Origin of the sequence: Pseudonocardia sp. ICBG1293, assembly GCF_020131355.1 — a bacterium.
Classification (GTDB): Bacteria; Actinomycetota; Actinomycetes; order Mycobacteriales; family Pseudonocardiaceae; genus Pseudonocardia.
On sequence record NZ_JAHLEL010000085.1, the window covers coordinates 1 to 57,369 of the forward strand.

Consider the following 57,369-nt stretch of genomic DNA (forward strand, 5'->3'; position numbering starts at 1 on the left):
GGGAACACCGTCTCGGTGAAGTAGTCCGACAGCCGCAGCCGCTCGGCGTCGGTGAGGTCCTCCCAGCTGCGGAGGTGGACGCCGGCCGCGTCGAGCTCGGGCCGCAGCTCGTCCATGAACACCTCGGCGTGCGCCCGCGACAGGTCGCGGCTCCGCTCGGTGATCCGGGCCAGCTGCTGGCGCGGGGTGAGGCCGTCGGCGCTGCGCACCGACAGGCCGGTCTCGTCGCGGCGCTTCAGGCCTGCGACCCGGACCATGTAGAACTCGTCCAGGTTCGAGGCGAAGATCGCGAGGAACTTGGCGCGCTCCAGAAGCGGCTGGCTGGCGTCCTCGGCCAGCGCCAGCACGCGGGCGTTGAAGTCGAGCCAGGACAGCTCGCGGTTGAGGTAGCGGTCCTCGGGCAGGCGCTCGGCCATCGTCGACGCCGGGGTGGTCGCCCCCGCGGGCGGCGCGATCGGCGCGGCCCCCTGCACCTGGGAGGGTGCCGCGGCCGGCGGGGCGGGCGGCGTCGCTCCCGGCGGCACGTGCTGCTGGGCGGGGATCTCGGCCGCCGGGGCCTGCTCGGTGACGCTGCGGCTCGCGGTGTGCAACCGACGCGACGCCGGACGCGGGGCCCGGCGCGCCGTGGACCGGGAACGGCCCCCGGGGTGCGCGGAGGCGCCGTTCCGTCCGTCCGGGGTCGCCGAGTCGTCACTCACGTCACGATTGTTTCGCACCGTTCCGCAACCGTCCATGCGGACACGGGCCCGTACGACGATCTCACGTACGTGGTGTGCCACACCGTCGGGCGACGGCGTCCCCGGGCGGGGGACAGCCGGGCGGGTGAGGTTCGGCGGGCGGGCCGTGCCGCGCGTCGACGACGGCGCGGGTCCACGTGCCCACCCCGAGCGCGACGGCGTCGTCGAGGTCGGCGGCGGTGTCCACGTCGCGGCGCAGCCCGGGCCGTTCGCCGGGCAGCGCCCGGGCGCCGGACGCGGCGTGCCGGGCGGCCGACCCGCGGCCGAAGTGCGGGTCGAGATCCGCTCCCGGCGCGACGAGCAGCAGCGTGGTGCCCTCGCCGGGGGCGTCGGGCTGGAACGCGCGGGTCGCGCCACCGGCGAACAGGACGGCGGCCGCGGCGACGGCGTCGTCCAGCTCGGCCGGGCGCAGCGCGGGCAGGTCGGCCTGCAGGGCGCCCAGCGCGGCGTGCGGGTCGCGCGAGCGCAGCAGCGCGGCCCCGTGCCGCAGCGCGCCGTTCAGCCTGCGGCCGGGGTCGGTGACGACCTCGGCGCCGAGCGCACCGACCTCCATCGCCACCGCCGGGTCCGAGGAGATCACCAGCACGTGCCGGACCGCGGTCGCGGCGACTGCCGCGGCCACCGTGTCCCGGGCCAGCGCCAGCGCGAGCCGCTGGTGCGCGTCGAGATCGCCCACCCCGCCGTCCGCGGCGCCGCGCAGCCGGGTCTTGGCGCGGGGCAGCGGTTTCACCGGCACGACCAGGTCCACCCGCAGGGTCACCTCCCCAGTCTGGCACCCCGCGTGACACCGTGGGGCCCCTGTGGGGACACTCCACGCACGAGATCCGGATCATCCCGATCCGCGACGACCCCACGACCCGTCCCCGGGGCGGGCAGGAGGAGGCCGCCGGTGGCACGCGAGAAGGGCGGATTCTGGGTCGGGTTCGCCGTCCCGTTCTTCTACTCGATCGGCTGGCTCACCGGCCGGCCGCGCTACCAGGGCCGCGAGCACCTCCCGGCCCGCGGCGGCGCGCTGCTGGTCGGCAACCACATCTCCCACCTGGACCCGATCCACACCGGGACCTACGTGCACAGCGCGGGGCGGGGGCCCCGGTTCCTGGCCAAGAGCAGCCTGTGGCAGGTGCCGGTGCTCGGGCAGGTGCTGCGCGGCTCGGGGCAGATCCCGGTCTACCGCGACTCCGCCGACGCCCAGCAGAGCCTGGCCGCCGGGACGCAGGCCCTGGCCGACGGCAAGATCGTCATCATCTACCCGGAGGGCACCATCACCCGCGACCCCGACGGGTGGCCGATGCGCTCGCGCACCGGCGTCGCGCGGATGGCGCTGGCCTCGGACGTGCCGGTCATCCCGATGGTCCACTGGGGGACCCGCGAGGTCCTCGACGGCTACGAGAAGAAGTTCCGCCCGCTGCCGCGCACCGACGTCGTGCTGCGCGCGGGCGACCCGGTCGACCTGAGCGCCTACCGTGGGCGCCCGCTGGACGCCCACGTCCTGCGCGAGGTCACCGACCTGATCATGGGACGGGTCCGCGAGCTGCTCGCCGAGGTCCGCGACGAGGATCCGCCGGAGGAGTTCTACCGACGCCGTCCGGAGAGCGAGGCGGGCCGATGAGCGTCCGTCGGGCCCCGGCGATCGGGGAGCGTCCGGTCAACGAGCCGGTGCACTCGATCCAGCGCGTGGCCGTCCTCGGTGCGGGCAGCTGGGGCACCGCGTTCGCCAAGGTCCTCGGCGACGCCGGCCGCGAGGTGCGGCTCTGGGCCCGCCGGTCCGAGGTGGCCGAGGCGATCAACGCCGACCGGCACAACCCCGACTACCTGTCCGACGTGGCGCTGCCCGACACGCTCCGGGCCACCCACGACGCCGCCGAGGCCCTCGACGGAGCCGACGCGGTGGTGCTCGCGGTGCCGTCGCAGTCGTTGCGCGCCAACCTGGAGCGCTGGCGCGACCTGGTCCCGGCCGGGGTCACCCTGACCAGCCTGGCCAAGGGCGTCGAGCTCGGGACGCTGCGGCGGATGACCGAGGTGATCGACGACGTCACCGGCGTCGGGCCGGACCGGCTCGCCGTGGTGTCCGGGCCGAACCTGGCCGCGGAGATCGCACACGAGCAGCCGACCGCGACCGTCATCGCCTGCGCCGACCACGACCGCGCGGTGGCCCTGCAGACCGCCTGCGCGACCGGCTACTTCCGCGCCTACACCAACACCGACGTCGTCGGGGCGGAGCTGGGCGGGGCGGGCAAGAACGTCATCGCGCTGGCCGTCGGGGTCGCGTCCGGGATGGGGCTCGGCGACAACTCGCGGGCGTCGCTGATCACCCGTGGGCTGGCCGAGATGTCCCGGCTCGGGATGGCGCTGGGCGCCTCGCCGATGACCTTCGCCGGCCTGGCCGGCATGGGCGACCTGGTGGCGACGTGCAGCTCCCCGTTGTCACGCAACCGCACCTTCGGCGAGCAGCTGGGCCGCGGCGCGAGCCTGGCGGAGGCGGAGAAGGCCAACCACGGCCAGGTCGCCGAGGGTGTGAAGTCCTGCCTGTCGATCTGCGAGCTCGGGGAGCGCGCCGGGGTCGAGCTGCCGATCGCCGACGCGGTGCGCCGCGTCTGCCACGAGGGGATGACCGCCCACCAGATGGCCAAGGAACTGATCTCCCGGGCCCCGAAGCCGGAGTGAACCGCATGCTCGGAGACAGCACCCGCTGCGTACGCGGCGGACAGCACGACGCGAACGCCGTCGGCAGCCCGGTCCACCGTGGACCGGTACTGACCAGCACCTACCACCTCGGCCGTCCCGAACAGGCCGAGGCGAGCGCGGACTTCTACGCCCGTGCCGACAACCCGACGTGGCGGGAGTTCGAGGCCGCGGTCGGCGAGCTCGACGGCGGGCCGTGCACGGTGTTCCCGTCCGGGATGGCCGCGGTCGCCGCGGTCCTGCGCGCCTTCACCGGGGCCGGGCGCGGCGTGCTGCTGCCCAGCGACGGCTACTACGTCGCGCGGCTGCTCGCCGAGGAGGAGCTCGCCCCGCTGGGGGTGCCGGTCGCCTACTGCGCGACCGCGGGCGACTGGGCCTCGGCGATCGCCCGGCACCGGCCCGCGCTGGTGATGCTGGAGACGCCGTCCAACCCGGGGTTGGAGGTCTGCGACGTCGCCGCGGTCGCCGCCGCCGCACACGCGGCCGGAGCGGTCGTCGCGGTCGACAACACCACCTGCACCCCGCTGGGGCAGCAGCCGCTCGCGCTCGGGGCGGACCTCGTCGTCGCCAGTGACACCAAGGCGCTGTCCGGGCACGGGGACCTGGTGCTCGGGCACGTGTCCGCGGCCGACCCGGTGCACCACGAGCGGGTCCGCGCCTTCCGCACCCGCGTCGGGGCGATCGCCGGGCCGATGGAGACCTGGCTGGCGCTGCGCGGGCTCGGCACCCTGGACCTGCGGCTGACCCGGCAGGCCGAGAACGCCCGCGCGCTGGCCGTCGCGCTGCGCGAGACCCCGGGTGTGCACGACGTGCGCTGGCCCGGGCTGGCCGACGACCCGGCGCACCCGCTCGCGAGCGTCCAGATGCGCCGCTGGAACGGGATCCTGCGGTTCACCCTGGCCGACACCCACGCGGTCTCGGAGTTCCTCGCCCGGACCACGCTCGTCGACTCGGCGACCAGCTTCGGCGGGCTGCGCACGGCCGCCGACCGGCGGGCGCGATGGGGGGACGCGGTGCCGGACGGCCTGGTACGGCTGTCCTGCGGGGTCGAGGACACCGGCGACCTGGTCGCCGACGTGACGGGGGCGCTGGGGGCCTGATCCCGCCCGGCGGAACCGGCGGGACACCCGGCGTCGGTTCCGTTATCACACTCGCGTAACCCGGCTTCCGTATGGTCGACTACATCCGGACCTCGAGCGTTCGCGGAGGTGGTCGCGTGCCGTACCGACAACCCGTCCCCCATGGTGCCGAGATGATCGTCCCTGGCGACCTGAGAGCGGTCGACCCGCTCCCCGACGATCCCGTCCCGGCACCGGGGGCCGAGCCGCCGGCCACGGCTCACGTCCCGGTGGGGTCGCGGGTCCTGCTCCTCAACGCCAGCTTCGAACCGCTGGCCGTGGTCACGTCCAAACGCGCCATCTGCCTGCTGCTCTCCGGCAAGGCGGAATGTCTCCAGGAGGCTCTGGAGGGCGCCGAGTTCCGCTCGGAGAACCTCGCGCTCCCCGCACCCTCGGTCCTCCGCCTGTCGCGCTACGTCCGGGTGCCCTACCGCCGCTCGGTCCCGATGACCCGCGCCGGGGTGCTGCGACGGGACGGCCGCCGCTGCGCCTACTGCGGCAGGCGAGCCGACACGATCGACCACGTGGTCCCGCGCAGCCGCGGCGGGGCGCACAGCTGGGAGAACTGCGTCGCGGCCTGCAAGGCCTGCAACTCGCGCAAGGCCGACCGGTTGATCGAGGAGATCGGCTGGGCCCTGGGGACCACACCGGCCCCGCCGGCGCGCACGGGCGCCGGGGTGCTGGTGCTGGCGGTGGAGCCGCTACCGGCCTGGGAGCCCTGGCTGGCCTCGGCCGCCTAGGGACCGCGCACGACCGGGCGGCGGGGGACGACCGCTCCCGGTCGTGCCGGTGGTGGACGCGTCGCCACCGGCCGGCCGGCCGGCGGCGGTCGTCGCGCGGGACCGGCCGGTCGCGCGTGCGACGACCCGTCCGCGCGCCGGTGCCCGCGGGTCAGCGGCGGCGCCGGAGCCCCGAGGTGAGACGGGCGACCCGCCCGGCGGCGCGTCCGGCGGCGGTGCCGGTGCGCGCGTGGAACGCGCGGCAGGACGTGCCGCAGGCCCCGCAGTCGGTGCCGGCGCGGTAGTGCTCGTGGGCGTCGCGCTCGTGGCCGCAGCGGCACAGGTCGACCGCGGCCGGGGTGGCCGGGGCCGGCGGCGGCAGCGCGTCCTCGGCGGCGGTGCGGGGCGCCGGGATCGCCGCGGCGCCGGTGTCCGGGACGACGGCCGGGGTGTCGGGCAGGACGCTCATCGACGGTCTCCTGTTCGGTCCGCGACGGCCGTGTGGCCGCTCTGCCCCTGGATTCGCCTGGGCCGTGCGGCCCATTAGCGAGACGGCCGTCGGTTCCCCAGATGTGATGACACCGGGCGTACGGCCGGTGGCGCCGGGTGCCGGCCGGTGGCGCGACCCGCCCCGGTCGACCGCGGACGGGTGACGGCCCCGTGGGTGACCCCGACCGCGGCCGACGACGCACCGGGTGGGTGGCGTCGAGCTGCGGACCTCGACCCGGCCGACGCGCTCAGCGGTCCGCCCGCCCGGCACCCGCCGCCCGTCGTGCGCCGTCCCGGGCCCGGTCGAGGACGGTGCGGACGGCGGTCGGCGCCGCGGCGCCGCGCCACCGCCGGAGCGCCGTACCGAGCGCTCCGTGCAGCGTCCCCCCCCCCCCCCGGCGATCCGGCGCCGGAGCGCGGCGCGGGCCCGGGCGGCGGCCACGAGGACCACGACCGGCGCGGAGGAACGCGCGACGAGCAGCACCCGCTCCTGCCGGATCGGGACGGCACGCCAGCGGCGCTTGTACGGCTCGTCCCCGCGCAGCAGGTCCAGCGACGCGAGGCCGTGTTCGGCCACCACGGCGATGCCGCGCCGGATGGTGAGTGCGGCGACGTCGACGTCGGTGCGCAGGGCCGGGTCGGCCCCGACGAGGTAGGTGTGCACCGAGCGCCCGCCGAGCAGGAGCAGCTCGGCGGCGACCGGACGTCCGTCGCGGTGGTAGAGGTCGATCTGGGCGGCGCCGTCGCGCGCGAGCGCGGGCACGGCGTCGGTGAGCAGGCCGCGGAACCGCTCCGCGTGGTGCTCCGGGTTGACCGCGCGGCGCGCCCACTGCCGGTGGTGCAGGTCCAGGAGGGTGTCCACCGCCCCGGGCAGGGCGTCGGCCGGTGCGGCGCCGCAGGTGATGCCGGACCGCTCGGCGGTGCGCAGCCGCCGTCGCAGGTACTTCGGGGCGGGCCCCGCGGCGAGCATGTCCTCGACCGTGCGGTGCGGGATCTCCGGGCACACCGACGCCGGGGTGCGGACGGTCCGCCGCGGCCACGCCGCCGCGAGATCGGCCGCCACGCTGCCCGGCCGGATCTCCGGCAGGTCCGTCACGTGCCAGTCGCGGACGGCGAGCAACGCGTCGGCGAGGTGGGTCACGGCCGGCCCGCGGTGGGCGTCGTCGGCGAGGAACTCGGTGACGTCGGACAGGCCGCGACCGACCGGCGACAGCCGCACGACACCGGCCCGGCGCTCGGTGAAGACCGCGGCGCCCGCGACCAGGACCCCACCGCGGCGCACCGCGACGAAGCAGGGCTCGCCGGCCGGGCCGTAGTGCTGCCACCAGGCCCGCAGCCAGGCGCTGCGCTGGAACGGGGTGGCGCTGGCGCAGCGGTCGACCAGGTCGTCCCACTCCGCGGCGACGGCGTCGAGCGCGTCGAGGCCGGTCAGGTGCTCGATGGTCCACCGGGCCGCGGCGGTGGGGACGCACCCGTCCGGCGGGGCGTGGGTGGGGAGGTCGCCCCCGGCGAGGGTGTCGGTCACGGTCGTCCGTCCGTCGGCGCTGGCTGACGTCGGTGACCTCGCCGTGTGGGCGGAAGGTGTTACTTCGTCCGTTTCGGTCGGTCCGGCGGCCCGTGGCGGCCGCCGGACCGGGCGCTCACGCCCAGATCTTCCAGGGGGCCTCGTCGCGCGCCCAGAGCGAGTTCAGGTACTCGAAGTCCTTGAACGTGTCCATGGCCGACCAGAAGTCCTCGTGCCGGTGCACGTTCAGCTGTCCGTCGCGGGCCAGGCGCTGCAGCGGCTCGTGCTCGAGCCACACGCCGTCGTCGCCGGGGGTGCCGAGGTAGGAGTCGAGGAACTCGCGGCGGAAGGCGAAGAAGCCGCCGGAGACGAACCCGCTGACCTGGGTGGGCTTCTCGTTGAACTCGACGACGCGGTCGCCCTCGACGTGCATCTCGCCGAACTTGGACGTGGGGTGGACGCCGGTGACGGTGCCGATCTTGCCGGACTGCTCGTGCTCCTTGGCCAGTGCGGTGATGTCGACCGTGCCGACGCCGTCGCCGTAGGTCAGGAAGAAGTGCTCGGTGTCGACGTAGGGCGCGATCTTGCGCACGCGCGAGCCGGTGGCGGCCTCGAGCCCGGTCTCGGCGAAGGTGATCTCCCAGTCCTCGTCGACGCCGCTGTGGAAGTCGATGCGGTGCCGGTCGGACATGGACAGGGTGAAGTCCGCGGAGCGGGCGCGGTAGTCGAGGAAGTACTCCTTGATGGCCCAGCTCTTGTACCCCAGGCACAGGATGAAGCGCCGGAAGCCGTGCTCCCGGTAGGTCTTCATGATGTGCCAGACGATCGGCCGGTCGCCGATCTCGACCATCGCCTTCGGCAGGCTCTCGGAGGCCTCGCGGATGCGGGTGCCCTTGCCTCCGCAGAGGATGACGACGGGGGTCTGGGGATCCATACGGTTCTTCCGTTCCTTCGTGGGGAGCGTGGTGGGGCGGCGTCGCCGGCAGTGGTGGAACCGCACACCACTACCGCACTGTTATCGGTCCGCCGGTGTCTGCCTCCTCACAGCGGGCCGGGCCCGGCACTCTCGGTGACCCCGCATCGACGGCGAGTGAGTTCACCGGCTGTCCACCTGGGGATCCGCGCAACGACCGGGCGCACCACGATCATTTCCGATTCGGAAACAAGTGCTCGCGCAGATCCGGCGGGACGTCAGTGGCCCACTCGGACCGGGTCGAAGACCCGCATGCGGCCGCCGGGACGTCCGGCACAGGTCAGCGGCCGGTCCACGCCGACGAACCGTTCCTTCACCTCGACGACGCAGTCCGGCCCGGTGAACCGGACCCGCCACGCGGTGCTGCCCGCCGGTGCGCCGTCGGAGTCGACCCCGGCGACGCGCAGGTCGTCAACACCGCGGGACCCGGTCGCGAGCCGGGCGTGCTGCTGGGCCGCCTGCACGGCGGGGGACAGCGCGGAGCGGCCGCGCAGCCGGGACGGCACGACCAGGCCGCGGGCGGCGTCGCGCACGATCGAGGGGCCCTCCAGCGGGGAGACGCCGCCGTAGACGAGACCGTGGGGCAGCAGCACCATCGCCGGCGCGAAGCGGCAGCCGCCGATGTGGCTGCACTCCCAGGTGCCCTCCGGGTCGTCGGCGACGAGTGCCGCGGCCAGCGGGCGGCCACGGACCGCGCAGCAGGCGTCGTGGCGCCCGTGCGCGCAGACGAGGGTGAGCGGGGCGTCGTACGGGTCGCCCTCGGCGGTGACGGCGGCGGCGAGGTCGCCCGCACCGGCCCAGGTGCCGGTGCGGATGCCCTCGTGCCCGGGCCGGGCGTCGACCCGGAACCACCGCAGCCCCTCGGCGCGGCCCGCGCGCCGGCCGGGCCGGCGGACCAGCACGATCCGCGCGCCCGTCCCGCCCGCCCACGCCCCGAGCGCCGCGGCCGCGTCGGGGTCCAGCGCCTGCAGCGCGAGCCGCGGCCACGCCCCGCGGTGCTCGACCAGGAACCAGTGCTGCGCCGGTGGGGCGGTGCCCTCACCGGGGTCGCCTGCCGCCTCGGCGAGCTCGGCGCAGCGCTGGAAGGCCCGGGCGCCGGTCACGCCACGGCCGGGACGAGGACGCCCTCCCGCACCAGGCGGCGGACGAGCACGACCTGGTCGTCGGCGTCGAGCCCGGGCAGCTCACCGACGGCGTGGACACCGCCCGCGAGCAGTGTCCGCAGCGCGGGCTCGACCGCGGCGGGCAACGTCAGCGTCTTCTCGGCCAGTTCCAGCACCACCCGATCATCACCCGGGACGAGACGGTGGTGCACCCCGAGACGGCGGCGCCCACTGTCGCCGGGCGCGAGGTCCTGCGCGAACGTGGCCAGCGCGACGGGACCGACCGGCTCCGGACGCCCGCCGGACCACACGTGGGCGCGGACGCCCCGCGCCACCGGGACGGCGGCCACGGCCGCGGTGAGCGCGTCCCGCACCGCGTCGAGATGCGGGGCGAGCCGGCGGGGGTCGGCGAGGTCGATGCCCAGCGGAAGGGAGGCGCGCAGGCGGTCGTCGGACCCGACGAGCCTCATGAGGGACTCGACGAGAGCGTAGCGGGTGACGACGTGCACGCCGATCGTCAGGTGCGCCGACACCCCACCCAGGGCGGTGGCCGAGTGCAGCCAGCCGCGTGGCAGGTACATCACGTCGCCGGGCTCGAGGACCCGGTCGACGACGGGGTCGTCATCGCGCGCCCGTGCGTCCACCGCGTCGCGGTGATCGCTCCACGGCTGCGACCGCAGCGGGGCGGTGTGGACGGGCTCGTGGACCCGCCAGTGCTTCTGCCCGGCGAGCTGCAGCACGAACACGTCGTGCACGTCGTAGTGCGCGGAGAAGCCCTGCGACTGGGGCGGGGTGACGTAGGCGTTGGCCTGCACCGGGTGGCCGAGGTCCTCCGCGAGCGCGGTGCAGAAACCGATGACGGCGGGCCAGGTGCGGTGCAGGGCCTGCAGGACGACGGTGGTCCCGTCGGCGAACAGCGCGGCCACCCGGTCGTCGCGGACCTGGTCGGCGATCTCCGCCCCGACACCGCCGGGGCCCGTGAAGTCCGCGGACCCGACCACGGAGCCGTGCCGCGCGAGCCGCAGGAACGGCGTACGCAACCCCCTGACCGACAGCAGCTCGTCGACCCCGTCGAGGTCGAGCAGGTCGCGGAACCCCGTGTGATCGGCTGCCGTACGCAGCAGCGGCGCGGCACCCCAGAACTGCCCGGCGAAGGCGTCCACGTCCGGGCCGACGAGTCGCGCCAGCGCGCCCCCTGCCGGGGTGCCACGTGCGCCGGCCGGCGCCGGGGTGTCCTGCTGGGAGGACGCCCCGGCCCCGGCCGTCGGCCCGGTGGGGTCAGTGCGCACCGCTGTCGGCACCGCCGTCGGCGCCGCCGTCGTGCTGGCCGGGGGTCCCCTGACCGGCGCCGGAGTCGGCGGGTCCCTCGGGGCCCGTCGAGCCGGATGTGGTGATGTCGTCGTCGCTGAGTGCCACGATGATTCCTTCCTGGACGTCGGGACGGTCGAACGCCGTCTACCCCGAGCCGGGGCGCGTCATGCTCCGGGACCCGATCCGGGCGCCGCGGGCACCCCGGGGGAGGGCGGCGAACCCGGCGCTCCCGCCCGGGGACACCCGGTCGCGCGCGTGGTCGTACCCGGGCGGGCGTCCCGGCGACGCCGCACCCCGGCCGGCACCGCCCGCGGTGCGCGGTCACGACGCCACCGCCCACCGCATCCGCACGGCCGTGCCCGGACCGTGAACGGGTTCGCCCGTCGCACCGCCGCCCGGCCGCTACCCTGACCACCGTCGCCACGCCACTATCGCACGCCCGCCGGAAGCCGATGACCGCGTTGTTGATCGCCGCCGCCCTCGCGCTGCTGCTGTCCTGCTCCGCCGGTCCGGTCGCCGACGTCCCCGCACGCCCCTTCCCGTTCGGAGCCTTCACCGGGTCCGACGCCGAGGGGGTCGCCCGCCTGGCCGAGTTCGAGCAGTGGCTCGGCCGGCCCGTCGACGTCGGGCACACGTACCTGCCCGGCGAGGGCTGGGACGACCTGGAGGGCCCCGGCTACATCCTCGACCCGTGGGCGCAGTGGCAGCGCGAGCACCCCGACCGGCTGTTCGTGCTCAACGTGCCGATGGCCGCCCCGAACGAGGCCGGCCTGTCCGACGCCGAGGTCGCCGGCATCCTGCGGCGGGGCGCCGCGGGCGAGTTCGACCACCACTTCCGCACGCTCGGCGAGCGCCTCGTCGCGCGGGGACTCGACCGGGCCGTCCTGGTGCCCGGCTGGGAGATGAACGGGGAGACCTACTCCCACCGGTGCCGGCCGGACCCGCAGGCGTGGGCGGCCTACTTCCGCAACGTCGCCACGACCCTGCGGTCGGTGCCCGGGCAGCGGTTCCGCATCGACTTCACCGTCAGCCGTGGACAGGACGACATCGACTGGACCGCCTGCTACCCGGGCGACGACGTCGTCGACATCATCGGGATGGACTCCTACGACCAGGGGCCGGGCCGCCGGTTCGCCGACTTCGTCTCCCAGCCCCTCGGGCTGGCGGCGCACGCCGCGTTCGCCGCGGCCCACGGCAAGCCGGTGTCCTTCCCCGAATGGGGCCTGTTCCGCCACGGGGACGACCCCGAGTACTTCCGGCGCATGCACGACTGGATGGCCCGCCAGGACACCGTCTACAGCACGATGACCGACTACTGCCCGCACGGGGTGTTCTGGTGTACGGAGAACCCGCTCTCCGCGCCCGTCGTCAGGGAGCTCTACGGGCGTTGACCCGCGCGGTCCGTTCGGTGAGCGCGGCCAGCTCGGTCCAGGTCCGCGCGGTGTCGAACCCCCGGGCCCACCCGGCCGCGGCCCGGCCCTCGCGCCCGGCGAGCCCGGGGTCGAGCAACCGGTCCGCCACCGCGTCCGCCAGGTCGCCGGGATCCTCGGGCGGGACCAGGGCGCCGACCGCGGGAGGCACCAGCTCGGCCAGGCCGGGCACGGCCGAGGCGACCACCGGGCGTCCGGTGGCCAGGGCCTCGATCGCGGACAGGGACAGCCCCTCCCAGCGGGAGGGCAGCACGACGACGTCGGCCGCGGCGTAGAAGCGGGAGATGTCGGTGGTCGGGCCGAACCGCTCGAGGCCGGGTGTCCCGGTCACGGCCGCGCCGGTCCCACCCGCGTCGCCGCCACCGACCAGCACCAGCCGGGCGTCCGGGACCCGTCCGCGCACCGCACCCCACGCGGCCAGCAGGACGTCCTGTCCCTTCTGCCGGGCGAAACGCCCCGGGCAGACCGCGACCGGCGCGTCGTGCGGCAGCCCGAGGGTGTCGCGGGCCGCGCGCCGCTCGTCCGGTCCCGCCGGTCGGAAACGGGCCAGGTCGACGCCGTTGCGCACGACCGCGATCGGCTCCGGCACCCCGGCGGCGCGGCCCTGGGCCGCCTCACCCTCGCCGCAGGCCACCACACAGGTGGTCCAGCGCGCCGCGGTCCGCTCCCAGCGCAGGGCCGCACGCGCCTGCACACCGTCGACGGCGAGCCAGGACCAGCCGTGCGGCTGGTGGAGCGTCGGCACCGTGCCGCGCACCGCGAGCCGCCCGGCGAGCCCGGCCTTCGCCGAGTGCAGGTGCACGACGTCCGGTGCCAGCCGGGACACCACCCGCCGCAGCGCGCGCACCTCGCGGGGCACCGAGAGCCCGGGCGCGCGGCCCGCGGCCCAGACCACGTGCGGCACCCCGGCGGCGGCCAGGTCACGGCCGAGCAGGCCGTCCGGCGGGCAGGCGACGTGGACGTCCCATCCCCGGGCGAGCTGGTCCACCGCCGCACCCAGGACGTAGCGGTGCACCCCGGCCACCGTGGGCTGGGTGACGTGCAGGACCCTCACGTCGTCGAGGACCCGGATCCGGGGGGTCGTCGGGTGAGGAGGGTCCGTGCCGCGGATCCGGCGCCGTCGGCGCGCAGCGCCCGGACGGTGGCACCCAGGCGGGCGTGCAGCTCCGGTGCCCGGTCCCGGACGCGGTCGCGCAGCGCGGCCCGCACCCGCACCGTCGCGACGTAGGAGGCGGCGCCCGGTGAGCGGCGACGGGACAGCAGCACCCGCCGCTGCGGGATCTCGACGCTCTGCCACCGCCGCTTGTAGGACTCGGCGCCCCGCAGCATGTCGAGGGCCACCCGCTCACGGTGCTCCACGACGTCGAGGCTACGGGAGAGGGTCAGCGCCGCCCCGTCACCTCCGTCCCGCAGCGCGGGGGAGACCCCCAGCAGGTAGGCGTACACCGCGCGCGGGCCGACGAGCAGCAGCATCGCGGCGACGTCGACCCCGTCGACGCGGTACAGGTCCAGGTGCGCCACCCCCGCCGGGACCAGGACGTCGAGTGCCCCGGTCAGCATCGCGGCGAAGCGGGGGGTGCGGTGCTCGGGGTTCCCGCCGCGCCCCTCCCACTGCAGCGCGTGCAGGTCGAGGAGCGTGGCGACCCCGGTGGAGGTGCCGACGGCGGCGCCCGGACCGGCCGGGAGGTACTCCACGCCGGTGGCCCGGACCTTGCGGATCCGGGTGCGCAGACGCTTGCGCGACCGTCCCTCGGTACCGGCGAGCAGGGCCTCGACCGAGCCGAAGGGCACCTCCAGGCACACCGAGGACGCCACCGACACCGCACCGCGCCAGTGCGCGGCCACCGCCGCGGCGACACCGTCCGCGCGGACCTCGGGCAGCTCCACGACCTGCCACCCCGGTTCGGCGAGCACCGACCGGGCGAGGTGCCGGACGGCCTCGTCGCGCACCGTCTCGTCGACCAGGAACTCGGTGATGTCCGACAGCCCGCCGCCGACCGGGCCGAGCACGCGGACACCGGCGAGCCGGCGCGTCATCAGGGCGGCGCCGGCGACGAGGCGGCCGTCCCGGCGCACCGTCACCACGTGCAGTGAGGCACCGTCGCCGTAGTGGTCCCACCAGGCACACAGCCACCCCGAACGCTGGAACGGGGTGGCGCTCGCACAGCGGTCGGCGAGGGCGTCCCACTCGGCGGCGAGATCCCGGAAGCCACCGGGGTCACGCACCGGGGCGACGGACCAGTCACCGCCGAGCCCGCCCGCCGCGGTCACCGCCGGACCACCGTCGACGCCGGCCGGACGCCGTTGCGCCGGGGCACGGATGCCGGTGCCGTTGCCGGTGCCGCTGCCGGGGTCCGGCCCGGGGCCGGCGGCGTGGCGGGGGCGGGGGCGGGGGCGAAGTCACGGGGCGCGCGGCTCGACGCGGCGAACAGCCCCAGACCGGCGAGCAGTACACCGGCGGCACCGCCGACCATCGCGAGCAGCGCCGGGGAGGCCGACACCGGCTCGACCGGCTCCACGGCGGGCGCGAACACCGCCAGCGCCACGCCCGTCTCGGCGCTGCGCTGGTTGCCGTAGGCGACGAGGCTCCCGGCGAGGGCGTTCGCGGTCGCCGTCGCCTCCCGCGGGTCGCCCGAGAGCCCGGCCACCTCGACCAGCGGGGCGTCGGGGGAGGTCTGCACCTCGGCCCGGTGCAGGACCTGCTCGACGGGGGTCCGCAGCTGCGCCGCCGCGGCGGCCGCGACGGCGGGCTCCCCGGCGATACGGCCGAAGGCCTGCGCGAAGCTGGTCGCCCGCTGCTGGCCGTCGGCGTCCTGCGCGGTCACCGCGACGTAGGCGGCCGTGCGGAAGGTCGGGCCGCTGACCAGCCCGTACCCGGCTCCGGCGCCCGCCCCGGCCGCGACGACGAGCGCCAGCACCCCGGCCCGCAGCGCGAGGCGGCGCCGCGAGGAGGGCGGGCCGGCGGCGGGGGTGGGCGGTGTGACCGCCCACCGGTGGGTCTCGGCGGTGGGGTCGTCCACCGGCCCCTGCTCGGTCCCGGGGGCGCCCGTTCCCGGGCGGGATCCGTCGGACGTGCTGGGGTCGCTCATGTCAGGGCCTTTCGGGGCATCGGGTCGCGTGCGGCGAGCCGTCGGTAGAGGGCGTCGAGCTCCGCGGCGACGTGGACCACGTCGAAGCGGTCCAGGCCGGCCGCCGGGCGGCGGTCCGGCGGCCGGTGGAGCAGTGACGCGACGGCGACGGCGACGGCGCCGGGGTCGGAGGCGACCCGCAGGTGACGCGGGTCGTCGAGCTGATCCAGGACGGGACCGGAGGCGTAGGCGACGGGCAGCCCGGACGCCGCGGCCTCCAGCAGCGCCAGGCCGAAGGTCTCCTCGGGCGCGGGGGAGGCGAGCACGTCCATCGCGCCGAGGTGCGCGGCGACGTCGTCGACCTCGCCGGTGAACACGACGCGGTCCGCGACGCCGGACCCCCGGGCGTGCCGCTCGAGCGCCGCGCGTGCGCTGCCGTGCCCGACCACCAGCGCGGTGACCCCGGGGAGTGCCGGCAGGGCGTCGAGCAGGACGCCGACCCGTTTCGGCGGTTCTAGCCGCCCGACGACCCCGACGACCGGACGGTCGGCCGCCACGGCGTACCGGCGCCGCACCCGCTCGCGGTCGGCGGCGTCGAAGCGGTGGCCGGCCACGTCGGTCCCGTTGCGCAGCAGCGTGATCCGTCGGTCGGGGACGCCCCACCCACGGAGCCGGTCAGCCACCTCCTGCGACACCGCGACGGTCGTGCGCCCCAACCGCTCGGTGGCCACGTAGAGCCCGCGCACCCCCGGCCGGTCCACCGGTCTGCCCTCGATCAGCGTCCCGTTCAGCGAGTGCTCGGTCGCCACGACGGTGCGCACCCCGGCCAGCCGTGCCGCGAGCCGGCCGTACACGCAGGCGCGGTAGAGGTGGGTGTGGACCACGTCGAAGCGGCCGCGCCGGATCAGCCGGACCAGCGCCGGGAGCGCGGACAGGTCGGTGTTGCCCGACATCGGCACGAGGTGCACCGGGACGCCGTCCGCCCGCAGACCGTCGGCGACGACGCCCGGGTTGCCGAGCGCGACGACCTCGGTCTCGGCGCGGCGGTGGCGCAGCAGCAGGCGCAGCTGCCGCTCGGCGCCGCCCGCGTCGAGACCGGTGATGACGTGCAGGACCCTCATACGAACGTCGCCTCCCCGTCCGGGACGCGCACCTGCCGCCGGACGTCCTTCGCGCGCAGCCGCATCCCGCCGTCCCGGTCCCCGACGAACGTGCGCGGCAGGGCGTGCCGACCCGCCCGCTCGTGCGGTGCGATCGCGGCGGCGTGTGCGTAGCCCGCGGACCGCACGGCGTCGATCTCCCGGTGCCCGACGTGGCCGTAGGGGTAGGCGAAGCCGGTGACCGGCCCGCCGACGAGGTCGGCCAGCTCGGCGCGGCTGCGCCCGACCTCGTCGCGCAGGCCGTCGGCGTCCCCGGCCGGCAGCGAGACGTGGGCGACCCCGTGGGAGGCGACCTCCATGCCCTCCGCCGCGGTGGCGCGGACCTCGTCCGCGGTCATCAGCCGCTTGACCGGGCCCGGGACGTCCCACGCGTTCGTCCCGCCGAGGCGTCCGCTGAGCACGTAGACGGTGGCGGTGAACCCGTGGCGGCGCAGGACGGGTACGGCCCGGTGCAGGAAGTCCCGGTAGCCGTCGTCGAAGGTCAGGCCGACCAGGTCGCGGGCGGGGCCGTGCCGGCGGGCCTCCAGCAGCTCCGCGACGCCGACACCGCGGAGCCGGCGGGCGGCCAGCCAGGCCATCTGCCGGGCGAAGCGCTCGGGGGTGACGGTCACCCGGTACGGGTCCTCGGAGTAGTCGTCCACCGAGTGGTACATCCAGATCCAGGGCCAGCGGGTGGTGGTCACGTCGCGCTCCTCGTCCCGAGTACGGCTCGCAGGGAGGGCAGGCCACCGGTCGTCATCGCGACGGGGGTGAAGACCGCGAGCATGGCCACCCCGCCCACCGGCACGGCGACGATCCCGGGCAGCGTCCCGACCAGCGACGCGACCCCCGCACCGACCACAGCCGTCACCGCGACGGCGGGGAGCAGCCGGAGCAGGATGGCGCCGATCGCACGGGGCTCCACCGCCTGGGCCCTCGACCGGCGGGCGAGCAGCAGTCCCAGCGCGGTCACCGAGATGCCCGCCGCGTTGCCCACGGCGATGCCGGGCGCGCCCCAGAGGCCGGCGCCGACCCCCGCCACGACGGCGGTCACCAGCAGTCCCGCGCCCATCGTGGCGGCGGGCAGGAACGTGGACGGTCCGCTGAACAGCGCGCGGCAGACCAGCTCGACGAGCGCCTGCCCGAGCAGGCCGAACACGTAGATGCGCAGGATCGCGGCGGTGTCGGCGGTGTCGGCTGCGGTGAACGCCCCCCGCTCGAACAGCAGCGCGACCACGCGTGGGGCGAACACGAACAGGAAGGTGGTGGACAGCAGCACCACCGCACCCACGATCCGCACGTCGGCCTCGAGCCGGCGCCGGGCGTCGCCCGCGTCGCCGGCGACCAGGCTGCGGGCGAGCAGCGGGAAGGTGACCACGGCGATGATCAGGGCGAGCGTCGAGGGCAGCTGGCCGATCTTCTGCGCGTAGTTGAGGTGCCCTCCTCGAGCGTCGAGCCGACGAACCGCTCGACGTAGACCTGGGCCTGGCGGGTCAGGGTGTAGACGGCGATCGGCAGGAAGGCGCCCGCGCTGATCAGCGCGGAGCTCCGGACGAGAGCGCGCGGGACCGGGATGCGCCGCAGGTACGACGGCAGCTGCACCGCGACCATCAGCACGGCGCCGGCCGTCACCCCGATCGCCGCGGCCAGCACACCGAGCCGCTCGTGGAACGCCACGACGGAGCCGACGATCCCGACGTTGAAGGCGAGCGAGATGGCGGCGGGCGGGCCGAACACCAGGTGGGCCCGCAGCGCCCCGGCGGCGAACCCGGCCAGGCCGATGAACACCAGGCTGGTGGCCACGACGCGCATCGCCTGCACCCCGAGCGCCGGTTCGGTCAGGCCGGGGGCCAGCGCCGGGACCAGCCACGGCGCCGTCACCGCCACGATCCCGGCGACGACGACCAGCCCGAGGGCGAGGCGGGGCAGTGCGTAGGAGACGACTCCCGCCACGGCCGTCCGCGGGTCGGGAGCCGGTGCCGACGGTGCCGTCGGTGCGGTCGGCGCGGCGGCGACGGCGAGTGCGCGGGTGAAGGCCGGGACCAGCAGCAGCGCCATCGCGCCGCCGATCAGGAGGGGGACCGCGGTCTCGGCGATCGTCCAGGCCACCAGGAAGGCGTCGGTCGTGCCGTCCGCCCCGAAGTAGGAGGCCAGCATCAGGTCGCGGACGACGCCACCCAGCGCGCCCAGCGCGATGAGCACCGCCGACACGACCGTGGCGGTGAGGATCATGCGCGACTCGCCGGAGCCGGAGCCGGAGCCGGAGCCGGAGCCGGAGCCGGAGCCGGAGCCGGAGTCGGAGCCGGAGTCGGAGCCGGAGCCGGAGCGGGGGCCGGGGCCGGACCGGGGCGTCGGCCGTCCGGCGGGCGGGCCGGCCCCGACGGGGGCCGGCCGGTCGCGCAGGCCGTAGGAGGCGGCGAGGCCGACGATCACGCCGACCAGCACGCTGGTGGGTCCGCCGGTGTCGGCGTAGAGGAACTCGATCCCCTGCCACAGCACCATGCCGAGCACGGCGAGCCCCACGGCGCGCTCCAGGGGCGTCGTGCTGCGCCGCACCCGCTGCAGCGCGCCCAGCGACACCGTCGCGAGCAGCCCGACCAGTGCCGTCGCCCCGAGCAGCCCCTGCTCGGACAGGACGAGCAGGTACTGGTTGTGCGGCGACAGCAGCTCCTGCTTGACGTAACCGGCGCCCGGCTGGTCGGTGTCGCTGCTCGAGCTCAGCCCGAGCGGCGCGTGCCCGTCGCGCAGCTCGGGGAAGCTGCGCAGCCCGGCCCCCGTGACGGGGTGCTGTGCCCAGATCGAGGTCGCGGTGTCCCAGAGGTGGTAGCGGTCGCCGACCGAGGAGTCGGGGGAACCGACCGAGGACACGGCGCTCCCCAGCCGTGTCCCGATCTCGCCCGCACCCAGCCCGAGCCCGCCGACGAGGACGACGGTCAGGGCCGCCGCGACCGCGGCCACCCGCAACAGCCCGCCCGGTCCGAGGTGGGCGAGGAGCAGTACGACGACGACGGCGGCGGCGAGCCAGCTGCCCCGGCTCAGCGAGAAGGCCAGCGGGACGAGCAACGCGACGGCCAGCGCGGTGAGGACGAGCCGGTGCCGGGCGTCGGCCAGGGCCACGGCCCCGGCGACGCAGACGGCCAGCGCGAAGCTCACCACCGCCGACATGGCCATGATCTCCTGGGCGCCGAAGGTGCCGACGGCACGCACGGTCTCCCCGCCGATGGAGGCGCCGGTCCCGCTCAGGTACTGGACGACGCCCACCGAGCCCTGCACGACCCCGGACACCACGAACGCGCCCGCGACGACCACGATCCGGCGCGGGGTCCTGGCGACCGCGGCGACGGCCGCCGGCACGAGGACGAACACCTGCAGGTAGCGCACGAGACCGGGCAGTGCGGTCGCGACGTCGGTGGCCACCAGCGCCGAGACGGTCGCGGCCGCGGCCAGGGCCCCGAACACCACCGTGGCGGGCCGGGGCAGGTCGAACCGGCCACCGACCAGACCCGCGGCGACGACCGCGACCAGCGCCAGGGACGCCAGGTCGGCCGCGGTGACCGACGAGCCGCCCGCCTCCAGGTGCGGCCACGGCAGGTTGACCGTCAGCACGATCGCCGCGACCGCCCAGGTCGGCCGGCCGGTCCCGGTGTCCGCCGGGGTCGGCGTCACCGGTGGACGCGGCGGGGCCGCCGGCTCGGCCACCGCGGTCGTGGCGGTTCCACGACGCATCTGCGGGAAGGTCCTCTCTCGCCGTCTGCGGGACCGCCTCAGACGACCGGCCGGGGGGCGTCCACGAGCCGGCGTGCGCCGCCGCCGGCCAGCGGGTCCACGACGTGGGTCGCCGTGCGGACCGCGGTCCGCCGGTGGCGCAGACCGCTGAGCCGGTAGGCCGTCGCGAGCCCGGCCTTGGCGAGGAGCCCCGGGCCGGCGGTCGACCGGGACCGGGGGCGCCAGCCGAGGTCGGAGCGGAGCACGCCGTTCCCGAAGTGGACCAGGTAGGCCCGCCGGCTCGGCGCGGTCCAGTGCTCGGTGGTCAGCGAGACGTTCACGACGTCGTCGTTGACGATGCGGTGCGGGGCGTTCAGCGGCCAGTGCAGCATGTCGCCGGCCTCCAGGTCGTGGACGCGGGCGTACTCGTCGAACCACGGCTCGTAGGAGATGCCCTCCTCCGAGACGCGCCGGACGACGTCCTCGATCTCGGGTCCGCGCAGGAACGGTTCGGTGGGTGGGTAGACCCAGATGCGCTTGCGGCCGCGAAGCTGCCAGAGGGTCTGGCAGGGCACGTCGGTGTGGTAGTGGACCCGGGCCCCGGGGGAGGAGACCAGGACCCCGATCCGGTGCCGGGAGGTCCGCAGCCCCGGGACGCCCTCCTCGATCTCGGCGTAGATCCGGGCCACCAGGTCGGCGAACCGCCGGTCGACCTCCTCCAGCCCCATCATGTTGATCCACAAGCGGCCACCGCGGACCGCCTCCAGCACCTCGGCGCCGGTCCGCCCGCCACGGTCGCAGGCCGACCAGGTGTTGGCCCCGACGCTGCCGGCCGTGTTGATCTGCAGGTGTGTGCCGGGCAGCTGCTCGACGAGGCGTGCGAGCGAGCCGTCGGAGAACAGGTCGAGCCCGGACAACGTGTGGCGCAAGCGGAGCGGCTGGGTCCCCCACAACCCGGCCGCCCGCCCGTCGAAGCCCTCGAAGATCATCGCCGCTCCCGTTCTCGACCCGGCCCGCTGATCGCGCGGTGTGACAACGGTCGTGCGAACGAGAGTCTGCGTTACGCCGTTCATACAGGAAATTGCGCGGGAAACTGACTGTGAGCGAGATAAACCTCAAAGTTATCGGCTGTCCGAGTGAAACGCGGACGGCTCGACCGGCGAGTACGCCGATGTCGGATCACTCAGAGGAGCCGAGGTCGAGCGCTGGTGAGTACCACCGAGAAGTCCTTGGACAGTAGCGTCGCGGCGCCGGCGGGGACGCACGTGGAGTCCGAAATGCTCCGCCCGGGCCACCCGCTGCGGCCGGTCGGAGTCGGCCGGGTTCGTGCGTGGATGGTGGTCGGGCCGCTCGACGCGGTCTCGCTCCTGTCGCCGATCCTGTGGCACGGGACGCAGGTGAAGGCGACGCTCGCGATGGCGGCCATCGCCCTGTACCTGCTCGTGGGCGGACGCCGTTACCGCGCCCGGCTGCACCTGAGCGTGCTCGACGAGCTCCCGGCCGTGCTCGGCAAGCTCCTCATCGCCACGGCGATCGTCGCCACCCTCATCGCCCCCCGCTACGACTCCGCGGACGTCGTCTCCACGTTCCTGATGAACTCGGCCGTGGTGATCGGCCTCGTCGTCCTGGGCCGGGTACTGGTCACGACGGTCATCCGCTGGTCACGGGCAACCGGCCGCACCCGGCACCGCACCGTCGTGGTCGGCGCCGGCCGGGTGGCCGCCGACCTGTGCCGGGTGATCGGCGACGAGCCCCGCTACGGCCTGGACGTCGTCGGGTTCGTCGACGACGGCGGGCTCGGCCCCGCCGCGTCGCGTGTCCCGCGCCTGGGCGACGTCGACGGGCTGGAACGGGTCGTCCGCGAGCAGCGGATCAGCGTCGTGCTCGTCGCGGACGGGGACATCTCCGAGAACCACCTCGTCGAGGCGGTGCGCCGGCCCGCGTGCGTGTCGTGCGACCTGCTCGTCGTGCCGCGGCTGCACCACTTCCAGACCCGGACGGTCCTGCCCGACCACATCGGGTCCATCCCGGTCATGCGCGTACTGGCCCCGCCGGTGAACGGGCCGGTCCGGTGGATCAAGCGCGCCCTCGACGTCCTGGTCGCCGCCGTCACGCTGGTGGTGCTGTCGCCGGTCCTGACGCTGTGCGCCGTCGCGGTCCGGATCGAGGGCGGCCCCGGGGTGGTCTTCCGCCAGCCGCGGGTTGGCCGGAACGGCCGGACCTTCGACTGCCTCAAGTTCCGCTCCATGCGCCCGGTCGACGACCGCGAGTCCGCGACGCAGTGGTCGATCGCGGCCGACGACCGGGTCGGGCCGGTCGGCAGGTTGCTGCGGCGGACCTCCCTCGACGAGCTCCCCCAGCTGTGGAACATCCTGCGTGGGGACATGAGCCTGGTCGGGCCACGACCCGAGCGGCCGCACTTCGTGTCCCGGTTCTCGGGGGAGTACGACCGGTACTCCTACCGGCACCGGGTCGAGGCCGGGCTCACCGGTCTCGCCCAGGTGAACCGGCTGCGCGGGGACACCTCGATCGCCGACCGGGCCCGCTACGACAACTACTACATCGAGAACTGGTCGCTCTGGCTCGACTTCAAGATCGTGGTGCGGACGTTCGCGGAGGTGGTCGCCGCACGGGGCCGCTGACACCCGGCCGGGTGGTCGTCCCGCTGTCGCACAGCGGGATCCGGTCCGGAGGGGCACGGTATCGCGCATGACGCCGTGCCGCACCGCCCTCGTCGCCGCTCTGCTGTCCACCGGGCTCCTGCTCGCCGGCTGCGGTGGCGGCGACGCCACACCTGCCGCGTCGGCCACGGCACCCGTCGCCTCCACGGCACCGGCGGCCCCCACCTCGGCCCCCACCTCGGCCGCGGCCGAGGCGGACCCGGCGCAGCAGGTCGAGCGCTGCACCACGACGACCCTGCAGGCGAGCGTGGGCACCACCCTGGGCGATGGGCAGAAGGACACCACCATCGTCTGGCGCAACACCTCCGACGCGCCCTGCACCATGACCGGGTTCGGCGGCGTCGACCTGCGCGGCCCGGACGACCCGCAGTGGGGGCCGTCCTACTCGCTGCCGCGCGCGCAGGAGGAGCCGACCACGTTCGTCGTCAAGCCCGGCGGCACCGCGCACACCGTCGTCACCTGGCTGCCCGGGGACAGCTGGACCCCGACCGAGATCGTCGTGACCGCGCCGGACGAGACCACCTCGACGACGCTGCCGTGGGACCAGGGCCCGGTGCTCCGCCAGGACGGGGCGACCCGCCCCGGCACCTACATCCACCCGGTGGCGCCCGGCTCGGTGTGACCGGGGCGTCGCCGCCCTGCGGTTAACGACGCCGCGGTCGTGACGTACAAGAGGGGCATGGACATCCTTCCGACCCCGCTCCCCGGATCGGCTCTCATCGACCTGAGGCGACTCGAGGACGACCGCGGCTTCTTCGCCCGCGCCTTCTGCGAGCAGGAGTTCCGCGACGCCGGGCTGGACCCGACGATCACCCAGTGCAACCTCTCGTACAACCACGAGGCGGGCACCCTGCGCGGCTTCCACTACCAGCTGGAGCCGAACGCCGAGGTCAAGGTCATCCGCTGCGTCCGCGGCGCGATCTTCGACGTGATCGTCGACCTGCGCCCGGACTCCGACACCTACCTGCAGTGGTTCGGTGCCGAGCTGTCCCAGGACAACTACCGGGCGATGTACGTGCCGCGGAACTTCGCGCACGCCTACCTGACGCTCACCCCGGACGCGACGACGATCTACCAGGTCTCGACGCCCTACACCCCGGGCGCCGAGCGCGGCCTGCGCTGGAACGACCCGGCCCTGGACGTCGAGTGGCCGCACGCGGTCGACCACGTCTCGGACAAGGACGCGAACTGGCCGCTGCTGGCCGACAACGCCGACTTCCCGTCGGTCACCGGAGCCCGCTGATGCTGATCCTCGACACCGCCCTCGCGACGCGCGCCGCCGAGAACCGCCCGATCCGGGTCGGCCTGGTCGGCGCCGGGTTCATGGGTCGCGGCCTGGTCAACCAGATCGTGAACTCCACCCCCGGGATGGACGTCGTCGCGATCGCCAACCGCACCGTCGCCACCGCCGTGCGCGCCTACACCGAGGCCGGGCTGGAGCCGGTCGAGGTGTCGACGACCGCGCAGGTCGAGGCGATGGTCGCGAAGGGTGTCCCGGCGGTGCTGGGCGACGCGTTCGCGCTGGTCGCCGCGGAGAACATCGACGTGCTCGTCGACGTCACCGGTGCCGTCGAGTTCGGCGCCCGGGTCACCGTCGCCGCGATCGAGCGCGGACTGCCCGTCGTCACGATGAACGCCGAGCTCGACGGCACCGTCGGCCCGCTGCTGGCGCACCGCGCCCGCGCCGCCGGCGTCGTGCTGACCGGCGCCGACGGCGACCAGCCCGGTGTGCAGGCCAACCTGCTGCGCTTCGTGCGCGGGATCGGCGTCACCCCGCTCGTCGCCGGCAACATCAAGGGCCTGCAGGACGAGTACCGCACCCCGACCACCCAGCAGGCGTTCGCCGAGAAGTGGGGGCAGGACCCCTACATGGTCACCAGCTTCGCCGACGGCACCAAGGTGTCGTTCGAGCAGGCGATCGTGGCTAACGCGTTCGGCTTCACCGTCGGGCGGCGCGGCATGTACGGGCGCGACCACGCCGGCCACGTCGACGAGCTGACCGGCACCTACGACGTCGACGAGCTGCGCGAGCTCGGCGGGGTCGTCGACTACGTCGTCGGCGCCAAGCCGGGCCCGGGCGTCTACGTGCTGGGCACCCACGACGACCCGAAGCAGCGCCACTACCTGAACCTGTACAAGCTCGGTGAGGGCCCGCTGTACAGCTTCTACACGCCCTACCACCTGTGCCACTTCGAGGTCCCGAACACCATCGTGCGGGCCGTGGACTTCGCCGACGCCGCGCTGAGCCCGCCCGCCGGGCAGCGTGTCGACGTCGTCGCCACCGCGAAGCAGGACCTGCGGGCCGGGCACACCCTCGACGGGCTGGGTGGCTACGACACCTACGGCGTCGCCGAGTCCTCCCCGGTCACCCGGGCGGAGAAGCTGCTGCCGATGGGGGTCGCGGAGGGCGCCACGCTGGTGCGCGACGTCGCCAAGGACGCCGTGCTCACCTACGACGACGTGACCCTGCCCCCGGGCCGGCTGGTCGACGCGCTGCGCGAGGAGCAGGAGAAGCTCTTCGGCTGAGCGGTCGTGGTCGCGGTGCCGGGGCGGGCGGCGGCGCAGCTGTCCGGTGGGCACCGCGGCCGCGGAGCGCCGCACGGACGACGGACCCCGGACGAGAGGGGCCGGTCGAGGTGACCCGGACGCAGGGTTCTCATCAGATTTGAGTAAGAGGTCGCGCGGATTGGTTGGTGATCATGGACGTCGTGCAGGTCGGGCGTTCCAGCGGTGTGTGGTCCAGGCCTGCCGAATCAAGCTACGGAGTGTGACGATCGTGTCGGCGAGGTCGAAGAACGCGTCGACGACGATTTCTCGTCGTTCGTAGCAGCGCTGCAGCCGGTTGAAGCTGTTGTGCCAAGCGTTGGTCCGCTCGACGTGCCAGCGGCGGGTGGCCTGGATCGGCGCTTTCTCACCCTTGTGCGCGATCTCGCCGTGCAGGCCTCGTTCGGCCAGCGTGTCGCGGGTCTTGCCGGAGTCATAGCCGGCGTCGAGGTGCACGGTGATGTCGTCGGGCAGCGGGCCGAGAGCATCGAGGCGGTCGAGGGTGGGGCCCAGTAGCGGGGAGTCGTGCCGGTTGGCTCCGGCCAGGACTCGGCCCAGCGGGATGCCGTATCCCTCGACGAGCACCGAACGTTTCATACCCTGTTTGCGCCGGTCCACCGGCGACGGACCGGCGACCTCGCCGCCGCCGGGGGCCTTGGTGATGGCGCCATCGACGGCGATGTCGTGCAGCAGCAGACCGACGATGCGGTCGTAGGCGTCCAGGACGATCCGACGCAGCTGGGCGAAGACCCCGAGCCTGATCCACTCGTCACGACGATCGCGGATGGTGGTCGCCGAGCAGGTGCTGTCAGCGATGCCCTCATACGAGCAGCCGAACCGCAGTACCTGCAGGAGCTTGTCGAACACGATCCGATCCGCGATCCGGCGGCGATGGCAGCCCAGCGGATGGGTGGGATCGAACTCGTCTCGATGAGGCAGCAGCGCGGTGAACTGGTCCCACAACGGCTCGGTCAGCCATGATGGCAGGGTGGGCACGCGGCCTCCAGACGATCACGAAGCGTAGATAACTTCATGATCGGCAGGCCCGTACCCGCCCTCGCCCCCAGACACTCGACCGCGGCCAAGCTGTGACCAATCCGCGCGACCTCTAACGCCGGCCGGTCCGGACGCGACAGGTGATCGAACGATCATCCTGCGTGAGGAGGCGACGGGTGCCGTTGCGCCGCTTCGACCGGACGTCCTGGCCCGAGCACGGCCCGCACCGGGAACTGCTCGACCTGCTCGACGCCGTCCACGTGCACCACGGCTGCCCGTCGGACCGGGTGCTCGCACGCCGGCTGCGGACCCCGGCCGCGCGGGTCCGTGACGTCGTCCGCGGTCGCAGCCTGCCCGGCGACGCCGTCGGGGCCCGGGAGCTGCTCGTCGCGCTCGCCGGCGAGGCCGGGGCCGATCCGGCCACGGTGGACCGGGCCGAGGCGCTCACGGTCGCGGCCCGCCGGGAGCGCGACGGCGTCGGCCCCTGGTCGGCCGGGCGCCGCGCGGGCCGACCCCTCTGGTCACCCCCGGGCGTCGCCCCGATCACCGGACCCACGCCGACGGGCACCCGGACCCGCAGGACGGCCCTCGCCGCGGTCCTGCTCGTGCTGACCGCGGCGGCCGCCACGGCGGTCGTACTGTCGGGGCACCTGCCCTTCTGACCCGGGCCGGTCCCGCGTGCCCTTCACGTCGTGGCGCCCGGGTCGCCCGGCCGGTGACCGGGGGAGCCGGGCTCCGACGGCCGCGGGAGCGGGGTCAGCTCGACCCGCCGGTCGTGACGACCACGGTGGTCACGGTCGTCATCACCGCGGCGAGGACGGCGGCGTCGTACTGCGCCTTCAGCACCGGATCGCTCTCCAGCCCCTTCGCGACGGCGCGGGCCCGTTTCTCCGCGGCCCGGCGCTGCGCGGTGTCCACCCCCGACACCGCCGCCCGGACCTGGTGGGTGCTGTGCAGCAGCGCGACCAGCAGGGCGTCGTGGGGGCTCGGTGTCGTGCCCTGCACCAGGACCGAGCGCAGCCGCTCGCGCAGCGCGCGCTCCGGCCCCGGGTCGGTCTCGGGCATCCGCACGGTGCGGAACAGGCCGAGCACCCTGCCCTCCTCCCGGGCGAGTACGCCGTCGGCGACGAGCCGCAGGGCCACGAGCTCGGCCGGCTTCGGGTGCCGGGACGGCAGCATGCCCGTCCAGTGCGACACCGACCGCGGCCTCGGGTCGGCGGTGATCGTCTCGTGCACGGCCGCCAGCGCGGGATGGCCGGGCGCGGCTGCGGCCGGGACGACCTTGTTCCGGTCGTCCACGGTCACGGCGCCGCGCTCGACGAGGTCGCAGAGCAGCGCGCCGTGCAGGGAGGCCGGGTTGAACATGCCCCGGGCCTTCCCGGATTCGTCGTCCAGGCCGATGAGCAGCAGCTCCTCGGACAGCAGCAGATCGGTCACGCGGCCCGACGCTAGGGCGCGTCTCCTAACCCGGCTGGTCGGGCCTGCGCGATGATCAGTAGGTGTCGCGCCGTGCCGTCCTGACCGATGCCCAGTGGGACCGACTCGAGCCGTTACTGCCCTCGTCGGACGGGATGCCAGGGCGCCCGTTCGCCGATCACCGCAGAGTGATCGAGGGGATCATCTACCGGTTCCGCTGCGGGCTGGCCTGGCGTGATGTCCCGGTCGAGTTCGGGCTGTGGCAGACCCTATGGAAACGCCACCGCCGCTACTGCGGTGACGGCACCTGGGACCAGGTTCTCGCAGCTCTGCTCGCCGATGCCGACTCCGCCGGTCTCGTGGACTGGGCCGTGTCGGTCGACTCGACGATCATCCGCGCTCACCAACACGCCGCGACCCTGCAGCGGGACACAGGGGGCCGGATCGAACTACAAGAATCTGCTGATCGAGCCGCCCGATCACGCGTTGGGCCGCTCCCGCGGAGGGCTCGGCACGAAGATCCACCAGCTCGTTGACGGACACGGCCGCCCGCTGGTCGTACTGGTCGGCCCTGGCCAGGCCGGTGACGCCCCGATGTTCGCGCACCTGATGTCACATCTGAGCGTCGGACGGGTCGGTCCGGGCCGACCGCGGACCCGGCCCGAGCGGGTCCGCGCAGATAAGGCCTACTCCTCACGCGCCATCCGCGCCCACCTGCGCGGACGACGGATCGTCGCGGTCATCCCGGAGCCGGCTGACCAGCAGGGACACCGGAAACGACGCGGCACACGCGGCGGTCGACCACCGGCGTTCGACCGGGTCGACTACCGCGGCCGCAACGTCGTCGAACGCGGGTTCTGCGAGGTCAAGCAGTGGCGCGGCCTCGCGACCCGCTACGACAAACTCGCGCTGACCTTCCGCGGCGGAGTTGCACTGAAGGCCATCGTCACCTGGTTGCGCACTTTAGAGGTCATTTCAGAACGAGGTCGACGTGTCTGTTGTAGACGACAAGCGGCTATCTGACCTGCCGTTTGATCTGTCGTCGAGGGGTCAATGGAAACTCGACAAGTCGTTCTGAAACGACCTCTTAGAGCGTCCGGCAGTAGAGGTGGCCGTGTGTCGGTGTTGGTAGAGACACGGACCTGCAAGTGATCATGGGATTGCTGATGTCCTGATGGTCGCCTGGAGGGTCCGTGCCTCTATTGCCAGAATCGCTGATCGACCCCCTCTGGGTCGAGTTCGCTGCCCTGATCGAGGCAGAGCGGCGCCCGGAGTTCGACCCGGCCCATCCGTGGGGATGTCACCGCCGCCGTATCCCCGACCGCCTGGTGTTCGAGCACGTGCTCGCGGCGTTGGTGCACGGCAGCGGCTACGAACGCATCGCCACCCCCGGCTGCTCGGACCGCACGATCCGCCGCCGTCTCGCCCAGTGGGCCGCCGCCGGCGTCGGGGAGCAGGTCCTTCGGGCCGCGCTGGCCGGCTATGACCAGATGATCGGTCTCGACCTCGACGATCTGTCTGCCGACGGAGCGATCACCAAGGCTCCCTGCGGTGGCGAGGTCGCCGGCTGTAACCCGGTCGACCGGGGCAAACAGGGCACCAAACGCTCCGTGGTCTGCGACGGTGCGGGGATCCCGCTGCACCTGATCAGCGCCCGCGCCAATGACCACGACTCGCCGTTGCTGAAACCGACCCTGATCGGGATCTACGACATGATCGGGCCGCTGCCCGAGCGACCGTGCCTGCACCTGGACCGGGGCTATGACTCAGGCAAGACCCGCGATCTGCTCGAACGACTCGGGTTCGACGCACAGATCGCCACCAAGGGCCGGCCCGCCCCGATCCAGGTCGGTAAGCGGTGGCCGGTCGAGCGCACCCATTCCTGGATGAACGGCTACGGCAAGCTGCGCCGGTTCACCGATCGCCGGAAGATCATCGTCGAGTTCTACCTCGACCTCGCCGCCGCGCTCACCGTGATCCGCCGGCTGATCAACCGTGCCCGCAGCCGCTACCGCTGGACAACCCGACCCACGACCCGTCGACTCCGATAACCATCAATCGCCGGGCGCTCTTAGGAGACACGCCCTAGCGGCCGGGGGAGGGCCGGGCGAGGGCGGACGGCCGTCGCGGGACCTACGACCGGAACTGGTCCGCGACGGCCATCACGTACTCGCCGTAGCCCGACCCGGCCTGCCGCGCGCCCAGGGCATGGCAGGCCGCGGCGTCGATGAACCCCATGCGCAGGGCGACCTCCTCGACGCAGGCGATGCGGACGCCCTGGCGGTTCTCCAGGACACGGACGTACTGGCCGGCCTCCATCAGCGACTCGTGGGTGCCGGTGTCGAGCCAGGCGAAGCCACGGCCGAGGTCCTGGAGGCGGGCGCGGCCCTGGTCGAGGTAGGCCCGGTTGACGTCGGTGATCTCGAGCTCGCCGCGGGCCGACGGGGTGATGCGCGCGGCGATGTCGACGACCCGGTCGTCGTAGAAGTAGAGGCCGGTGATGGCGCGGTCCGAGCGCGGGTGCTCGGGCTTCTCCTCGATCGAGAGCAGGGTGCCGTCGGGGGCGGCCTCGCCGACGCCGTAGCGCCGCGGGTCGCGTACCGGGTAGCCGAACAGCACGCAGCCCGCGTCGCCGGAGGCGACCTCGGTGGCACGGCGGCGCAGCAGGTCGCCGAACCCCGCGCCGTGGAAGATGTTGTCGCCCAGCACGAGCGCCGACGGCCCGCCGCGGACGTGGTCGGCGCCGATGACGAACGCCTCGGCGAGGCCGTTGGGGTGCTCCTGGGCGGCGTAGGTGATCTGCAGGCCCAGGCGGCCGCCGTCGCCGAGCAGGCGCTGGAAGCCGGGCAGGTCGTGCGGGGTGGAGATGAGCAGGATCTCCCGGATCCCGGCCAGCATCAGCGTGGTCAGCGGGTGGTAGATCATCGGCTTGTCGTAGACCGGCAGGAGCTGTTTGGACACGGCCGCGGTCAGCGGGGACAACCGGCTCCCGGTGCCGCCGGCCAGCACGATGCCCTTCACCGCGCGCTCCCCGGTCCGGTGCCGCCGGGGTGGGCGGTCCCGAGGTGGACGTCGAGCCCGTCGCGCCAGGGCGGCATCGCGACCCCGGCCCGGGTCGCCCGGGACAGGTCGAGCACCGAGTTCGCCGGGCGGCGCGCCAGGTGCGGCCGGTCCGCGGCGTACTCGGCGGTCGACACCGGTGTGACGTCGCCGGGGTCGCGGCCGCACCGGGCGAACACCTCCCGGGCGAGGCCGTGCCAGCTCACCGGCTCGCCGTCGCCGGTCACGTGGAAGGTGCCGTGCCGGCCGGACCCGGCCAGCAGGAGCATCGCCGCGGCCAGGTCGGGGGCGAACGTCGGCCGTCCGACCTGGTCGTCGACGACGGCGGGGGACACCCCCTCGTGGGCCAGCCGCGCCATCGTGGCGACGAAGTTGGCGCCGTCGCCGACGACCCAGCTGGTCCGCACGATCAGGTGCCGCTCCGGCAGCGCCGCCCGTACCGCCAGCTCCCCGGCGGCCTTCGACGCGCCGTAGACCCCCAGCGGGGACAGCGGGGCGTCCTCGGGCACCGGGCCGGGGGCGGTGCCGTCGAACACGTACTCGGTGGAGACGTGGACCAGCCCGAACCCCTGTTCCCGGGCGGCCGCGGCCAGGTGCGCGGGGCCGGCGGCGTTCGCCCGCCACGCCGCGGCCGGCTCGGTCTCGGCCCGGTCGACGGCGGTGTGCGCGGCCGCGTTGACCACCACGTCGACGCCGGCGAAGTCGTGCGCGGCGACGGCGTCGGCGTCCCCGACGTCCAGCGCCGCCCGGTCCAGTGCCACCGCGCCGGGCAGCGCGGCGACCAGGGCCCGCCCGAGCTGCCCGCCCGCCCCCAGCACGCACGCACGCACGCGCCCACCTCCCGATCGTCGGGGCCGACTCTGACACGCTGGCCGGACCGGATCGTGAGTGGGGAGGGCGCGTGCGCATCGTGGTGACCGGCGGGGCCGGGTTCATCGGGTCCTGCTTCGTGCGGGAGGTGCTCGGCGGGGCGCACCCCGAGCTGGCCGGGGCCGAGGTGACCGTGCTGGACGCGTTCACCTACGCGGGCCGGATCGAGAACCTCGACACCGTCGCCGGCGACCCGCGGCTGACGGTCGAGCGCGGTGACGTCCGCGATCCGGAGCGGGTCGCCGCGGTGCTCGGCGACGGCGCCGACCTCGTCGTGCACTTCGCCGCCGAGACCCACGTGGACCGGTCCATCACCGGCGCGGCCGACTTCGTGACGACCAACGTCGTCGGCACCCAGGTGCTGCTGCAGGCGGCCCTGGACGCGGGCGTCGGACGGTTCCTGCACGTCTCCACCGATGAGGTGTACGGCTCGGTCGAGTCCGGGTCCTGGCCGGAGACCCACCCGCTGGAGCCGAACTCGCCCTACAGCGCCGCGAAGGCGGGCAGCGACCTGCTGGCGCGCAGCTACCACCGCACGCACGGCCTCGACGTCGTGATCACCCGCTGCTCGAACAACTACGGGCCCTACCAGTTCCCGGAGAAGGTGATCCCGCTGTTCGTCACGCGGCTGCTCGAGGGCGGCACCGTCCCGCTCTACGGCGACGGGTTGCACGTCCGGGACTGGCTGCACGTGTCCGACCACTGCCGGGGCGTCGTGCTGGCCGCGACCGGCGGCCGCGCGGGGGAGGTCTACAACATCGGCGGCGGCACCGAGCTGACCAACCTGGAGCTGACCCACGCGCTGCTCACCGCCGTCGGCGCCGGACCGGACCGCATCGAGCGCGTGGCCGACCGCAAGGGCCACGACCGCCGCTACGCGGTGGACTGGTCGAAGATCCACGACGAGCTCGGCTACGCCCCCCGCGTGCCCTTCGACGAGGGACTGGCCGCGACCGTCGCCTGGTACCGCGAGCACCGGGACCGGTGGACGTGAGGGCCACCCCGCTGTCGATCGACGGGGCCTGGCTGTTCGAGCCGGCCACGTTCGCCGACCGGCGCGGCTCGTTCACCGCGCCCTTCCAGGGCCCGGCGTTCCGCGAGGCGCTCGGGTTCGACCTGACCGTGGCCCAGGCCAACCAGTCGGTGTCGGCCCGGGGGGTGGTCCGCGGCGTGCACTACGCCGACGTGCCGCCCGGGCAGGCCAAGTACCTCCACGTGGCCGCCGGCGCGGTCCGCGACGTCGTGGTGGACCTGCGGGTCGGCTCGCCCACCTTCGGCCGCTCCGAGGCAGTCGACCTCGACGCCACGTCGCTGCGGGCGGTCTACCTGGCCGAGGGGCTGGGGCACGCCTTCCAGGCCCTGACCGACACCGCCGTCGTCGGGTACCTGTGCTCGACGTCGTACACCCCGTCGGCCGAGCACGGCATCGACCCGCTGGACCCGGTCCTGGCCCTGCCCTGGGCCGAGGGGGTCGAGCCGGTGCTGTCGGACAAGGACCGCGCCGCCCCCACCCTCGACGAGGCGCTCGCCGCCGGCGCGCTGCCCACCTGGGAGGCCTGCCGGGCCCGCTACGCGGCGTTGCGTGGGTAGCGGCTCAGCTCCCGGCCCAGCCCGACCGCACCGCGAAGTAGGCCCGGACGAACGGGTCCCGCTCCGCCCCCTGTGCGACGAGCGCCGCGCGGTGCTGCGCGACCCCGCGCGTCCCGGCGTCGATCTCCGGCGGCAGCACGTCACCGGCGAGGTCGGTCAGCCCGAGCAGGGCGAGCAGGAGGCCGTCGTGCCCGCCCGGCGCCGTCTCGGTGACCAGCAGCGACGCCAGCCGGGTGCGCAGCGCGCGGTCGGGCTCCGGGTCCTGCTCGGTCAGCAGCACCCGGCGGAACAGCCCGAACCGGCGGTACTCCTGGGCGGCGAGCACCCCGTCGGCGACCAGCTGTTCCACGGCGCCGCCCGCACCGCCGGCCGGGGTCCGGGCGAGGTGCACGGCGGTGGCGGCGACGGCGTGCGATCCGGTGTCGGTGCCGCCCCGGGTCACCGCGGCCAGCGCCGCCGCCAGCGCGGGGTGCTCGGGCTCCCCGCCGGTCGGCGTCACGGTGTCCCCGCCGTCGGTGCCGTTCCCGCCGCTCCCGCCGTCGAGGTGCAGCGCCCCGGCGTCGACCAGGTCGCGCACCAGCGCGACGGGCAGGACCCGCCCGTCGAACCGGTCACCGATCCGTCCGGTCGAGCGGTCGAGCCCCAGCAGGAGCAGTTCCTCGGCGAGCAGCAGGGTCCGCACGGCCGACGACGTTAGTGCCGGGGCGTCACCCGGCCGTCACCGGGACGCACACTGTCCGACGTCTGCGACAGCCACTCCGGAGCGGCAGCTAACCTCCGGCCATGTCGGAGAACACCACCCCGCTGAAGCTCTCGGTCATCGGGTGCGGCTACCTCGGTGCCGTGCACGCGGCGTCGATGGCGGAGCTGGGCCACGAGGTCGTCGGTATCGAGGTCGACGTCGCGAAGGCGGAGTCGCTGGCCGCGGGCCGGGTCCCGTTCTTCGAGCCGGGCTTCGAGGAGCTGCTGCGGCGGTCGCTGGACTCGGGGCGGCTGTCGTTCTCCTCGGACATGGCCGACGCCCGCGGCGCCGCCGTGCACTTCGTGTGCGTCGGCACCCCGCAGCGGCGCGGCGAGTACGCCGCGGACCTGACCTACGTCGAGGCGGCGACGGCGTCGCTGATCGAGGTGCTCGGCCCGGGCGAGCTGGTCGTCGGCAAGTCGACGGTGCCGGTGGGCACGGCGGCCCGGCTGGCCGAGCAGGTCGCGGCCCGGGTGCCGGGCGCCGCGCTGGCGTGGAACCCGGAGTTCCTGCGCGAGGGCTTCGCGGTGCAGGACACCCTGCACCCGGACCGGCTCGTCTACGGCGTGCCGTCGCTGTCCGGCGTGGAGACCGCGGTGGACGCGGAGGAGGTCCTCGACACCGTCTACGCCCGGATCGTCGCCGACGCCACCCCGAAGGTCGTCACCGACTACGCCACCGCCGAGATGGTCAAGACCGCCGCGAACTCGTTCCTGGCCACCAAGATCTCGTTCATCAACGCGATGGCCGAGCTGTGCGAGGCCACCGGCGCCGACGTGAAGCAGCTGGCCGACGCGATCGGCCACGACGACCGGATCGGCCGCAAGTTCCTCAACGCCGGTCTCGGTTTCGGCGGCGGCTGCCTGCCCAAGGACATCCGGGCGTTCATGGCCCGCGCCGGTGAGCTGGGTGCCGACCAGGCGCTGACCTTCCTGCGCGAGGTCGACAACATCAACATGCGGCGCCGGATCCGGATGGTGGAGCTCGCCCGCCAGGTGTGCGACGACTCGCTGCTCGGCAAGCGGATCGCCGTGCTCGGCGCGGCGTTCAAGCCCGACTCCGACGACATCCGCGACTCCCCGGCGCTGAACGTGGCCGCGCAGCTGCAGCTGCAGGGCGCCAACGTCCGGGTGACCGACCCGCAGGCGCTGCCCAACGTGCGGCGGCACTGGTCGCAGTTGGACTGCGTCGACACCCCCGAGGAGGCGGCCGAGGGCGCCGACGTCGTCCTGCTGCTGACCGAGTGGAAGCAGTACCGCGAGCTCGACCCGGGCTCGTTCGGCAAGGTCGTGAAGACCCGCCGGGTGCTCGACGGCCGCAACGCCCTGGACCGGGAGACCTGGGAGTCCGCGGGCTGGACCTACCGCGCGCTGGGCAGGCGCAACGTCTGAGGCCTGCCCACCCTCCGTGCCCACGCCGCGAAGCCGACCGGGTCGAGCCCGAACTCCCGGGCCCGCTCCGGACCCGCCGCGCGGGGGTGGGCGTCGAGGAAGGCGTGGGACTGCACGAACGCCTCGACCAGCCCCTCCGCGCGGGCCTGCTCCGGGCTCTCGGTCAGGGTGAACGGCACGTCCCAGGCCTCGGTGAGCGCCGCGGCGGCCTGCCGGTAGCTCAGGCGCTCGCCGACCAGGTCGAGCGCGACGCCGTCGAACCGGTCCGGGTCGGCGAACGCGGCGGCCGCCGCGGCCCCGATGTCGGCCACCGCGACGAACGGGTGCACCAGGTCCGGATCCAGCGCCAGCAGCAGCCGCGGCGCGTCGCCGCCGGCCAGGTACATCGACCACGGCACGAAGTTCTCCATGAACCCGCTGGGCCGCAGTCGGGTGACCCACCGGGCCCCGGACCCGGCGAGCGCCTCCTCGGCGGCGGCCTTGGACCGCCAGTAGTGGGCCATGTGCTCACCCCAGACCGCGGCGTCGACGGCGCCGGGGTGTCCCAGCTCGCCGACCCCGGACACCGAGGTGTGCACCACCTGCGCGACGCCGGCCTCCCGCACGGCGGTGGCGATCGCCTCGGCGTGGCGCAGCTCCCGGTCGCCGAGCAGGTCGTCCAGGTCGGGCATCTGCACCGAGAACACCCCGCGGGCGCCGCGGGCGGCCGCGGTCACCGAGGCGGGGTCGTCGAGGTCTCCGGTGACCAGTGCGGCGCCGGCCTCGGCCAGCGCGCGCGCCGGGACGGTGCCGGGGTCGCGGACCAGCGCCCGGACCGGCGTGCCCGTGGCCAGCAGTGCCCGTGCCGCTGCCCCGCCCTGCTTGCCGGTCGCCCCCGTGATGAGAACCGGTTCGTCCATGACGTGCTCCTCGCGTCGAAACGGAGTGGTCCCCCGTTTTCTGTCCGCTACGATATGGAGGACCACCCCGTTTTGTCGAGCAGTCCGGGAGAACACATGCCGCGCGACGCCACGGCCGTCCCACGGGCCGACCGCCTCCGCAACCGGGAACGCCTGCTCGGAGCCGCGATGGAGGTCGTCGCGCGGGACGGTGCCCAGGCGTCGATGGAGGAGATCGCCCGCCGGGCGGGTGTCGGGTCGGCGACCCTGCACCGGCACTTCGCCTCCCGCCGTGCGTTGCTCGAGGCGGTGTTCGCCGACGGCGTCGACGCCCTCTGCGCCCGCGCCGAGGCGCTCCTCCGCGCCGAGCCCGCCACTGCGCTGTGGACCTGGCTCGACGAGTTCGTCTGCTACGTCGCGACCACCCGCGGCGTGGTCGAGGTCCTGCTCGCCGAGCCCGCCGAGGACGCCCCGGTCTGCCACACCGACCGGGTCCGGGCCGCCGTCCGCCCGCTGGTGGTCGCCGCGGCCGACGCCGGCGGGCTGCACCCCGAGGCCCGCCCCGAGGACGTCGTCGCCCTCACCGCGGTGGTGTCCACGGCGGCGGGGGAGGACCCGTCCACCGCACGGAGACTGCTGCGCCTGACCGTGGACGGGCTACGGGGAGCGGGCTGCGGTAGAACGCAGGCGTGACCTCGCACCCCGTCCTCGCCGGATCGGACCGCGCGGCGTTCGGCTCGCTGCAGCGCGCCTCCACGCCCCGCGCCGAGCGCTACCGCATCGGCAAGGGGCTGCGGAAGGTCGCACCCCGCTCGGGGCTGGCCACGTGGTCCCCGGACGTGCGCCGGGCCGACCCGGTGGACGTCGTGGAGGCGCAGAACGCCGGCCGCGTGCACGAGCTCGTCCCGCTGCGGATCCAGCGGATGACCACCTCGCCGCACGCGTTCCTGCGCGGCGCCGCCGCCCTGCACGCCGCGGACTTCGCGGTGCTGCCCGAGACCGGCGTGCACCCCGTCATCTGCGGCGACGCCCACCTGGGCAACTTCGGCTTCTACGCCTCACCCGAGCGTGACCTCGTCTTCGACCTCAACGACTTCGACGAGGCCCACCCCGGCGCCTGGGAGTGGGACCTGCGGCGGCTGGTGTCCTCGACCTGGGTCGCGGGCCGGGACTCCGGGGCGACCGAGGCGCAGTGCGGCGAGGCCGTGACCCGCTGTGTGACCTCCTACGCCGAACACCTGCGCCACCTCGCCGACGAGCCGCTGCTCGCCCGCTCCTTCGACATCATGGACATCGACACCCTGCGCTCGGACGCCGACCACAAGACCTCGCGCCGGGTGATCGACAAGGCCGCGGAGCGGGCGCGGCGGCGCACCAGCGACCGCGCGCTGCCCCGGTTCGTGACCGAACAGGGCGGGGCGCGCCGGATCGTCACCGAGCCACCGCTGATCACCCACCCCGACGACGAGCACACCGCGCGCATCCTGGCCGCCCTCGACGAGTACCTCGCGACGCTGCCGTCGCACTGGAGCCGGATCCTGGGCGGCTACCACGCCGTCGACGTCGCCCACAAGGTCGTCGGCGTCGGCTCCGTCGGGCTGCGGGCCTACCTCGTGCTCTGCGAGGGCTCCAGTCCCGACGACGTGCTCTTCCTGCAGCTCAAGCAGGCGCGCCGGTCGGTCGTCGCGCCGTGGGTGCACGGCGGCGAGGCCTGGCACGCCCACCAGGGCCAGCGGGTCGTGGAGTACCAGCAGGCCCTGCAGACCGTCTCCGACCCGCTCCTGGGCTGGACGACGATCAACGGTCGCCAGTACTACGTGCGCCAGTTCCGCGACATGAAGGGCGCGATCGTCCCCGACACCCTCGACGCCACCGCACTGGCCGACTACGCCGACGTCTGCGGCAGGCTGCTCGCCAAGGGGCACGCCCGCACCTCGGGGGCGTCGATGATCGCCGGCTACCTGGGGAAGGGCGCCAAGGTGGCCGGGGCGCTCACGACCTTCGCCAGGGCATACGCCGACCAGACCGAAGCCGATCATGACGCGCTGGTCCGCGCGGTGCGGTCCGGACGGCTGTCGGATCGGACACCTGAGCAGGTGCCGGGCACGGCCATCGGCTAGGTTCTGGCCCCGTGACCGTCGTCGAAACCCTGCTGGTCTTCGTGGTCGCGCCGGCTGTCCTGTACTTCGCGGTCTGGGGCTGGATCGCGGTGCGGAACCGGAGCAACCGCCCCCGCTACAACGCGGGTGACCCCTGGCCGTACGAGCCGCTGTTCTGGATCGCCGAGCCGTCCGCTGCGGGGCACCACGCCGCGCACGCCGGACACGGCGACACCGCCCCGTCCGAGGGCGGCGACACCCGAGGAGGTACCGGTGGCAAGTGGTGACCTCGCCGTCTTCACCGGCAACGAGGAGGACCTTCCCGAGGGGTCGGTCGTCACGAACTCCGGCCGCCTGTCGGCGGCCGAGCACTTCGTCGAGCGGTCCGCGGCGGCGCACCCGTTCACCCCGGTGCAGCTGACCCGCCTGGACGAGGCCCTGTACCTGGCCAGCCGCGAGACCGGGCTGCGGTTCGCCCTGTACCTGGGCGACCTGGGTGCCGACGCGCGGGCGACCGCGGTCGACCTGCACGGGCGCATCGACGACCACGACGACGCGGTGCTCGTTGCGGTGAGCCCCGAGCAGCGCCTGCTGGAGATCGTGACCGGGGCGGAGGCGAAGGTCCGCCTCCCCGACCGCGGCGCGAAGCTCGCTCTCATGAGCATGGTCGCGTCCTTCAAGGAGGGCGATCTGTTCGGTGGTGTCCTGTCCGGGCTGAGGATGCTGGCCGACCAGGCCGGAAGCCGCCCCTGAGCTGCGGCTCCCCGCGACCGCGGGCGCTCCGGGCGGGCACCGCGACGTGTCGGTGGCCCGGCCTGGGCCCGCGTGTCCGGCACCGGTGGGTCACCGCGATCGGCCCACCGGCTCTAAGAGGTCGTTTCAGAACGACTTGTCGAGTTTCCATTGACCCCTCGACGACAGATCAAACGGCAGGTCAGATAGCCGCTTGTCGTCTACAACAGACACGTCGACCTCGTTCTGAAATGACCTCTAAGAGCGCCCGGCAAATGAGGTCGTGGGGGTGTCGTTGCAGGTAGAGGCACGGACTCTCCAGGCGACCATCAGGACATCAGCAATCCCATGATCACTTGCAGGTCCGTGTCTCTACCAACACCGACACACGGCCACCTCTACTGCCGGACGCTCTAAGAGGTCATTTCAGAACGAGGTCGACGTGTCTGTTGTAGACGACAAGCGGCTATCTGACCTGCCGTTTGATCTGTCGTCGAGGGGTCAATGGAAACTCGACAAGTCGTTCTGAAACGACCTCTAAGAGGTCGCGCGGATTGGTCACAGCTTGGCCGCGGTCGAGTGTCTGGGGGCGAGGGCGGGTACGGGCCTGCCGATCATGAAGTTATCTACGCTTCGTGATCGTCTGGAGGCCGCGTGCCCACCCTGCCATCATGGCTGACCGAGCCGTTGTGGGACCAGTTCACCGCGCTGCTGCCTCATCGAGACGAGTTCGATCCCACCCATCCGCTGGGCTGCCATCGCCGCCGGATCGCGGATCGGATCGTGTTCGACAAGCTCCTGCAGGTACTGCGGTTCGGCTGCTCGTATGAGGGCATCGCTGACAGCACCTGCTCGGCGACCACCATCCGCGATCGTCGTGACGAGTGGATCAGGCTCGGGGTCTTCGCCCAGCTGCGTCGGATCGTCCTGGACGCCTACGACCGCATCGTCGGTCTGCTGCTGCACGACATCGCCGTCGATGGCGCCATCACCAAGGCCCCCGGCGGCGGCGAGGTCGCCGGTCCGTCGCCGGTGGACCGGCGCAAACAGGGTATGAAACGTTCGGTGCTCGTCGAGGGATACGGCATCCCGCTGGGCCGAGTCCTGGCCGGAGCCAACCGGCACGACTCCCCGCTACTGGGCCCCACCCTCGACCGCCTCGATGCTCTCGGCCCGCTGCCCGACGACATCACCGTGCACCTCGACGCCGGCTATGACTCCGGCAAGACCCGCGACACGCTGGCCGAACGAGGCCTGCACGGCGAGATCGCGCACAAGGGTGAGAAAGCGCCGATCCAGGCCACCCGCCGCTGGCACGTCGAGCGGACCAACGCTTGGCACAACAGCTTCAACCGGCTGCAGCGCTGCTACGAACGACGAGAAATCGTCGTCGACGCGTTCTTCGACCTCGCCGACACGATCGTCACACTCCGTAGCTTGATTCGGCAGGCCTGGACCACACACCGCTGGAACGCCCGACCTGCACGACGTCCATGATCACCAACCAATCCGCGCGACCTCTAAGAGGTCATTTCAGAACGAGGTCGACGTGTCTGTTGTAGACGACAAGCGGCTATCTGACCTGCCGTTTGATCTGTCGTCGAGGGGTCAATGGAAACTCGACAAGTCGTTCTGAAACGACCTCTAAGGTGTCCCGCATGTGTAGCGGGAGGACCGAGCGGTGACCGGCCCCACCGGCAGCCCGATCCTGATCGTCGACGACCACGAGCTGGTCGGGTCCGCCCTCGCCCTCAACCTGCGCGCCGAGGGTGAGGACGCGACCTTCCTGCCGGTCCGTTCCGCGGCGGCCGTGCTCGAGCACGCCCGGCGCGGCCCTCCCGGCCTGATCGTGCTCGACCTCGACCTGGGCCGGGACGCGGAGGGCAACCGCATCGACGGGGTCCGGCTCGTCGGGCCGCTGCGCGAGGCGGGCTGGCGGGTCGTGGTGCTGTCCGGCAGTTCCGACGCCGGCCGCGTCGGTGCCGCCCTGGACGCGGGCGGATTCGTGTTCGTCCCGAAGAACGCCCCGTTCCCGGCGCTGCTCAGCGCCATCCGGGAGGCGCACGCCGGGCGCTCGATCATGCCGCCGGGCCGCCGTGAGCAGTTCATCCGGCTGCACCGCGACCGCGAGCACGAGCGTCGCGACCTGCACGAGAAGCTCGGCAGGCTCACCCAGCGCGAGCGCGAGGTCCTCGCCCTGCTGGCCGGGGGCAAGCGCGCGCAGTCGGTGGCCGACCACTTCGTCGTCTCGCTGGCGACGGTCCGCACCCAGATCCGTGCGGTGCTGACCAAGCTGGAGGTCGGCTCCCAGCTGGAGGCCGTCGCGCTCTACCGCAAGGCCGCCGGCTTCTGACCCGTTCGGCCCACAGCACGGCCACCGACGGTCGCCGAGAATGACGAGTCCTATCATCGCTTTCTCATCATTCCGGCGACATCTTCGGAGCGGAGGGGATGTGGCGTCCGGTTTCCTCGGCGTGGTGCTGGGGCCGCAGCGGAGGGCCCGGTTCCTGGCGGGTCACCTCACCGACGTGCTGGTCGTCGCGGTGCTGGCCGTCCTGGTGGTGGCCGTCAGCCGCCCCGCCGTGGTCGACGGCAGGATCGACATCTCCGACGCGACGGCGGTGCTCACCCTGGTCGCGGCCGCGGTCGGCTCGGCGGCGGCGATCGTGGCCCTGGTGACGGGCCGGCTGTCCGGGGACCCGCGGCCGTCCTGGTTCGGGGCCGCCCTGCTGCTCTACGGGGTGGTGCTCCTCCCGCTGTCCGCACTGGTCCTGCCGCAGAACCCGGAGGGCACCCCGCGGCTGGCCGTGCTCACCATGTTCGTGATCAGCCTGTGCATCCTGGTCGCCGCGCTGCGGCCACCGGCCGTCCTCGGGGCCTGGGGCGGCTGGGCGCTCGCCGGGGTCGCCCTCGTCATCGGCGCGGTCGTCGCCTCGCAGGCGGAGAGCTCGCTCACCCGGGTGCTGGCGAGCTCGCCGCTGTACTCGGTGGTCGTGCAGAGCGGCTGGGCGCTGGTCGCGGTGCTGTTCCTGCTCGACGGCTACCGCCGCCCGAGCCGCGTGCGGGCCCGGATGGGGCTCGGTCTGCTGATCGTGGCGGTGTCGCAGCTGTACCGGGCGATCGTCCCGGGCCAGGCGCCCACGGTCGGCCTGGTCTACCCGTCGCTGCGGGTGCTGGGGATGGCCGTCGTGCTCGCCGCGCTGCTGACCATGGCGCTGCGGGCGGTGACCCGGATGCAGGACGACTACGACCAGCTCCAGGACACCCTGGGCGAGGCGTCGGCGCTGCTCGAGCGGGCCACCGGCCAGACCGCCGAGCGCGACCACGAGCTGCGCAACGGCCTGGCCGGCCTGGCCGGGGCCGCGCAGCTGCTGACGACCCGTCCCGGCGACGACCCGCAGGTCGCCCGGATGCGCGAGGCGGTGCTCGCCGAGCTGGACAGGCTGCGCCGGATGCTGCAGACCCCGATCGTCGCCGAGGACACCGCGACCGACCCGATGGTCGACGGGCGCGCCGCCGCCCTGCTCGACTACGGCCCGGCCTACGCCCCGGCCGCCCCGGCCCCGCAGGCCGACACCGGCGGCGGGCACGACGTCGGGGAGGCGCTGCGGACCCTGGTGGACCTGCGCGACGGCCGCGGCATCACCCTCGACACCCAGGACGGCCTGCCCCCGGTCGCCGCGCCCGCGTCGCTCACCCGCCAGGTCGTGACGAACCTGCTGGCCAACTGCGACCGGCACGCGCCCCGGACCCCGGTGGTGGTGCGGGCCCGCCTCGCCGACGAGCCGGGACTGGTCGCCGTCGAGGTCCGGGACCACGGCCCCGGTCTGCCCGGCGGGCAGGAACAGCTCGAGATCGTCCGGGGGCGGCACGACGAGGCCGCGGGCGGTTCCGGGCTCGGGCTGCACATCAGCGCGCAGCTCGCTCAGGAACACGGCGGCACCCTGGTACTCCGTACGGTGGACGCACCCCGCGGCTGTCTTGCCGTACTCACACTTCCGGTGGCCCGCTGATCGGGTGGCGGCGTGTCCGCGACCTGCCGTTCCGTCCACGGAAGGTCTTTTCGTCGCCGCGAGCCATTCCCACGCGCCCCACGCGATCTCATACTGGGTGACGCAACGGCACGGTGCGATGACGCGATGGTCGTCCGCGCTGCCGTTCGCCGGCACGAAGGAGGTCACCATGGCGCACGAGAACGACGGCACCGACCGCAGGACCCCCGCCACCCCCACGGCCGCGGTCCTGACACCGCCGACGGGCCTGGAGCCCGTCCCGGCGCTGCCCCGGCCGCGCACCCCGTCCGAGCCGCGGACCCCGGCCGGGCCGCCCACGCCCGTCGTCGGGCAGGTGGGGCTCTGTACCTGCGGCCACCCGCAGGAGATGCACGAGCACTACCGCCCGGGCACCGACTGCGGCAGCTGCGGGCCGCGTGCCTGCGCGGGCTTCCGCTCCGCCGACGAGCCGGCGTCGGCGAACCCGCTGCGGCGGTGGCTGCGCCGCCGCTGACCCCCCGACACGCGAACGGCGCCCCGGGAGCTCGGCTCCCGGGGCGCCGTCGTGCGTGGGTCAGGGCTGCTGGACCGCGGTGGTCCGCTCCGGGTCCGGGGTGGCCTGACCGTCGAACTCCCGGGCGGCCAGCGCGCGGACGATCCCGGCGCGCCCCTCGGACACGAGCCTGCGCAGCGACGCCGGCTTCGACTCGTCGGCCAGCCAGGCGTCGGCGGCCGCGACGGTCGGCTCGGCGACCGCCCAGGACGGGAACAGCCCGACGACGACGTTCTGCGCCAGCTCGGAGGTCCGGCGGGCCCACACCCCGTCGATCTCGTCGAAGTAGCGCTGCACGTAGCCGTCGAGCAGGCCGGGGGCGACCCGCGACAGCGCCGGGTGGGCGAACCCCGAGATGGTCGACTCGTTGATCGCGTTCGGCAGCGAGTCGTCGTGCACCGCACGCTGCCAGGCCCGCTCCTTGGCCTCGGCGGTCGGGATCAGCGCACGGGCCCGCTCGGCCTGCCGGGCCCCGGTCGAGGTGGCGTCGCGCTCGGCCTCCTCGGCGATCTCGGTCTCGCCGGCCCGCCCGTGCGCGACGAGTGCGTGCAGCAGCCGCCAGCGCAGGTCCGCGTCGACGGTGAGGCCCTTCGGCACGTCGACGTCGAGCAGCCAGCCCTTCATACGGTCCAGCGTGTTCTCCGGCAGCACCGAGGCGGTCAGCGCGTTGACCACGGCCAGCTGGACGTCCGACTCCGGCGGTGCGGTGTCGAGGCGGAACCGCAGCGCGTCGGTCAGCAGCGGCCAGCCGCGCCCGTCCGCCCACTCCGGGGTGCAGTACGACGCCGTCGCGGTCTGGGCCTGCAGCAGCAGCCGCTGCACCACGCCGATCTCGGACTCGGTGTCGAAACCGCCCGCCACCAGCGTGACGAAGTCGCGGGCCTTGAGCTCGGCCTCGCGGGTCATCTCCCACGCCGAGGACCAGCACAGGGTGCGCGGCAGCGAGTCGGCGATGTCGCCGATCCGGTCCACCAGCGTCGCCAGCGAGCCCGGGTCCAGGCGCAGGGCGCAGTAGGTGAGGTCGTCGTCGTTGACCAGCACGAGCTTGCCGCGGGGCAGCCCGACCAGCTCCGGGACGGGCGTGCGCTCGCCGGAGATGTCCAGCTCGACGCGGTGGGTGCGGACCAGCTTGCCGGTCTCCGGGTCGTCGTCGTAGACGCCGACGGCGATCCGGTGCGTGCGCAGCTCACCGGCGCCCGGCCGGGCGCCGCCCTGCACGACGTCGAACGAGGTGAACTTCCCGGCCTCGTCGACACCGAACGACGGGCGCAGCAGGTTCAGCCCGGTGGTGCGCAGCCACTGCGCACCCCAGTCCGACAGGTCGCGCCCCGATGCCTTCTCCAGCGAGCCCAGCAGGTCGTCGAAGGTGGCGTTGCCCCAGGCGTGCGCGGCGAAGTAGTCGCGCAGCCCGGCCAGGAACGGCTCCAGCCCCACGTAGGCCACGAGCTGCTTGAGCACCGAGGCGCCCTTGGCGTAGGTGATGCCGTCGAAGTTGACCTCGACGGCCTGCAGGTCCGGGATGTCCGCGGCGATCGGGTGCGTCGAGGGCAGCTGGTCCTGTCGGTAGGCCCAGGACTTCTCCAGGTTCGCGAACGTCGTCCAGGCGCCGGTGTACTCGGTGGCCTCGGCCTGGCACAGCACGCTGGCCCAGGTCGCGAACGACTCGTTGAGCCACAGGTCGTCCCACCAGCGCATGGTGACGAGGTCGCCGAACCACATGTGCGCCATCTCGTGCAGGATCGTCTCGGCCCGCCGCTCGTAGAGCGTGCGGGTGACCCGCGACCGGAAGACGTAGTCCTCCAGGAAGGTGATCGCGCCGGCGTTCTCCATCGCGCCCGCGTTGAACTCCGGGACGAACAGCTGGTCGTACTTGCCGAACGGGTAGGTCACGCCGAAGTTGCGGTGGTAGAAGTCGAAGCCCTGCCGGGTCTCGGTGAAGATCCGCTCGTGGTCCATGTGCGGGGCCAGCGAGGCGCGGCAGAAGATGCCGAGCGGGATCTCGGCGTGCTCGTCGCGGTAGGTGTCGTGCCAGCTCGCGTACGGGCCGGCGATCAGTGCCACCAGGTAGGTGGACAGGATCTCGGTCCGCTCGAATCGGTGCACCCCGCCCTCGACGGTCGCCGGCGCGTTGGAGACGACCTTCCAGTCCTCCGGCGCGGTCACGGTGAGCGTGTAGCGGGCCTTCAGGTCGGGCTGGTCGAAGCAGGGGAACAGGCGCTTGCAGTCGGCCGTCTCGAACTGCGAGTAGAGGTAGACGGCCTGGTCGACCGGGTCGACGAAGCGGTGCAGGCCCTCACCGGTGTTGGTGTAGAGCCCGGTCGCGACGATCGTCAGTTCGTTCTCCGCGGCGAGGCCGGGCAGCGCCAGGCCGTCCTCCTCGGTCCACGAGCCGGCGTCCAGCCCGGTGCCGTTCAGCGTCGCCGAGACGATGCCGTCGCCCACCCACTCGATCCACGTGCTCCCGCCGGGCTCGGCGGCGGTGAAGCGCACCGTCGTCGTCACCGCGAACGTCCGCTCGGAGGGTGCTCCGGCGCCGTCGGTCAGGTCGATCGTGACGTCGTAGGTGGAGACGTCGAGCAGCGCCGCGCGCTCCTCGGCCTGGGTACGGGTGAGGTTGGGCGGGGTCACGTAGGTCCTCTCCGGGTGTGGTGTCGTCCGGCATCCAATCACGGTGGGTCCGGCGCGGCCCGTGGAATCGGCGGCGCGTGGTGTGCGTTGCGCCGTACATGACGACCGCTGCTGCCGACGGCAAGGCCCGCATCGACATCTGGTTCGACCCGCTGTGTCCCTGGGCGTGGCTGACCTCCCGCCGGGTGCTGGAGGTGGAGAAGGTCCGCGACGTCGACCTCACCTGGCACGTGATGAGCCTGTCCGTGCTGAATGAGGGCCGTGACCTGCCCGAGCAGTACGTGGAGATGATGAAGAAGGGATGGGGCCCGGTGCGGGTGTGCATCGCCGCCGCCGAGCAGCACGGCACCGAGGTGCTCGCGCCGCTCTACACCGCACTGGGCGAGCGGATCCACAACCAGCAGAACAAGGACTTCGACGACGTCATCGCCGGCGCGCTGAAGGAGGTCGGCCTGCCGGAGTCGCTGGCCGCGGCCGCGCACTCCACCGACTACGACGAGAAGCTGCGCGCCAGCCACCACGAGGGCATGGACCCGGTGGGCCTGGACGTCGGCACCCCGACCATCCACGTCGACGGCGTGGCGTTCTTCGGGCCTGTCATCTCCCGCGTCCCGAAGGGCGAGGACGCGGGCCGGCTGTTCGACGGGGCCCGGCTGCTGGCCGAGAACCCGCACTTCTTCGAGCTCAAGCGCACCCGGACCGAGGACCCGTCCTTCGACTACTGACCTGCTCCGGCGGGTGATCGCCGCGGCCGAGGGGGCCGGTGCCGACCCGGCACCGGCCCCCTCCGTCGTCGGTGACCCGCGACGGCGGCCGCTCGCGATCGCGAACGGGATCGCCGGTTCGACCGCGGGGGCCGGGGCGGGGCGCCAGAGTGCGCGGCCGTGGACACCTGGTTCTCGCGTCGGACGACGTCGCTGCTCGGAGCGGTGGCGCTGGTCGCCGGGACGCTCGCGGGTGGGCAGCTCGCGGTCGGCGCGGTGCTGGGCCGGGGCGAGCTCGCCGACGCGGTGCCGCGGACGTCGTTGAGCCCGTACTCCGACGGCGCCTTCACCGTGCGCGCCGCGGCGGTGGACAGCCGGGTGCGCATCGCCGGGGCCGAGGACGGCTCCTACGTCCTCGGCCACACCCCCGTGGGCAGCGACGTGGTGCTCGACCTGGACCTGCTCTCCGGGGTCACCGCCCGTCCCTGGTGGGTGCAGCCCTCGACCGGCGCCACGCTGGAGCTGGTGCAGATCGCGAGCTCCGGCGTCGCCCGGTTCCCGGCGCCGCGGGGCGGGACCGGCGGCACCGACTGGGTGCTGGTGGTGGACGACGCCGCCGCCGGGTACGGCGCCCCGGACGCCGCCGCGATCGCCCGGGCGGTGGGGGAGCGGGTGCCCTCCGCCGAGACCCCGGCGCGGTCCGGCGGGGCGGGTGACGGCGGCTCCCGGACCGGAGCAGGCCCGGGGGGCGACCCCGGACCGGGCGAGGGCTCGGAGGTCGGCCACCGCGGCGAGCGCGACCACGGCGACGGCCACGGCAGCGGCGGGGACGGCAGCCACGAGGGCGGCGAGGGCGGCGGCAGCGAGGGCGACGACAGCGAGGGCGACGACGGCGACGGCGACGGCAGCGACGGCGACGGCAGCGAGGGCGCGGGCAGCGCCGATGGCAGCGGCGACGGCGGCGGTGGTGACGACGGGCGGCCCGGTGGCCCGGGACCCGACGGAGGCTCCGGTGGCGGGGCCGCCTCCGGTGAGGACTCCCCGGACCTCCGTGCCGACGGTTCCGCGGGGGACGGGAGCCCCGGCGGCGGGGGGCCCGGCCACCGCCGGGGCGGCAGCGCCGGGGACGGCCCGGCATCCGGTTCCGAGCCCGAGGACCGGGACTTCGGCGGTGCCGGATCCGGCGGCCGGGACGACGACCGCGGTGGGAGTGGCGCCTCCCCGGACGACGACCCGTCCCCGGACGAGGGGACCGGCCCCGGTGACGCCCCCGGTGGCGATTCCCCCGGTGACGACTCCGGCGGCGGTCCGGACCGCGACGGAGGGACGCGGGAGGACGGCCGCGGCGACGGTGACGGGGCGGACGGCCGGAGCGCGGGGAGCGGCGGGGAGGAGAGCACCGACGGGAACGGCGGCGACGGGGAGGACGGCGGGGAGGACGGTGCCGGGACGGCGGCCCCCGTCGCACCCGCCCCGGAGCCGGAGCCGAAGAAGGAACCGGCGCCCTCGGCGTCGCCGACGGCGGCCGACCCGTCGTGGGACCGGCTGGCGCAGTGCGAGTCCTCCGGGGACTGGGCCATCTCGACCGGCAACGGCTACTACGGCGGCCTCCAGTTCGACAAGGGCACCTGGAGCGACTTCGGCGGCACGACGTACGCCCCCACCGCCGACGGCGCGAGCAAGGAGCAGCAGATCGAGATCGCGACCAGGGTCCGCGACGCCCGCGGTGGTTACGGATCGTGGCCGGCCTGTGCCCGCAAGCTGGGCCTTCCGAGGTGATGGCTGGTCCTGTGGTGTGGCGTACGGTCGCTGGCTGCGCGACCGGTGGTCGCGTAGGGTCCGTGGTCCCTCTCCCGGTCGTCCGCAGCACCTGCCCTGCCGACGGCGGTCCCGCTCCGATTCCCTACCCTTGGACCTCATGAGTTCGCCCACCCCCGACGCCCACCGGATCGGGAACCGCTACCGGCTCGACGAGCGGATCGGTGCCGGTGCGATGGGTGCCGTGTGGCGGGGGACGGACGAGCTGCTGAACCGCACGGTGGCGGTCAAGGAGCTGCTGGCGGCGGCCCTGCCGTCGGACGAGCAGCTGGAGGAGTCCCGCCAGCGGATCCTGCGGGAGGGCCGGATCGGCGCCCGCCTGCAGCACGCGCACGTGATCAGCATGTTCGACGTCGTCGTCCACGACGACCGTCCGTGGCTGGTCATGGAGTACCTGCCGTCGCGCTCGCTGGCCGCGGTGCTCGCGGAGAAGGGCCCGATCCCGCCGCGGGAGGCCGCCGCGATCGGCCGTCAGGTCGCCGACGGGCTGGCCGCCGCGCACACCGCGGGGGTCGTGCACCGCGACATCAAGCCGGGCAACGTCCTGATCGCCGAGGACGGCCGGGCGAAGATCACCGACTTCGGGGTGTCCCGCGCCGTCGACGACGTGCAGCTGACCCGCACCGGTGTCATCGCCGGTACCCCGGCGTTCCTCGCCCCGGAGGTCGCGCGCGGCCAGGAGCCGACGGCCGCCTCGGACATCTTCGCGCTCGGCGCGATGCTCTACGCCTCGGTCGAGGGGGAACCGCCGTTCGGCCTCGACGACAACGCCTACGCCCTGCTCCACAAGGTCGCCACCGGCGCGATCACCCCGCCGCGGGACGCGGGCCCGCTGACCGCGCTGCTGATGCGGCTGTTGTCCAACGACCCGGCCGAGCGGCCCAGCGCCGCCCAGGCCCGCGAGGCGCTCGCCCGGATCGCCGCGGGCCGTTCCGTGGCCGGTCTCGCGACGCCGTCGACGGCGACCGCGGTGATGGACACCGGTGACGCGGCGGGCGCGGCGGACGGTCTGGAGGCGCAGGGCGGCGGGACCGTCGTCGACGCCCCGGCCGTGCCCGCCCCGCAGGTCATCCCGGGCCCCGGGGGCCGGGGCGGACGCGGCGGCGCGACCCGTTCGGGAGCCGGACGGGGCCGCCGCCTCCCCGTCGTGCTCGGGGCGGTCGCGGTGCTGCTCGTGGTCGGCGGCGGTGTCGCGTTCGGCGTCTACTCGACCAGCCGGCAGCAGGACGCCCCTCCGGCCGTCGCCGCCCCGCCGACGAGCGGGGCACCGACGACGGGTGCGGCGCCGACGACCACCCCCGCGCCGTCGACCACCGCGTCGCCGACGCCGACCACCGGCACCGGGCAGGTGCAGGATCCGGTCTCGTTCGTGCAGAACTACTACCGGATGCTGCCCGGTGACATCGACGGCGCGTTCGCGATGCTCAGCCCGCAGGCACAGGCCCAGAGCCAGGGCATCCAGGGCTTCCGGACCTTCTACAGCAGCGTGCGCAACGTCTACGCCGAGAACCTGCGCAACGCGGGCCCGAACACCGTCACCGCGACCGTCGTGTTCATGCGCAACGACGGCACGACGACCCGGGAGAACTACCGGTTCGTCGTCGGCACCGACAGCGAGGGCCAGGAGATCCTGCAGTCGTTCAGCACGGCGTGACCGCCGGCCCGGCTCAGCGCAGCCCGGTGACGAACCGGGCCGTCTCCGCGACGATCCGGGCCTGCGCGCTCGCCCGGTCGGTGCCGGGCTCGCCGTCACCGGTCTGCGGGCCGTAGTCGCCGAAGAAGGCGTGCACGCCGCCGTCGACGACCACGAACCGGGTGCCCGGCGGCAGCTGCGCCCACGAGTCGGCGACCGCGTCCGGGGTGGCCAGCGCGTCGCGCGAGCCGGACACCGACAGGGCCGTCACCGGCGCGCGCGAGACGTCCGCGGCCGGGTAGGAGGCCCACAGCACCAGCCCGCGCACCCCCGGCACCTCCAGCGCCCGCGACGCCGCGACCCCGCCGAGCGAGTGCCCCCCGACCGCCCAGGTCCGGATCTCCGGCGCCGAGCCGACCGCACGGGCCACGGCGCCGGGGTCGGTCAGCGCGATCCCCAGTGGCGGTGCGGTCACCACCACCCGCACCCCCTGCTCGGCGAGCGGGCGCAGCAGCGGCAGGTAGGCGCGCGGGTCGACCAGGGCGCCGGGGACGAACACGAACCCGACTCCGTCGCCGTCCGCCGCCGGGCCGGCGGGACGCAGCTCCCAGGTCGTCGCGGTGTGCACCACGGCGACCCGCCCGGACGGCTCGGTCGCCGCGACGGCGACCGGGTCTGCCGGGTACGGGCGCAGCCACACCACCGCCGCGACCAGGGCGAGCAGCAGCAGCGTCCCCGCGCCCCGGCCGACGGCGCGCAGCCGTCCGGGCCGGGCCCGGCGGCCCGAGCGCAGCACCAGCACCAGCCCCACCAGCGCGACGACGACCAGCAGCACCGGGTAGGCGGGGTGCCCGGCGAGCAGCACCGCCCGGGAGACCACCACGATCCCCAGCACGACCACCACGGCGACGATCCCGGCCAGTGCCCGGACCGCGACCGCCCACCCCGGGCGCGACACCCGGTCAGCCACGGGCGGCCACCGCGGCCACGAACTCCACGATCCGGGCGTTCGCCGCGGCCCGGGTGTGCCGGTCGTGCACCTCGTGACCCTCGTCCGGGATGCGCAGCAGCTCCACCGGGGCGTCGCGGCGCGACAGCGCCGCGTGGATCGCGAGCGCCTGGGACAGCGGGACGTTCGTGTCGTGCTCGCCGTGCACGACCAGCAGCGGCGCGTCGATCCGGTCCGCCGCGCGCAGCGGCGACAGCTCCTCCAGCAGCGCCCGGTCCCGCAGCGGGTGCCCGTACTCGGTGGTCGCGGGACCGCTGATCCACGGCTCGGAGTCGGCGTAGAAGGCGGTCATGTCGGACATGCCGCACACGTCGACGCCGGCCGCGAACAGCTCCGGGAAGCGGGTCAGCGCGGCGAGGGTGAGGAAGCCCCCGTAGGACCGGCCGCCGACGACGATCCGGCGGCGGTCGACGTCGGGCACCCCGGCCAGCAGCCGGGTCGCGGCCCGCACGTCGGTGACCGAGCCCGGCCGCAGCGCGCCGTCGTCGAGCCGGGCGAAGGCCCGCCCGCGCCCGGAGGACCCGCGCACGTTCGGCGTGAGCACGGTGACCCCGGCGGCGACCAGACCGTGCAGCAGCGGCGCCCAGCCGGGCCGTTCCTCGGACTCCGGGCCGCCGTGCAGCCAGACGAACCCCACCCCCGTCGGCGACGACGGCCGGTGCAGCCACCCGGCCAGCCGCAGCCCGTCCTCGGCCGGGAAGCCGACCGCCTCCGGGCGCGGGGGCCGGGGCGTCACCGGGGTCCCGCCGAGCAGTGGTGTGGCCGGGCGGGCGTCGAGCGGCAGCCGCACCACGTACGGCGCCACCCCCGGCGAGTGGCCCGCGACCAGCAGCGACACGCCGTCGCGGGCGAAGGCCACTCCGGTCACGACGTCGCACGGCGCGGGCAACCGCTCCGGCCTGCCACCGCGCAGGTCGGCGATCTCGACCTGGCTGCGCCCGCCGACGTTCCACACCAGCGCGGCCCGCGGGCCTGCCGGGTCCAGCGCCACCACCTCCAGGTCGGCGCCGGGCCGGACGGCGACCGGGCGCGCCGGGGACACGCGGTGCTCGCCCGCGGTGCCGAGCGCGACGGCGAGCAGCGCGGCGTGCTCGCGGTCGGCGTCGGTGTGCACCCAGAGCGTGCCGGGGGCGCTCCCGAACCGGCCGGCGGCGGTCAGCGCCCCGCCGGGCCCGCCGATCACCCGGTCCCGGGTGCCGCGGTGCAGGTCGACCAGCTCCAGGGCGCGCTCGCCGCGGCGCCCGGTGCGCAGCACGACCCGTCGCCCGTCGGCCGACACCGCCTGCACGACGGCCGACTGTCCGGACCCGAGCACGGTGGAGGAGCCGTCGCGCACGTCGACCAGGCAGGCGGTGCCGTCGCCCGGCTCGGTGCCGCGCGGGGTCGCGTCGGACAGGACGGTGACGCCCAGCGACCGGCCGCTCGGGGCCCACGCCCCCAGCACGACGGCGGTGGCCCGGGTCGCGATCCCCACGGCGGGCCCGCCGTCGGGGTCGAGCAGCGCCACCCGGGTGCGGTCGCCCCCGCACGGCGCGACCTGCACCGCGATCCGGCTGCCGTCGGGTGACCAGGACAGTGCCGTCACGTCGGCGTGCGGGCCGGGGGCCTCCGGCACCGTCGCCGTGTTCGGGTCGACCGGCCCGTCCGGCGGCAGCGTCGCGACGTGCACCCGCGGGCGCCCGGTCCGGTCGGAGATCCAGGCGATCCGGGTGCCGTCGGGGGACACGGCGGGCGCGTGGTGCCCGGGTTCGGCCCCGGCGGACCACACGGTCCCGGTGTCCGGGACGGGTGCGCCCGCCCGTACGGTCCCCACCCGTCACCACCCCCGTTCGTGCCGCTGCGGGACGCGGACGCGCGGACGGGCCACCGGTGCACGCCCCCGACGCGGTGCCTGCCCGGACGCCGGTGCCCGACCGGTACCTCGACGATACCGGCCGGGCGGCGTGGCCCCGGCGTCCGGGACCGGCCCCGTGTCAGGGGCGGGGCCGTCGACCCGGATCCCGCCCGCGACGCCGCACATGGGACCACCTCACGTGGATCGTGGTCCCGCCGCAAGACCCACCGCGTTTCCGGGGGGTGACAACCGTCGCGGTCAGCAGGGGACGACCCGGACCTCGACGATCCGCCGGTCGGTGATCCGGACCTCGTGCACCGGGCCGACCAGCTCGACGGCGCCGTGCAGCACCGGGTCAGTGCAGGAGGTGCCGACGAACAGCTCCACGGCACCGGGCTCGACCACGTGGCACATCCTCCGGTCGTGCAGCGCGAGCCTGCGGGCCGGCACGTCGAACACGACGTCGGCGGCGGCCCCGGGCTCGAGCGGCACCCGCGCGTACCCGAGCAGGGCGCGCTGCGGCCGGGTGACCGAGGCGACGGTGTCGGTGCCGTAGAGCTGGACGACGTCGGCACCCGCGCGGTCGCCGTCGTTGCGGACCCGGCAGGTCACCGTGAACGCTCCGTCGGTGGGTACCCGCGTCCGGTCGATCCGCAGGTCGGAGTGGCTGAACCGGGTGTAGCTCAGCCCGAACCCGAACGGCCGGACCGGTGCGGTGTCGATCGCGGTCACCGGGCTCGCCGCGCCGAGCCGGGGGTGCAGGTAGGAGTACGGCTGTGCCCCCGCCGACCGGGGCAGGCTCACCGGGAGCCGCCCGGAGGGGTTGACCCGGCCGGAGAGCACCCCGGCGACCGCCCCGGCGCCCTCCTGTCCGGGGAAGAACGCCTGCACCACGGCCGCGCACCGGGCCAGCGCCCAGTCCAGCACGTAGGGACGGCCGGTCAGCAGCACGAGCACCACCGGTGTGCCGCCGTCCAGGACGGCCTCGACGAACTCCCGCTGCACCCCGGGCAGCTCCAGCGTGTCGGTGTCGCAGCCCTCGCCGGAGGTGCCACGACCGAACAGCCCGGCCCGGTCACCGGCCACGACGACGGCCACCTCGCAGTCCGCCGCGGCCCGCACCGCCGCGTCGAAGCCCGACCGGTCGGAGGTGTCGACGTCGCACCCCCGCACGTGGACCAGCTCGGCGCCCGGCCGCTCACGACGCAGGGCGTCGAGCACGGTCGGCACGTCCAGGCCCAGCTCCGTGCCCGGATGCTGGGGCAGGACGTGGTTGGCGAAGCTGTAGCAGCCCATCAGCGCGGCCGGGTCGTCGGCGTTCGGGCCCAGGACGGCGATGCGGCCGGTGCCGGGCGCGAGCGGCAGGACGCCGTCGTCGTGCAGCAGCACGACCGACTGCTCCGCCAGCCGGGCGGCGATCGCGCGGTGCTCCGGCGGGTCCAGGTCGACCGGCGCCGCGGCGCGTGCGGTGGCCCGGTCCGCGGCGCGGGCCGCGGCGTCGTCGTCGAGCAGCCCGAGGTGGGCCTTCTGCTCCAGCACCCGCAGCACGGCCCGGTCGACGACGTGCTCGGGCAGCGCGCCCGAGCGGACCCGGTCGGCCAGCGGACCCAGGTACGCGGTGCCGGTGGGCAGCTCCACGTCGATCCCCGCGACCAGCGCCTGCTCGGCGGCGGAGCCGAGGTCGCCCGCGGTCCCGTGCAGGGTGTGCAGGAACGCGATGGAGAAGTAGTCGGCGACGACGGTGCCGGTGAAGCCCCACCGGTCGCGCAGCACCCCGGTGAGCAGGCCTGCGTCGGCCGCCACCGGGAGCCCGTCGACCTCGGCGTAGGAGTTCATGACCGAGCCGGCACCGCCGTCGAGCACCGCCATCTCGAACGGCGGAAGCAGCACGTCGGCCAGCTCACGGGGCCCCGCGTGCACCGGCGCGAGGTTGCGCCCCGACTGCGAGGCGGAGTAGCCGACGAAGTGCTTGAGCGTGGCGACGACACCCGCGGACTGCAGCCCGCGCACGTAGGCCGTGCCGATCGTGCCGACCAGGTAGGGGTCCTCCCCGATGCACTCCTCGACCCGGCCCCAGCGGGCGTCGCGGACCACGTCGAGGACCGGGGCGAGGCCCTGGTGCACCCCGAGACCGGCCATCGTCGTCCCGATCGCGGCCGCCATCTCCTCGACCAGGTCCGGGTCGAACGCCGCGCCCCAGCTCGGCGGCGCCGGGAACGTCGTCGCCCGCCAGGCGGCGAGCCCGGTCAGGCACTCCTCGTGCACCAGGGCCGGGATCCCCAGCCGGGTCGCCGAGCCCAGCCTGCGCTGCCGGTCGGCGAGGTGGGCCAGGCCGTCGGCCGGCTCCACCGGGGCGGTGCCGAACACCCGGGTGAGCTGGCCGAGGCCGTCGCGGGCGAAGGAGTCGAAGCCCGCGTGGTCGGCCTGCATCGAGTCCTGCATCGGCGCGACGTCGCCGTCGGTGTCGGTGTCGGCGGCGTGGTCACGCCCCTCCCACAGCCCGACGAGCTGGGCGAGCTTCTCCTCCAGGGTCATCCGGGCGAGCAGGGCGGCGGGACGCGGGTCGGAGCCGGTGGTCGCGGACGGGGACAGATCCGTGCTCATGAGGGCCTTTCGCGGGTCGGGGAGGGGCTCAGCGGCCGGCGCCGGCGGTGAGGCCGGCGAGCAGGAAGCGGCGCCCGAGCAGGTAGACGACGAGCAACGGCAGCAGCGACAGCAGCACCGCGGCGGTGATCAGCGGGACGTTCGTGCCGTACTGGCCCTGGAAGTCCCACAGCCCCAGCGTCAGCACGCGTACCGACGCGTTCTGGGTCAGGACCAGCGGGAACAGGAAGCCGTTCCACGCCTGCAACGCGGTGAAGATGCCGATCGTCGCGAGCCCGGGGCGGGCCAGCGGCAGCACGAGCGACACCAGCACCCGTCCGGGGCCCGCCCCGTCGAGCACCGCGGCCTCGAACAGCTCGCCCGGGATGTCGCGCAGGCTCGAGGACAGCACGACCACGGCGAGCGGCAGCGCGAACGCCGCCGTCGGCAGGATGATCGCGAGCAGGGTGTCGTAGAGCCGCAGCTGGGTGACCATCAGGTACAGCGGGACGATCACGGCCTGGGCGGGCACGGCGAGCCCGAGCAGCAGGACGGTGAAGCCGCGGGCGACCCAGCGGCTGCGGCTGCGGACGATCGCGTACGCCGCGGGCAGCGCCAGGACGAGCACGATCGCGACGCAGGCCGCCGCGACCAGGACGTTGTTGAGGAAGTAGCGCGGGAAGTTCGAGGTCAGCACCTCGAGGTAGTTGTCGGTCGTCAGGCCCGAGGGCACCGCGAGCGGTCCGTCGGACAGGTAGTCCGACGACGCCCGGAAACTGGTGACGAGCAGGAAGTACAGCGGGACGGCGACCACGACGAACCAGACGCCCGCGCCGAGGCCCCCGACGAGGTTCGGACGGGTACGGCGGACCCGGCCCGGCCGCGGCGGGCCGGCCGGCGCGGGGGGTGCGTCCCGCCCGGGGGCGGGACCGGTGGTCGTGGTGGTGGACATCGTGCTCACATCCCCTCCCGTTGGCTGGTCATCCGGCGGTAGCCGGTCACCCGGGCGATCACCAGCGAGAGCGTGGTGCCCAGCACCAGCAGCACGACGGCCAGTGCGCTCGCGTAGCCCATGTCGAAGCTGCGGAACCCCTCCAGGTACATGTGCAGCGGGAGGATCCGGGTGGCGGTGCCGGGCCCGCCGCCGGTCAGGATCAGCACGACCTCGAACGTCGTCATGGAGCCGACCACGATCAGCACGCCGGAGGTGATGATCGTGTCCCGCAGCTGCGGGACGGTGATCGAGACGAAGGTCCGCCAGCGTCCGGCCCCGTCGATCAGTGCGGCCTCGTAGAGCTGGGCCGGGATCGCCCGGGCCGCCGCCTGGTAGAGCAGGGTGTGGAACGGCATGTACTGCCAGGCGATCACGGCGATCACCGCGGCGAAGGCGTACCGGTTGCTGCCGATGATGTTGCCGTCCTCGATGCCGACCAGCGGACCGAGCACCGACGCCAGCCCGAAGTTCGGGTCGAACAGGGTACCCCACAGCACCGCGATGGCGGCGCTGGACATCAGCAGCGGCACGAAGAACAGGGCCGCCAGCACCGCCCGCGACCGGCCGCGCCCGGCGAGCCAGACCCCCAGCGGCAGTGCGACGGCGGTCTGCGCCACCCAGGAGACCCCGGTCAGGATGAACGA

At 74.5% G+C, this 57,369-nt stretch carries 49 protein-coding genes and 3 pseudogenes (1 of these 52 only partly in view); 26 read left to right on the top strand and 26 right to left on the bottom strand.

The window, feature by feature from the left end:
- Both KPF47_RS36620 and cofC read right to left on the bottom strand, forming a co-directional pair.
- A pseudogene (locus KPF47_RS36620) lies at nucleotides 1–698 on the bottom strand (RNA degradosome polyphosphate kinase); the annotation flags it as partial.
- A gap of 61 nt (nucleotides 699–759) precedes the next feature.
- Nucleotides 760–1,491: a 2-phospho-L-lactate guanylyltransferase gene (gene cofC / locus KPF47_RS36625; RefSeq protein ID WP_224386230.1), complete on the bottom strand. Its 732-nt coding sequence runs from the start codon at nucleotides 1,489–1,491 to the stop codon at nucleotides 760–762.
- Between the two features lie 135 nt (nucleotides 1,492–1,626).
- On the opposite strand from cofC, the gene KPF47_RS36630 reads away from it, so the two are divergent.
- From KPF47_RS36630 to KPF47_RS36645, 4 genes are all read left to right on the top strand, one after another.
- The gene (locus KPF47_RS36630; RefSeq protein ID WP_224386225.1) at nucleotides 1,627–2,346 is read left to right on the top strand and encodes a 1-acyl-sn-glycerol-3-phosphate acyltransferase; all 720 of its coding nucleotides are present in this window, start codon (nucleotides 1,627–1,629) and stop codon (nucleotides 2,344–2,346) included.
- On the top strand, nucleotides 2,343–3,401 hold the full coding sequence (locus KPF47_RS36635; protein ID WP_224386226.1) for an NAD(P)H-dependent glycerol-3-phosphate dehydrogenase: 1,059 nt from the start codon (nucleotides 2,343–2,345) through the stop codon (nucleotides 3,399–3,401). The genes KPF47_RS36630 and KPF47_RS36635 overlap by 4 nt, the downstream gene beginning before the upstream one ends.
- 5 nt (nucleotides 3,402–3,406) lie before the next feature.
- Entirely contained in the window at nucleotides 3,407–4,519 is a 1,113-nt protein-coding gene (locus KPF47_RS36640) for a cystathionine gamma-lyase (RefSeq protein ID WP_224386227.1), read from the top strand.
- 152 nt (nucleotides 4,520–4,671) lie between these two features.
- Complete coding sequence (locus tag KPF47_RS36645) at nucleotides 4,672–5,277, top strand: HNH endonuclease (RefSeq protein ID WP_224386228.1); 606 nt, start codon at nucleotides 4,672–4,674, stop codon at nucleotides 5,275–5,277.
- A gap of 151 nt (nucleotides 5,278–5,428) precedes the next feature.
- Here KPF47_RS36645 and KPF47_RS36650 read toward each other — a convergent pair whose 3' ends face one another.
- The 5 genes from KPF47_RS36650 to KPF47_RS36670 all read right to left on the bottom strand — a co-directional run bounded on the left by KPF47_RS36650 (nucleotide 5,429) and on the right by KPF47_RS36670 (nucleotide 10,741).
- On the bottom strand, nucleotides 5,429–7,270 hold the full coding sequence (locus KPF47_RS36650) for a GNAT family N-acetyltransferase (protein WP_224386229.1): 1,842 nt from the start codon (nucleotides 7,268–7,270) through the stop codon (nucleotides 5,429–5,431).
- A 115-nt stretch (nucleotides 7,271–7,385) separates the two neighbouring features.
- A complete protein-coding gene (locus KPF47_RS36655) occupies nucleotides 7,386–8,183 on the bottom strand; it encodes a glucose-1-phosphate cytidylyltransferase (protein WP_224389962.1) in 798 nt (265 codons plus the stop codon).
- Between the two features lie 257 nt (nucleotides 8,184–8,440).
- Nucleotides 8,441–9,325 carry a sucrase ferredoxin gene (locus KPF47_RS36660; RefSeq protein ID WP_224392958.1) on the bottom strand — a complete coding sequence of 295 codons (885 nt, stop codon included), beginning with the start codon at nucleotides 9,323–9,325 and terminating at the stop codon, nucleotides 8,441–8,443.
- Nucleotides 9,322–10,614 (bottom strand): JmjC domain-containing protein, encoded by a 1,293-nt coding sequence (locus tag KPF47_RS36665; RefSeq protein WP_224392959.1) that lies wholly within the window; start codon nucleotides 10,612–10,614, stop codon nucleotides 9,322–9,324. The genes KPF47_RS36660 and KPF47_RS36665 overlap by 4 nt, the downstream gene beginning before the upstream one ends.
- On the bottom strand, nucleotides 10,604–10,741 hold the full coding sequence (locus KPF47_RS36670) for a hypothetical protein (protein WP_224392960.1): 138 nt from the start codon (nucleotides 10,739–10,741) through the stop codon (nucleotides 10,604–10,606). Before KPF47_RS36670 ends, KPF47_RS36665 begins: the two co-directional genes overlap by 11 nt.
- 347 nt (nucleotides 10,742–11,088) lie before the next feature.
- On the opposite strand from KPF47_RS36670, the gene KPF47_RS36675 reads away from it, so the two are divergent.
- Nucleotides 11,089–12,027, top strand: a complete 939-nt coding sequence (locus tag KPF47_RS36675) for a glycoside hydrolase family 26 protein (RefSeq protein ID WP_224392961.1) — start codon at nucleotides 11,089–11,091, stop codon at nucleotides 12,025–12,027.
- Here the strand turns inward: KPF47_RS36675 and KPF47_RS36680 are convergent.
- The 7 genes and pseudogenes from KPF47_RS36680 to KPF47_RS36710 form a co-directional block, all read right to left on the bottom strand.
- Nucleotides 12,005–13,120, bottom strand: a complete 1,116-nt coding sequence (locus tag KPF47_RS36680; RefSeq protein WP_224392962.1) for a glycosyltransferase — start codon at nucleotides 13,118–13,120, stop codon at nucleotides 12,005–12,007. The two genes, KPF47_RS36675 and KPF47_RS36680, sit on opposite strands and share 23 nt — an antisense overlap.
- Entirely contained in the window at nucleotides 13,117–14,337 is a 1,221-nt protein-coding gene (locus KPF47_RS36685; protein ID WP_224392963.1) for a GNAT family N-acetyltransferase, read from the bottom strand. Before KPF47_RS36685 ends, KPF47_RS36680 begins: the two co-directional genes overlap by 4 nt.
- Entirely contained in the window at nucleotides 14,334–15,155 is an 822-nt protein-coding gene (locus KPF47_RS36690) for a hypothetical protein (RefSeq protein ID WP_224392964.1), read from the bottom strand. Before KPF47_RS36690 ends, KPF47_RS36685 begins: the two co-directional genes overlap by 4 nt.
- Entirely contained in the window at nucleotides 15,152–16,255 is a 1,104-nt protein-coding gene (locus KPF47_RS36695; RefSeq protein WP_224392965.1) for a glycosyltransferase, read from the bottom strand. The genes KPF47_RS36690 and KPF47_RS36695 overlap by 4 nt, the downstream gene beginning before the upstream one ends.
- Complete coding sequence (locus KPF47_RS36700; RefSeq protein WP_224392966.1) at nucleotides 16,252–16,977, bottom strand: polysaccharide deacetylase family protein; 726 nt, start codon at nucleotides 16,975–16,977, stop codon at nucleotides 16,252–16,254. Before KPF47_RS36700 ends, KPF47_RS36695 begins: the two co-directional genes overlap by 4 nt.
- A pseudogene (locus KPF47_RS36705) lies at nucleotides 16,974–19,999 on the bottom strand (lipid II flippase MurJ). Before KPF47_RS36705 ends, KPF47_RS36700 begins: the two are co-directional and overlap by 4 nt.
- Before the next feature lie 38 nt (nucleotides 20,000–20,037).
- Nucleotides 20,038–20,967: a cupin-like domain-containing protein gene (locus KPF47_RS36710; protein ID WP_224392967.1), complete on the bottom strand. Its 930-nt coding sequence runs from the start codon at nucleotides 20,965–20,967 to the stop codon at nucleotides 20,038–20,040.
- 345 nt (nucleotides 20,968–21,312) lie between these two features.
- Between KPF47_RS36710 and KPF47_RS36715 the strand changes: the two genes are divergently transcribed.
- From KPF47_RS36715 to KPF47_RS36730, 4 genes are all read left to right on the top strand, one after another.
- Entirely contained in the window at nucleotides 21,313–22,620 is a 1,308-nt protein-coding gene (locus KPF47_RS36715) for a sugar transferase (RefSeq protein ID WP_224392968.1), read from the top strand.
- 67 nt (nucleotides 22,621–22,687) lie between these two features.
- Nucleotides 22,688–23,281, top strand: a complete 594-nt coding sequence (locus KPF47_RS36720) for a DUF4232 domain-containing protein (protein ID WP_224392969.1) — start codon at nucleotides 22,688–22,690, stop codon at nucleotides 23,279–23,281.
- Between the two features lie 39 nt (nucleotides 23,282–23,320).
- The gene (gene rfbC / locus KPF47_RS36725; protein WP_224392970.1) at nucleotides 23,321–23,902 is read left to right on the top strand and encodes a dTDP-4-dehydrorhamnose 3,5-epimerase; all 582 of its coding nucleotides are present in this window, start codon (nucleotides 23,321–23,323) and stop codon (nucleotides 23,900–23,902) included.
- Nucleotides 23,902–25,185 carry an NAD(P)H-dependent oxidoreductase gene (locus KPF47_RS36730; protein ID WP_224392971.1) on the top strand — a complete coding sequence of 428 codons (1,284 nt, stop codon included), beginning with the start codon at nucleotides 23,902–23,904 and terminating at the stop codon, nucleotides 25,183–25,185. The genes rfbC and KPF47_RS36730 overlap by 1 nt, the downstream gene beginning before the upstream one ends.
- Before the next feature lie 171 nt (nucleotides 25,186–25,356).
- Here KPF47_RS36730 and KPF47_RS36735 read toward each other — a convergent pair whose 3' ends face one another.
- Entirely contained in the window at nucleotides 25,357–26,199 is an 843-nt protein-coding gene (locus tag KPF47_RS36735) for an IS5 family transposase (protein ID WP_224386276.1), read from the bottom strand.
- A gap of 161 nt (nucleotides 26,200–26,360) precedes the next feature.
- Here KPF47_RS36735 and KPF47_RS36740 point away from each other — a divergent pair, with 161 nt between their 5' ends.
- Nucleotides 26,361–26,861, top strand: a complete 501-nt coding sequence (locus KPF47_RS36740; protein WP_224392972.1) for a hypothetical protein — start codon at nucleotides 26,361–26,363, stop codon at nucleotides 26,859–26,861.
- A 94-nt stretch (nucleotides 26,862–26,955) separates the two neighbouring features.
- Here the strand turns inward: KPF47_RS36740 and KPF47_RS36745 are convergent, their stop codons facing one another.
- Complete coding sequence (locus KPF47_RS36745; RefSeq protein WP_224392973.1) at nucleotides 26,956–27,636, bottom strand: GPP34 family phosphoprotein; 681 nt, start codon at nucleotides 27,634–27,636, stop codon at nucleotides 26,956–26,958.
- Between the two features lie 62 nt (nucleotides 27,637–27,698).
- Here KPF47_RS36745 and KPF47_RS36750 point away from each other — a divergent pair.
- Together KPF47_RS36750 and KPF47_RS36755 are read left to right on the top strand one after the other, a co-directional pair.
- Nucleotides 27,699–28,638 (top strand): annotated as a pseudogene (locus KPF47_RS36750) (IS5 family transposase).
- 170 nt (nucleotides 28,639–28,808) lie between these two features.
- Nucleotides 28,809–29,666: an IS5 family transposase gene (locus tag KPF47_RS36755; protein ID WP_224389877.1), complete on the top strand. Its 858-nt coding sequence runs from the start codon at nucleotides 28,809–28,811 to the stop codon at nucleotides 29,664–29,666.
- Nucleotides 29,667–29,748: 82 nt separating this feature from the next.
- Here KPF47_RS36755 and rfbA read toward each other — a convergent pair whose 3' ends face one another.
- Entirely contained in the window at nucleotides 29,749–30,636 is an 888-nt protein-coding gene (rfbA, locus tag KPF47_RS36760) for a glucose-1-phosphate thymidylyltransferase RfbA (RefSeq protein WP_224392974.1), read from the bottom strand.
- On the bottom strand, nucleotides 30,633–31,505 hold the full coding sequence (gene rfbD / locus KPF47_RS36765) for a dTDP-4-dehydrorhamnose reductase (RefSeq protein ID WP_224392975.1): 873 nt from the start codon (nucleotides 31,503–31,505) through the stop codon (nucleotides 30,633–30,635). Before rfbD ends, rfbA begins: the two co-directional genes overlap by 4 nt.
- 71 nt (nucleotides 31,506–31,576) lie before the next feature.
- Here rfbD and rfbB point away from each other — a divergent pair, with 71 nt between their 5' ends.
- Nucleotides 31,577–32,539 carry a dTDP-glucose 4,6-dehydratase gene (gene rfbB, locus KPF47_RS36770; protein ID WP_224392976.1) on the top strand — a complete coding sequence of 321 codons (963 nt, stop codon included), beginning with the start codon at nucleotides 31,577–31,579 and terminating at the stop codon, nucleotides 32,537–32,539.
- Nucleotides 32,530–33,135, top strand: coding sequence for a dTDP-4-dehydrorhamnose 3,5-epimerase (locus tag KPF47_RS36775; protein WP_308015591.1), 606 nt, complete (start codon nucleotides 32,530–32,532; stop codon nucleotides 33,133–33,135). Before rfbB ends, KPF47_RS36775 begins: the two co-directional genes overlap by 10 nt.
- Nucleotides 33,136–33,139: 4 nt before the next feature.
- On the opposite strand, the gene KPF47_RS36780 is transcribed toward KPF47_RS36775, so the two are convergent.
- Nucleotides 33,140–33,817, bottom strand: a complete 678-nt coding sequence (locus KPF47_RS36780; protein ID WP_224392977.1) for a GPP34 family phosphoprotein — start codon at nucleotides 33,815–33,817, stop codon at nucleotides 33,140–33,142.
- 101 nt (nucleotides 33,818–33,918) lie between these two features.
- Here KPF47_RS36780 and KPF47_RS36785 point away from each other — a divergent pair, with 101 nt between their 5' ends.
- The gene (locus tag KPF47_RS36785) at nucleotides 33,919–35,268 is read left to right on the top strand and encodes a UDP-glucose/GDP-mannose dehydrogenase family protein (RefSeq protein WP_224392978.1); all 1,350 of its coding nucleotides are present in this window, start codon (nucleotides 33,919–33,921) and stop codon (nucleotides 35,266–35,268) included.
- On the opposite strand, the gene KPF47_RS36790 is transcribed toward KPF47_RS36785, so the two are convergent.
- Nucleotides 35,238–36,167: an NmrA family NAD(P)-binding protein gene (locus tag KPF47_RS36790; RefSeq protein WP_224392979.1), complete on the bottom strand. Its 930-nt coding sequence runs from the start codon at nucleotides 36,165–36,167 to the stop codon at nucleotides 35,238–35,240. The genes KPF47_RS36785 and KPF47_RS36790 overlap by 31 nt on opposite strands.
- A 96-nt stretch (nucleotides 36,168–36,263) precedes the next feature.
- On the opposite strand from KPF47_RS36790, the gene KPF47_RS36795 reads away from it, so the two are divergent.
- From KPF47_RS36795 to KPF47_RS36830, 8 genes are all read left to right on the top strand, one after another.
- Nucleotides 36,264–36,839, top strand: a complete 576-nt coding sequence (locus KPF47_RS36795; protein WP_224392980.1) for a TetR/AcrR family transcriptional regulator — start codon at nucleotides 36,264–36,266, stop codon at nucleotides 36,837–36,839.
- On the top strand, nucleotides 36,836–38,266 hold the full coding sequence (locus tag KPF47_RS36800; RefSeq protein WP_224392981.1) for a DUF2252 domain-containing protein: 1,431 nt from the start codon (nucleotides 36,836–36,838) through the stop codon (nucleotides 38,264–38,266). The genes KPF47_RS36795 and KPF47_RS36800 overlap by 4 nt, the downstream gene beginning before the upstream one ends.
- An 11-nt stretch (nucleotides 38,267–38,277) precedes the next feature.
- Nucleotides 38,278–38,532 (top strand): hypothetical protein, encoded by a 255-nt coding sequence (locus KPF47_RS36805; protein WP_224392982.1) that lies wholly within the window; start codon nucleotides 38,278–38,280, stop codon nucleotides 38,530–38,532.
- Nucleotides 38,519–38,998 carry a DUF5130 family protein gene (locus KPF47_RS36810; RefSeq protein WP_224392983.1) on the top strand — a complete coding sequence of 160 codons (480 nt, stop codon included), beginning with the start codon at nucleotides 38,519–38,521 and terminating at the stop codon, nucleotides 38,996–38,998. Before KPF47_RS36805 ends, KPF47_RS36810 begins: the two co-directional genes overlap by 14 nt.
- A 633-nt stretch (nucleotides 38,999–39,631) precedes the next feature.
- Nucleotides 39,632–40,474, top strand: a complete 843-nt coding sequence (locus KPF47_RS36815; RefSeq protein ID WP_224386276.1) for an IS5 family transposase — start codon at nucleotides 39,632–39,634, stop codon at nucleotides 40,472–40,474.
- 184 nt (nucleotides 40,475–40,658) lie between these two features.
- A complete protein-coding gene (locus tag KPF47_RS36820) occupies nucleotides 40,659–41,330 on the top strand; it encodes a response regulator transcription factor (protein WP_224392984.1) in 672 nt (223 codons plus the stop codon).
- A 100-nt stretch (nucleotides 41,331–41,430) separates the two neighbouring features.
- The gene (locus KPF47_RS40665) at nucleotides 41,431–42,990 is read left to right on the top strand and encodes a sensor histidine kinase KdpD (RefSeq protein ID WP_224392985.1); all 1,560 of its coding nucleotides are present in this window, start codon (nucleotides 41,431–41,433) and stop codon (nucleotides 42,988–42,990) included.
- A gap of 118 nt (nucleotides 42,991–43,108) precedes the next feature.
- Complete coding sequence (locus tag KPF47_RS36830) at nucleotides 43,109–43,483, top strand: hypothetical protein (protein WP_224392986.1); 375 nt, start codon at nucleotides 43,109–43,111, stop codon at nucleotides 43,481–43,483.
- Nucleotides 43,484–43,543: 60 nt separating this feature from the next.
- Here the strand turns inward: KPF47_RS36830 and pepN are convergent, their stop codons facing one another.
- Complete coding sequence (gene pepN, locus KPF47_RS36835) at nucleotides 43,544–46,150, bottom strand: aminopeptidase N (RefSeq protein WP_224392987.1); 2,607 nt, start codon at nucleotides 46,148–46,150, stop codon at nucleotides 43,544–43,546.
- Nucleotides 46,151–46,248: 98 nt separating this feature from the next.
- Here pepN and KPF47_RS36840 point away from each other — a divergent pair, with 98 nt between their 5' ends.
- The 3 genes from KPF47_RS36840 to KPF47_RS36850 all read left to right on the top strand — a co-directional run bounded on the left by KPF47_RS36840 (nucleotide 46,249) and on the right by KPF47_RS36850 (nucleotide 50,326).
- On the top strand, nucleotides 46,249–46,875 hold the full coding sequence (locus KPF47_RS36840; protein WP_224392988.1) for a DsbA family protein: 627 nt from the start codon (nucleotides 46,249–46,251) through the stop codon (nucleotides 46,873–46,875).
- Between the two features lie 159 nt (nucleotides 46,876–47,034).
- A complete protein-coding gene (locus tag KPF47_RS36845) occupies nucleotides 47,035–48,633 on the top strand; it encodes a transglycosylase family protein (RefSeq protein ID WP_224392989.1) in 1,599 nt (532 codons plus the stop codon).
- A 139-nt stretch (nucleotides 48,634–48,772) separates the two neighbouring features.
- Nucleotides 48,773–50,326 (top strand): serine/threonine-protein kinase, encoded by a 1,554-nt coding sequence (locus KPF47_RS36850; RefSeq protein ID WP_224392990.1) that lies wholly within the window; start codon nucleotides 48,773–48,775, stop codon nucleotides 50,324–50,326.
- 13 nt (nucleotides 50,327–50,339) lie between these two features.
- Here KPF47_RS36850 and KPF47_RS40670 read toward each other — a convergent pair whose 3' ends face one another.
- The 5 genes from KPF47_RS40670 to KPF47_RS36875 form a co-directional block, all read right to left on the bottom strand.
- A complete protein-coding gene (locus tag KPF47_RS40670; RefSeq protein ID WP_224392991.1) occupies nucleotides 50,340–51,275 on the bottom strand; it encodes an alpha/beta hydrolase in 936 nt (311 codons plus the stop codon).
- Nucleotides 51,268–53,127, bottom strand: coding sequence for a prolyl oligopeptidase family serine peptidase (locus KPF47_RS40675; RefSeq protein WP_224392992.1), 1,860 nt, complete (start codon nucleotides 53,125–53,127; stop codon nucleotides 51,268–51,270). The genes KPF47_RS40670 and KPF47_RS40675 overlap by 8 nt, the downstream gene beginning before the upstream one ends.
- Nucleotides 53,128–53,406: 279 nt before the next feature.
- Nucleotides 53,407–55,752 carry a glycoside hydrolase family 3 N-terminal domain-containing protein gene (locus KPF47_RS36865; protein ID WP_224392993.1) on the bottom strand — a complete coding sequence of 782 codons (2,346 nt, stop codon included), beginning with the start codon at nucleotides 55,750–55,752 and terminating at the stop codon, nucleotides 53,407–53,409.
- A 28-nt stretch (nucleotides 55,753–55,780) separates the two neighbouring features.
- Nucleotides 55,781–56,683: a carbohydrate ABC transporter permease gene (locus tag KPF47_RS36870; RefSeq protein ID WP_224392994.1), complete on the bottom strand. Its 903-nt coding sequence runs from the start codon at nucleotides 56,681–56,683 to the stop codon at nucleotides 55,781–55,783.
- Nucleotides 56,684–56,688: 5 nt separating this feature from the next.
- On the bottom strand, nucleotides 56,689–57,369 hold the 3' portion of the coding sequence (locus KPF47_RS36875; RefSeq protein WP_224392995.1) for a carbohydrate ABC transporter permease. Its footprint extends 216 nt past the window's final position; only the last 681 of its 897 coding nucleotides appear in the window; its start codon lies beyond the right edge, outside the window; its stop codon occupies nucleotides 56,689–56,691.

What these genes read in the sequence shown, in the direction of transcription:
- KPF47_RS36850 (WP_224392990.1), top strand. Translation starts at nt 48,773, where the DNA reads ATGAGTTCGCCCACCCCCGACGCCCACCGGATCGGGAACCGCTACCGG.
- KPF47_RS36675 (WP_224392961.1), top strand. Translation starts at nt 11,089, where the DNA reads ATGACCGCGTTGTTGATCGCCGCCGCCCTCGCGCTGCTGCTGTCCTGC.
- KPF47_RS36655 (WP_224389962.1), bottom strand. Translation starts at nt 8,183, where the DNA reads ATGGATCCCCAGACCCCCGTCGTCATCCTCTGCGGAGGCAAGGGCACC.
- KPF47_RS36785 (WP_224392978.1), top strand. Translation starts at nt 33,919, where the DNA reads ATGTCGGAGAACACCACCCCGCTGAAGCTCTCGGTCATCGGGTGCGGC.
- KPF47_RS36730 (WP_224392971.1), top strand. Translation starts at nt 23,902, where the DNA reads ATGCTGATCCTCGACACCGCCCTCGCGACGCGCGCCGCCGAGAACCGC.
- KPF47_RS36840 (WP_224392988.1), top strand. Translation starts at nt 46,249, where the DNA reads ATGACGACCGCTGCTGCCGACGGCAAGGCCCGCATCGACATCTGGTTC.
- KPF47_RS36790 (WP_224392979.1), bottom strand. Translation starts at nt 36,167, where the DNA reads ATGGACGAACCGGTTCTCATCACGGGGGCGACCGGCAAGCAGGGCGGG.
- KPF47_RS36695 (WP_224392965.1), bottom strand. Translation starts at nt 16,255, where the DNA reads ATGAGGGTCCTGCACGTCATCACCGGTCTCGACGCGGGCGGCGCCGAG.
- KPF47_RS36720 (WP_224392969.1), top strand. Translation starts at nt 22,688, where the DNA reads ATGACGCCGTGCCGCACCGCCCTCGTCGCCGCTCTGCTGTCCACCGGG.
- KPF47_RS36640 (WP_224386227.1), top strand. Translation starts at nt 3,407, where the DNA reads ATGCTCGGAGACAGCACCCGCTGCGTACGCGGCGGACAGCACGACGCG.
- KPF47_RS36715 (WP_224392968.1), top strand. Translation starts at nt 21,313, where the DNA reads ATGGTGGTCGGGCCGCTCGACGCGGTCTCGCTCCTGTCGCCGATCCTG.
- KPF47_RS36870 (WP_224392994.1), bottom strand. Translation starts at nt 56,683, where the DNA reads ATGTCCACCACCACGACCACCGGTCCCGCCCCCGGGCGGGACGCACCC.
- KPF47_RS36795 (WP_224392980.1), top strand. Translation starts at nt 36,264, where the DNA reads ATGCCGCGCGACGCCACGGCCGTCCCACGGGCCGACCGCCTCCGCAAC.
- KPF47_RS36710 (WP_224392967.1), bottom strand. Translation starts at nt 20,967, where the DNA reads ATGATCTTCGAGGGCTTCGACGGGCGGGCGGCCGGGTTGTGGGGGACC.
- KPF47_RS36865 (WP_224392993.1), bottom strand. Translation starts at nt 55,752, where the DNA reads ATGAGCACGGATCTGTCCCCGTCCGCGACCACCGGCTCCGACCCGCGT.
- KPF47_RS36635 (WP_224386226.1), top strand. Translation starts at nt 2,343, where the DNA reads ATGAGCGTCCGTCGGGCCCCGGCGATCGGGGAGCGTCCGGTCAACGAG.
- KPF47_RS36830 (WP_224392986.1), top strand. Translation starts at nt 43,109, where the DNA reads ATGACGCGATGGTCGTCCGCGCTGCCGTTCGCCGGCACGAAGGAGGTC.
- KPF47_RS36690 (WP_224392964.1), bottom strand. Translation starts at nt 15,155, where the DNA reads ATGAGCGACCCCAGCACGTCCGACGGATCCCGCCCGGGAACGGGCGCC.
- KPF47_RS36645 (WP_224386228.1), top strand. Translation starts at nt 4,672, where the DNA reads ATGATCGTCCCTGGCGACCTGAGAGCGGTCGACCCGCTCCCCGACGAT.